This is a genomic window from Arthrospiribacter ruber (assembly GCF_019343195.1).
GTDB classification, from domain to species: Bacteria; Bacteroidota; Bacteroidia; order Cytophagales; family Cyclobacteriaceae; genus Arthrospiribacter; species Arthrospiribacter ruber.
Window position 1 is genome coordinate 230686 of the sequence record NZ_RPHB01000003.1, and the last position, 57671, is coordinate 288356.

Below are 57671 nucleotides of genomic sequence, written 5' to 3' on the forward strand. Positions count from 1 at the left end.
TTAAACCGGACTTTAAAGTTTGATTGACATTTTCCTCATTGAGGTAATGGGCATTGGTGGAAGTGGAAGTGAAGATTCCTGCACGGTCTGCTGTCTTTACCATTTCCAAAAATCCGGGATGTAGGTAAGGTTCACCCTGAAAATAAAGGTGGAGGTAACTCAGGTGCTTTTTTGATTGGTTTATGGCAGAACTAAATAGGTCTATGTCAATCATGCCCGTAGGTCGGGAAAAGCTACGTAGTCCACTGGGGCACTCCGGACATCTCAGGTTGCAGCTGGTAGTAGGCTCAATGGACAGGGTGGTAGGCATTCCCCACAGTACGGGCTTTTTGACCCATCTACTCCAATGGAAAGAGGCCCACAGCAAAAAGTAATTGCCCAGCTTGTGCCAGGTAAGGTGCTTTAGGTAAGCAGATGCCACATGCTTTTTGTTTTTCCACATCCTAAGAGGCTTTTTATTATTCGTCAGGCAGCAATACTGCGTCTATTCCATGGATCACCCCATTAAGCAAGAGGGTATTGAGGAAGTCAGGCAATAGGTTGGCTTCATTTACCAATTGATCAGCAATATTTAATTCCAGACTTGCTCCTTCTAATGCGGTCTGAAGTGGTTCATCTTCTCTTAGATCCTGGGAAAACAACCTTTCCGGAACCAAATGATAAAGCAGGATGTCCCTTAGGGTATTTTGGTCCAGATCTTCCAAGCCATTTATGCCCAATTCATCAAACAGGTTCTCAAAAGCAGCGTCTGTAGGCGCAAAAAGGGTCAGGTTTTCATCTACTCCCCCTTGCAGGTCGGCTTCTAAGCCCAGCAGCTGAACCGCCTGTACAAGAATTCTGAATTCAGCATCAGATGCTGTAGAGGTATTCTGTAGATAGTCCAACATATTCTCAGTAGGCGGAGTCAATACATAATCCAGCACATGTATGATTCCATTGTCGGCATTGATATTGGTATTGTTGATTCCTGCGATGCCATTCAGCCAAAGGTTGCCATTGATGGCTTCGGAAAAGTAAATGGGTAGATCCACTCTGGTTTCTCTGGGACCCACAGTGAAATTTTGGGAAGGCAAAAGCCCGTCCACCACGTGATAGCTCAGGAAAGTATCCAAAAGTGGAGACTCAATGAATTCCGTACCGGTCAGAAGGTTGTCTTCCAGAAAGCGCTCGAAGGCAGAATTGCTAGGGGCAAAAACAGTGAAAGGACCCTCGGAAGCAAGGGTTTCTGCCAATCCAGCTGCAATCAGTGCCTGTACCATGATGGTATTTCCATTGGATTCCAATGCCTCCATAATGGTATTGCTTGGAGGAAAGAGTACTTCATCCACTAAATGGATCATTCCATTTTCTGCTTCTATATCCCTTCTGATGATGGAAGTGGATTCGTTGATGAGTATTGTGCTTCCGTTGACATCTATAGTTAGTGAGGTTTCAGGCAAAAATGTAGGAAAGCTTCCTGAAGAAATGTTTTTGGAAAGTATTCTTCCACTGACGATATGATACAGTAGCACGCCTTGCAATACGTCTGCTGGAATCTGACGGACATTACTGACCCCCACTTCACGGAAGAGTGCTTCAAAAGCCTCATTGCTGGGGGCAAAAACAGTAAATGGACCTAATTCTGATAAGGGCTGCGACAAGAGGGCCAGGCCAACTGCTTCGGAAAATATGGAAAGCTCAGGGATGTCTTCTGCGGTTGCAAAAAGGTTGACTTCATTTTGTGGAGGTAAATCACCTTCTATATTGCAGGAAAAAAACAGGAATGATCCTAAAATGAAGGACAGGCAAACTGGAAGAAAACGCAATTTAAAATCCATTTTTCGTTTGGAATAGTATTCATACAAAACTAAGGATAAGTTTGGTTATTGCCTTTTCCGAGGTTTTCATTTGTAAGAAAAGGGGTTAAAAATCCTGAAAATTGGAATATCATTAACATACTTCTATAATATTGTAATTCCTTTCAGAAAAATCAGTCTATGGAAAGAATAAAGTGTTTGTACCAAAACTTTTGGCTTTATGCCCTATTGGGGCTTGTTCTAGTGTCGTGCAAAAGATCCCCGGAGACTTGCCAGCTGGATGAGGATATATTGGATCAGGACCTGGAAGTAAACATCACAAGACTGGAAGAAGCATTTTTTGAAGCCCATGATAAAGAGACCATCCTAAGGCTGTTTGAAGCCCATCCTAAGTTTGCGGAACGCATGCTTTTTATAGATAGCTATGCATCTTCTGAAGAGTTGGCGGATGAGATTCTTTTGGCGAATGAGGATAGCCTGATGCGGGAGCTTTACCAGGAAGTCATGAATAATTTTTCTGATGTGGGGAAGCTTGAGAAGGACCTAGAGAATGCCTTCAAATACATCAAGTATTATTTTCCGGAATTCAATGTGCCCAAAGTATACACCTTTGTGAGTGGATTTGCTTCTGACATTTATATTGATCAGGATATTTTGGTTATAGGCCTGGATTATTACCTTCCTGAGACACATAGTTTTCAGCCACCGGATTTGCCTTTGTACATTGCCAAGCGCTATCAGAAAGACTATATTGTTCCCAACGTGGTGACTGCGATTTCTGCGGTATTCAATGAGACGGATATGCGTGAAAGCACACTTTTGGCAGAGATGATCTATTACGGGAAGGCCTATCACTTTACCAAAAGTATTTTGCCCTGTACCTCAGACAAGTACATTATAGGCTACACCGAAGAAGAAATAGCGGCCTGTTTTGCCAATGAGGAATTTATTTGGGCCCATTTTGTAGAAGAAGACCTGTTTTTCGAAACCAATCCATTTGAAATCAGAAAATACACAGGAGAAGCACCGGCCACGGATGAAATCAGCCCGGATGCCCCTGGAAGGATAGGTAGATGGCTGGGTTGGAACATAGTCGATGACTACCGCTTTAATAACAAATTCAGTCTTGCCGAGCTGATGATGGAGCGCAATGCAGACAAGATTTTCAGGCAGTCAGGATATAAACCCCGTCATCAGTGATTTTGCCGTAATGCTTTTCATCAATGACCGATAGCAGTCTCTTGATGGCTGTTTCTTTGGAAAAATACCTTTGAGCGAGGTTTCTGGACCGGGACTGCATGGATTGAAGTGCTTCCCGGTTTTCGGACAATTGTACCAACTTATCGAAGTTTTCGGAGATTTTGTGTGGAGGAAAATAGATTCCCAAGTTTTCTGCTTTGACCAGGTCATGTACCCAGCCCTTGTGGTTGACCAAAATGGCTTTGCCTGCAGCCAAAGCGTCAAAGAATTTATTGGGGCTGTTGGTTTTTAATACTGGAAAGTGGCTGAACGAAATAAAGGCCATGTCTGCACAAGAGAGGAGGTCATTTACCTGTTTTTTATTCCCAAAGGGCAAAAATACAAAGTTGGTCAATCCCAGCTTTTTCGATTTTTCTTTCAATGTCGGCAATTCCGAACCTTCTCCCATCACTACAAATTGAAAGTCTTTTTGCCTGTCCTTTGCCATCTTACCGATTTCCAGCATTTCTTCCACGGCATTTACTTTGCCTACTGCGCCGGCATAAGCAATGGTAAAGGTTTTTTTCAATCCGAATTTCTGTAGGGTACTGCTGTTCTTTTCCATGGGGAAAAAAGTGTCTATGTCAGCAAAGTTGGAAATGATGGAAATATTGGAAGATGGACTTTTCTTGCGGATGCTTTCAGCTATTCCTGGGGACAAAGCAATTATTTTGAGGGCATGTCTGTAGATTTTATGTTCCAGGTGGAGAGCTGCCTTTTTCAATAAGCGGGCATTCAATACTCCGAGCTGTATAGGGGCTTCCGGCCACAGGTCCCGCACTTCAAATATAAACGGAGTGGCCAGTTTTCTTTTTGCCCATAGCCCTATCAATCCAGTGGTCAGTGGGGTTGAAGTAATGTAAAAAAGATCCGGCCTCTGCAGTTTCCGGATGCATTTTTTGGTGGCATTTACAAAAAGAAAAAATGCCAGGATCCTTTTGAAGAAGCCAAATTGCTGTCTGTAGGATACAGGGAGGTAATGAACGCGTATACCATCTATGATCCTGAGATCGTAATAGCCTTTGTTGTGACTGGTGATCATGTCCACCTCCATGCCATGCTGTACCATGCCTTTAGCCAGGTGGTAAGAACGGGTCGCCCCTCCTTCCTGGGGAGTGACAAAATATTGATGTACATAGATTATTCTCATGATGTATGTATCTCCAGCCAGGATGCCAAGACAAAAAGGTTCCACAGCTGTAAGTATTGACGGCCTTTTGCGCTATGGGGTTCTTTGGACAAAGTTCTCATTTCTTCAGGGAAAAATCTCCCCCACTTTTCATTCATTTTCCTGATAGGGGGAAAAATCCAATCCAAATATGCGCTGTCATGAGCCCATTCCTGTAAGGGAAGGCCAAAACCCAGCTTTTTCCTTTTTGCGATAAATTTCAAACCCCGATTTTCCAAAGCGGACTTGATCCAAGTTTTTCCTGCCTGACGGATGTGCTCCTCTTCACTTAAGGACTGTGTCAGGCTGATCAGCTCATAGTCCAAGTAGGGTGCCCGGCCTTCTACACCATGTGCCATGCAGGCATTGTCGTGGATTTTGAGTATGTCATTGATCAGGTAATAGGTCCTGTCCCATTCCAGCGCATTTTTATAGGGTGAGTTGCTTTTGGGGTACCATCCACGAAAGGCTTGAAGGTGGTTCTGTGGGATAGTTTGTAATGCTGACATTTGTATGAACGTGTCTATTTCAGAAGCCGAAATACTTTCTATCATCTTTTGATAGGCGGATGGAAGCAGAAAAGATATGCCGGTATTTTTCAGAAATTTCCAGACTCCTGCATTATTGAGGTAGCTTAAATATGCCCTGTGCCTGTTATAGCCACCAAAGAGTTCATCAGCTCCGGCACCGGAGAGTAAGACCTGAGTGTCTTGAGCAGCCTCTTTGGCAGTGATCCATGTCAAAAAAGAAGCTGAGTCTCCCACTGGCTGATCGAGGGAGGAAATGTAAGCTTGCCAGTTGCTCTTTACTTTATTTAAGTCTACAAACACTTCATTTGACAGCGTAGGGTATTTTTTTCCCAGTTTTTTTGTGTATTCCGGGTCACTGTATTTTGATCTCTTCTTGTTTTCAAAGGTGACCGTATAGGTTGGCGTTGGTTCGCCTGTTTCTTCATACCAAAGCGCATAGATCAAGCTGCTGTCAGCTCCGCCAGAGAGGATGGTACCCACCCTTCTTTCGGTATGAAAATTCTTCAGGACAGCATCTTTAAGCAATTCTTCGAAAGTATCTTTTCCCGGTTTTGAGGGGCTTTCCACGCCATGCTTCCAAGAGAATTTTTCCAATAGTTTTCCATTCAAATCAAAGGTCATTCCAGTGCCTGCCAATACCTGAACACTTTGTTTGAAGAAGCTTCTGTCAGGGAATGTTGCTCTTTGGTAGAAATAGGGCAAAAACTGGTCTGTATCGATTTGGGTTTTTTGGTCAATAGTAAGTGGCCTAGCTTCTGAGGAAAAGAGCCAAGCTTCAGGAGATTGTCTGAAGTACAGCGGTTTTTCCCCTGAAGGATCTCTGAGGATCAGGACAGTTTCCTTATTTAGGTCAGCAAAAGCAATGGAAAACATGCCCTTTAGCTGTTTGATTCCTTCTTTTCCATGATGTTTGAGCCAGTAGAGAAGTACTTCTGAGTCGGAATTGGTAGAAAACCTGTAGCCCAGGTCTAGCAGCAGGTTGCGCAGGTCCTGATAATTGTACAAAGCACCATTCCAGATCAGGATAGCATCTTTTTCCTGGGTCCACAAGGGCTGGTTGCTGTCATCAGAAAGGTCCAGGATCTTAAGCCTGTTGGCTGCAAAGAACACTTGCTCGCTAACCTTTACCCAAGCGGAGTGGTCAGGACCGCGGTGGGCGGTGCATTGCATCATTTTTTCTATAAGCAATTCCGAGCTGGGTGTTTTCCCCAAGATGACATTGATACCGCACATTTTTATTTCTTTGGAGCCAAGCCGGTGTTTTGTTCGTCGAGAATGGCTTCCCTGTTTTTTTCAAAATACCTGCAAAAAGAGGTGATGGTGCATTCCAGACATTTCGGTTTTCGGGCCAGGCATACATATCTGCCATGTAAAATGAGCCAATGATGTGCTTTGTGCACGTGTTCTTTGGGAATATGCCGGATCAATTGTTTTTCCACTTCCAGTGGGGTTTTGGCGTTTTGGGTGACCAGTCCAAGTCTCTTGGAGACCCTGAACACATGCGTGTCTACGGCCATATTGGGTTGGTTCCATACGACGGAGGTGATGACATTGGCTGTTTTTCTGCCAACTCCGGGAAGCTTTACCAGTTCTTCCACGGTGGAGGGAACTTCTCCGCCAAAGTCTTCTATGAGCATTTTGGCCATTCCCAGCAAATGCTTGGTTTTGTTGTTGGGGTAGGAAATGGATTTGATATAGGGGAAAAGCTCATCAAAATCAGAGGCGGCCAAATGATAGGGGGTAGGGAAATCCCTGAATATGGCCGGAGTGGTCAGGTTGACCCTTTTGTCTGTGCATTGTGCTGAAAGCGCCACCGCTACCAAAAGCTGATAGGGATTTTCGTATTCAAGTTCAGTTTCTGCCACTGGCATATTTTCAGAAAAATGTTGGATAAAAGCAGCGTATCTCTCTTTCTTAAGCATTTCTTCGGATTTTTTGAATTTCGGGTCTGGTTCCAGATTGGGAATTCGAAGTTCGTTTTAAATTTTTGCCAATAGATTTTGAGGTTAACTTGCCCTGGGATTTTGTCAAGCCTACAAAATTTTAAAACAAGAATAAAGCATTTTCGTTTTCCGTTTGGTGCTCAATCTCTTTCAATTATGAAAAATCTCAAAATTTTTAGTCTTTTAATTCTTTTTGCTTTGCTATTTCAATCCTGTGAAAGGGACCTGGATCCCGTACTGGATACCAATCAGGCATTGGAAATATTGGATTTCAGTTATGGGGCTGATGCCAGGCAGAAAATGGATGTTTATCTTCCTGCAGGTAGGTCAAGGGCGAATACAAAAGTGCTGGTGTGGGTGCATGGAGGCTCGTGGATGGATGGCAGCAAGGATGAGTTTTCCAGCTTCAAGCCCTGGTTTGAAGCGGCCCAAGAAGATTATGCTTACGTGGCCTTGAACTACAGATTGTTTGATTTGGGTACAGGAGCCAATAGATTTCCATCCCAAGAAGAGGACATTCAATCCGCTTTGGACTTGATCCGGTCCAAATTGTCTGAATGGAATGTCTCGGATCAACTGGTCTTGGCCGGAGCATCGGCCGGAGGACATTTGTCCCTACTGCATGCCTACAAAAACAACAGCAATGGTTTGGTCAAAGTCGCAGTTGCATTGTTTCCTCCTACAGACCTTTTGGGTATGTTGACCTCCAATGCACTTGCACCTTTGCTTTTTCAGGCGCTAGTAGGAAGCCCTCAAGAGGATAGACAAAAGTATTTGGATTCTTCACCGCTGAATTTCGTAAACAGCGAATCGGTTCCTACTGCTTTCTTTCATGGTACAGCGGACACGGTGGTGCCCGTTCAGCAGAGCCGTGATTTGGAGGAGGCATTGAAAGAAAATGGGGTTCCCTTTCTCAGCAGGTATTATGAAGGGAAAGGGCATGGATTTTCTGAGCAAACGTATAGAGATTTGCTAATAGAAGTAGAGGGGTTTATTCAGGAGAATATGCCATAAAAAAAACCTGAAAGCTTTGGGCTTTCAGGTCACCGTTAATCTAAAACGATTTTATTTTTTCGAGTCCTGTAGATTTGGCATTCTTGAGAATGGCCTTTACTACTTTTTCGGAAGGTTCTAAAATGAGTTCGTCCAGTTGTTCGATTGTGCTCAGCATTTCCAAGTACTCCTGCATCAAAGTTCCATCTTCGCGCAAGGCCTGCACTAATTGCTCATTTTCGCCCTCACTCATTTCCTGATACACATATCTTATCAGGTCATTTGGGGTAAAAGGTTTTGTCATAGGCAACGTTTAATTGTTTCATTTTTTTTCTCATGTTGATCAGGGCGTAGCGCATCCTACCAAGTGCAGTATTGATACTCACGCCGGTTTGTTCGGCGATTTCCTGAAAGCTCAAATCCATGTAATGCCTCATAATGAGGACTTGTTTTTGGGATTCAGGCAGTTCATCAATAAGCTTTCTGACCAACTCAAGGGTGTCCTCCTTGATTTTATGGTCTTCTATGGTTTCTTCAGCAAACTTGAGTGTGTTGAAGATATTTTCGCCATCTTCCATGATGATGGTTGGATAGCGCTTACGTTTCCTAAAGTAATCTATGGCCAGGTTGTGTGCTATTCGCATCAACCATGGTTGGAATTTTCCCTCTTCGTTATACCCATCGGAATTAAGGGTGTGGACTACTTTTACAAATACATCCTGGAGCAAATCCTCCGCCACGCCTTGGTCTTTCACGATAAGGTAGATAGTAGTGTATACTTTTGATTTATACTTTTCTACCAGTTTTTCAAATGCGATTTCATTTCCGCTCCTGTACTGCTTGATCAGTTCAGAGTCCTTAGGACCAATCCTTTTGCTCATACAAATTGAATTTTAATAACGTAGAGGTTTATGCCATAGTATAAGAATTAGGGTGAAACATTTAACTCGTGCGAATCAAATGTATAGATTCGGTTAGAATCATGCAAAGGATTGATGGATTTTTTTGAAATTCCCTATTAAATAAAAATGATTTGCATCCTGTACTTGTACTATTCCGTAAAAAATAAAAATTTAATTTTGGATATGTCTTTTTTCACAAAATACTAATATGAAAAAGTCCAAAGTGTTTCTCAAACGACGCATAAAATTTTTATTGCCCCCAATTGGAAAATAATTGCAATTGGATGAATTTTCCTGAAATATCCGGATATGCCGGGGACGTTTTTTACGAATTTCTTACCTTCGCTATTCTGATAGAAATCAAATAAAAAAATATATGGAGTTAAGCGGAAAAGTATTTCAGGTAAATCCTGAAATCAACGGACAAGGAAGAAACGGTACATGGAGGAAACAGGAAGTAATCCTCGAAACCCAAGGAAATTATCCCAAAAAGGTATGCCTGACGATATGGGGGGATAGCATAGACCAGTTCAAACTCAAAGCAGGAGATCAGGTCAATGCCAGCATTGACATTGAAAGCAGGGAATACAACGGCAGGTGGTACACGGATGTGAAGGCCTGGAAAATCGAAAAACAAGGAGCAGAAACCCCGGGAGCAAAAGCAAGCAGTTCATCGAATCAGATTCCGGACGTGACTACATTTGATGACAATAGTTCGGAGGATATATTGCCTTTCTAAGGGGAGTCAAGGAATAAAAGAATGGAATGAAAAGATGCCGGTAATTTCCAGGCATCTTTTTTTTGTTATTTTTAGAGCTTTTAATAATATATCAAAACCAAATCTTAAACCCGTATGGAGAGGAAAATAGAAGGGGTTATCGAACACAGCTACTATCATCTCGGTCAGATCGTTTTGATAAAAAAACTGATTACTTCTTAAAGAGAGACGAGGTTCATAATAGTGGGTTTATCAATAGTAAAGCTTCCCAACACTCCAATTGGCTTTCCTTCCGGAAACTGTCTTTCCCCAAACTTAAATCCCATATACGCTCCGCCAATCATCAGGATCAAAGTAATGATCAGTAAGAGGAGTAGAGTGCCCAAAGGTATTTCCCAGTCTTCTGAACCTATTCTGAACTTGATGATTTTGTTGAAGTCCATGTTATTGTGAAAGAAATTTTTTCCAGCCTTTGGTTTCCAGTTCTTCGGCGGACTCGATGACTTTGGCTTTTAGCCTTTCCTTATATTGATCCAGATTTTTTCCTATGCTTGTATCAAAAGCTCCAATGATGGATGCTGCAAGAATGCCTGCATTTTTGGCTCCGTTGAGTGCTACTGTAGCGACAGGAATGCCACCGGGCATTTGCAAAATCGATAATACGCTGTCCCATCCATCTATGGAATTGGAAGATTTGATCGGCACACCGATCACGGGAAGGGAGGTCATGGAGGCTACCATGCCGGGAAGGTGGGCGGCTCCACCTGCACCTGCGATGATTACCTTGAGGCCTCTGTCTCTTGCAGAGTTGGCATAATCTACCATTCTCTCAGGAGTTCTGTGGGCGGAAACTACTGTGAGTTCATACCCTACACCCAACTCTTCGAGGGCTGCTGCTGCTTCTGACATGATGGGCAAATCAGATTTGCTTCCCATGATGATTCCTACCTGAATATCCATATTATGCTTTTATTTTGATCAATGCTTTAATTTTTTGAGCCCTTTCCTTAAGCTTTTTCGGATCCTCGTCCAAGATGGTCACATGCCCCATTTTTCTGAATGGCTTGGTGAATTTTTTGCCGTACAGGTGGATATAGACCCCTTTTTCACTCAGGGCTTCATCCAATCCTTCTACAAATGCTTCTCCGGAAAACCCATCTTCACCGAGCAAATTGACCATGGCTGCGGGAGTTCTCAGGCTGCTGTCACCCAATGGCATCCCAAGCACAGACCTGAGGTGTTGTTCAAACTGAGAAGTCATATTGGCTTCTATGCTGTGATGCCCGCTGTTGTGCGGTCTTGGGGCAATTTCATTCACAAGGATTTCTCCTTCCTTGGTGACAAACATTTCTACTGCAAGAATCCCTACCATATCCAGCTCTTCTATGACCTGAAGGGCAATTTGCTGCGCTTGCTTTTCGATTTTTTCTGAGATTTCTGCCGGAGCAAACAAGAACTCCACCAGATTGGCCGTAGGGTGGAAGGCACATTCTACTGCCGGGAATGCACTCACCTCTCCTGCTTTGTTTTTAGATACAATTACAGCAATTTCCTTGTCAAAATCGATCAACTTTTCCAATAAGCCAGGGGCATCAAAGCCCTTTTCCAAATCCCTTTCGTCTTTGAGCAGCTGAACTCCCCGGCCATCATAGCCTTCTTTCCCCAGTTTGTTTACAGCAGGCAAAAAGTCCCTTTGGGCCAATACATCTGCCCTGTCTGAGGTAAGAATAAAGTCAGCTGTGGGAATTCCTTTTTCTTTATAAAATGCTTTCTGGGTCCTTTTGTCTTGGATCAACCTGATGATGTGAGGTTGAGGGTACACTTCTTTTCCTTCTTTGACAAGGGCTTCCAAGGCATCTGTATTGACACTCTCAATTTCTATGGTGATGATGTCACAGTCTTGTCCAAATTGATACACCGTATCATAATCTTTTAGGCTGCCTTGAGTAAATTTCTGGCAGATGGACTTGCATGGTGCATCCGGATCCGGATCGAGGATATGGATGTCGATGTTATAATTGATGGCAGACTGAATGACCATGCGGCCTAGCTGACCACCTCCAAGTATTCCTAAAGTTTTTTGCTGGTAATTGACTTGCACAGAGAAAGGCTTTGGTTGCCCAAAAATAAGGGAAAAATGCAGGTTTCTGAAAATGTAGCTGAGAATAGGGGAAAATATAAAAAAAACCCGCCTGAGCGGGTTCATTTATTATAATGATTACTTTCTACACTGTTCTTCCACCGATCAATCTCAGTAGTACGGATATGACTGCCAATACCAATAGTATATGAATCAATCCACCAACGCTATATACAAAGAAGCCGAAGACCCAACCTATGATCAAAATCACGGCGATCAAATAAAATAAAGAGCTCATAATTGTTTTGGTTAAAGTTAAATAATTGATTATGAACATCATGTTACAAGCTTTGTGCCAAAACAAAAATCTCAACTAAACTTAATGCCCATCAACTCCATCAGTTTATGTGCATTGAAACTAGGGCAAGGGCCTGTTTTCAGCTTGTAGTCAAAATGGATTTCATTGTCTGAAATTTCACTGTGGAAGCTGAAATTTTTTAAGTAGCTAAGGCTGCTTTCCAGTGCACTCAATTCAATGTCATGGGTGCTGATAATCCCTTTGGACCCGGTATTTGCCAGCTGTTTGATCAGGGCCTCACTTCCCTGTATCCGGTCCACTGTATTGGTGCCTTTGAGAATTTCATCCATGAGGAAAAACACTTTTTGGCCGTTTTCAGCTGCATTTAGCACCTGCTTGATTCTGGCCAATTCGGCATAGAATGAACTCACGCTTTCACCTAAATTGTCCATGTTTCTCATGCTGGTGTACAATTGAAAGGGGCCTATGAGCAAACTTTTCCCAAAAGGCCTTAGGCCCATATTGGCCAAAACCAGATTGGTACCGATAGTTCTCATAAAAGTAGTTTTGCCGGACATGTTGGAGCCTGTCAGTAAAACCGTCTGAATGGCTGGAGCAAAGTCCAGGTCATTTGCTACAGCTTTTTCCCGTCTTAGAAGTGGGTGTTTCAGATCGGCAAATTCAAGCTTTTCTTCCGAGGTCCAATTTATTTCCCCATTAAGACCTTCTTCCGAGGTAAAGGCACCAAGCGATATCAGTACTTGCCAATGATCAAACACGCTGTCCAATTCTTTCAGGTGACCTTGGTAGTTCTTTTTCCATTTTTCAAGCTTCCAAAAGAGGAAAAAATCCAGCCAAAAAAGGATGTTAAAAATCAAATACATAAGATTGATCCTGTTTTCGATCAAAAAAGAAACCTGCTCAAGGGTTTTGAGTCCCTTTGGGATGTTGTTTTGGTTCTTAAATAACTTGGAGTGCTTCTTTAGGTATTCATCTTCAAATGAATGCTCAGCCAAATCCGCTGACCAAATTCTGTAGGTTTTAATGTCTCCTGAGCCAGGGAAAATCTTTCCAGCCTCCAAGAGGGGTTTGAAGACAAAGCTCAAAGAGAACAGACCAAATAGAATCCAAATGCTCAGGAAGGAAAGAGGAAAAATACCTATCGCAACTCCAAGTACAAGAGAAAGGCCCAACACCGGCCCGATTATCATTGGTGCGAAGTACAATTTTTTCCAGTTGGATCTGGTGTCCATCCATTTGTAAAACTTATCCTTGGACTTCTCTTCTTTTATAAATGCCCTGCCATTTGCCTCAAAGCTTCTTAGGAAATCAGGATTTTCGGCCAGTTCATCGACTGCAGGCTTTAGGACTTTGGCCTTGTCAGCATTAAGGTTTTCTTTCATCAGTGCGGCCAGTTTGGCTTTTGCACTTCTATTGACAGTATGGTTGAGCAGTTGGAAAAGAGAATGCTCCCCAAACAAATCCAAGTCTATGGCAAAGGGGTGGGTTTTGGATTGATATTCATTTCCAGGGTCAAAAGAAGAAAGTTTTCTGTTTTTTCGGAGCGATTTTTCTTCCTCCATTTTGATCAGTTCTATGATGAAAGCTTCTTTGTCCTTGGAGGCATTGAACTGAATGATCAGGACAATGAAAAATACCAACTGCATCAGTAAGAGTAAAAAAAGAAGCGGAAAATCGGTAACACTCAGTATAAATATGGGTATCAGGGAAAAAAATACCAATAGGCGTATCAGTGTGATCTTCAGTGTTTTCTTTTTAGTTTTTGAAAGAATCTTTGCCAGATCTTCATTTTTAAAGTCTATTCTCATAGGCCAAAGATAAAAAATGTGAAATTCTTTAAAATATTTAATTTTATGCAACTATGTTGCATAAATTTGAAGATATTTTATTACCTTTGACTATTATCATTCATGTAGTGTTCTCTTCATTTGAATGATGGTGGTTGACAATAGACTCCGGCCTCGCCGGAGTCTTCTTTGCTTCTGGTCAATACGATGAAAAAGATAATTCCGATTATACTGATTTTACTGATATCTGCCTCCGCGATGGTAATGCCGGAAAAGGATATGTGGGCTTTACTTGGTAAAACAAGGTTTGTAGAAAAGCTGAATAGAGAATATGGCATGTATTTTTTGTATCCCAAATTCCCTGATGAGCTGAAGGCTTTGGAGGGCAAGGAAGTTTCCATTACAGGTTTTTATATTCCTTTGGAAATGAATGCGTCCAATATTGCGGTGATTTCTAAGTTTCCGAATGCAGAGTGTTTTTTCTGTGGAGGTGCTGGGCCTGAAAGTGTAGTGGTAGGTTACCTGAAAAAGAAACCTGGAAGAAGGGTAAAGGTAGATGAGATTGTTACGGTCAAAGGAAAGCTCAAGTTAAACGACAGTGACCTGGAAGAGCTCAATTTTATTATTCAGGATGCAGAGCTGATTTATTGACCATGAGCAAGAAAAAGAAGGATGAAAAACCCGCAGAAGACTGGGATATAGAAGAGGGTTTTGGAGGAATTCCCGAAGATATCCCTTTTGGAAAGAATATTGGTTGTGGAGGAAAATCCCAGAAGAAAGAAAATTCAAAACAAAGTGGCCGCTAAGGTTTCGCAAGTACCGACTTTTTTATATGGTTTGAGCAGATTCTTTACATTAGAGAATTGATTATATTTGGTTTACATATTCAAACCGATCTTCAAACCATGAAATGCTTTCCTAACCTCCCTTATCTGCTACTTGCAGCTGTCATATTGATTTCCTGTAGCGAAGAGGATCCTCTGCCGGATCCTGGGCCAAACCCGAATGCCCAAATCGTAAAAGAAGATGCTGAAATCAATGCCGCATTTACGGATACAGATAATATTGCGTTGTTTGCGCTTTCAGCAAACGGTCAAGGACTGAGAACTCAGGTAGAATTTGTTGGGGATCTATGTGCGGAGGCCGAAGTAACGCATTTTCCAGATGAAAGGAGGATTGTGGTAGATTTCAAAGAAGGTTGTACCAGTGCCAATGGACTTGTCAGAAAGGGAAAACTTTTGATTGACTATACAGGTGTAATTTTATTTCCGGGTGCTTCAGTCACGGTGAATTTTGAAAACTATCATGTAAATGGGGTGAAAATTGAAGGGACCAGAACCTCTACGAATAGAGGAATCAACCTTAATGAAGGGACCATTACATTTGAAACCATAGTAAACAATGGCAGGCTTACCTGGGAGGATGGCTCTCAAGCCACTGTAGCGATCAATCATAGCCGCAAATTTATTCTTCCAGGCGAAGACGAAGGGATCAGGGCAGAAATTACTGGAACTACTTCAGGCAATAGCCGGACTGGAGTAGCTTTTAATGCCGAAATTTCAGAGGCTTTGGTATTCTTTCAGAACTGTACCAATACCGGCAATTGGATTCCAAGTCAAGGGAAGAGCCTTATCACCATTTCACAGGCATTTTTATTCGAGGTGGATTACGGGACAGGCGAATGTGACAGGGAAATCACCGTCAGGCTTGAAGGTGAAACTATCACATTGACCTTAGATTAGTATGTTGATTTCAGATAGAAATTATAAAACAGTATCTGCCTCATTCCAAGTAGCCAATATTTGTTTTGGATCAGATTTTTCTGCTAAACCCGAATTAAAATTACATTATTAAACTTCAATGTTTTTTGTAGTTATTTGTGGAGAATTTTTCAATTAAATAAATCGTCCGATTATGATTCTCAAAAGGTTGACTTTGTTGATAGCCATAAGCAATATTCTGCTAATTTCTTGTCATGAAAATGATCCCCTTCCAGACCCAGGTCTTAATCCTTACTCGACCATTGTAGAGGATGCGGAAATCAATGCTGTTTTTGCTGATACTGATAATGTTGCTCTAATTGCATTACAAATCTACAGGCTTGTGTACAGTACGGAGGGTAATTTTTTTGGAGATTTGTGTGATGAGGCAATTGTGACACATTTCCCGGAAAACAAGCGCATTATTGTGGATTTTGGAGATGGGTGCACGAGTGGAAACGGAATCACAAGGAATGGCAGAGTAATCATTAATTATACCGGTATGATATCCTTTCCTACCGCTTCGATTACGGTCAACTTTCAAGATTACTTTGTAAATGGAGTGAAAATTGAAGGTACGCGGGTTACCACGAATAAAGGAATTGACCTTAACTATATGACTTTGTCTTTTGAAATAAAAATGGATAACGGCAAGCTTACGTGGACTGATGGGGGTCAATCAAATGTTAAAATAAGTCATAACAGGAAATTTTTCTTGCATGACCAAGACATGCGTACCGAAATTATTGGTTCTTCATCAGTTAAAAGCAGATCAGGAGTCGATTTTACGTCAGATATTTATTATCCTTTGGTGTATGTTAAGACTTGCACCCATACAGGAAATTGGATTGCCAGTGAGGGGATGGGCTTTTTAAGTCTGTCTCAATCTATTGTGTTTCAAGTAGATTATGGTCAAGGCAAATGTGATAGGGAAATTACCGTCATACTTGAGGATGAATCCATCAGGCTGACCTTAGATTAGTATGTTGATTTTAGATAGAAGGAAATCAAAAAAGGAGCGAAAAGCTCCTTTTTTGATTATTCTTTTTTCCCTTCGGGATAGTAATGATTGACATCTCTCTGTGGGAATGGGATTTCGATATCATTGGCCTCAAACGCTTCTTTTAAGGCTTCCATATTGTCCCAGTAAACCGGCCAGAGGTCTGCGGCATCTGCCCAGCACCTAACGGTAAGATCAAGGGAACTGTCCCCGAATCCTATAAATTTCACGACCGGTTCGGGATCTGCATGAATTCTTTCGTCTTTTTTCAAAGTGTTAAGAATTACCTGACGGGTTTTTTTAAGGTCTGTGCCGTAAGCTACGCCTACGGACATTTCTACCCTTCTGGTTGGTTTTTGGGAGAGGTTTACTATGGAGTTGTTGGCCAAAGCACCATTTGGAACGGTAACTACCCTATTGTCAAAGTTTCTGATTTTGGTATAAAGAATGTCTATGCTTTCCACAGATCCAAGTGTCCCTTGGGCTTCTATGGTGTCTCCAACTCTGAATGGTTTGAAGACCAAAATCAGGACTCCACCCGCAAAATTGGACAAGGATCCTTGCAAAGCCAAACCTACTGCCAAACCTGCAGCACCTAAGATGGCCACAAAGGAAGTCATCTGCATTCCCAAAGTAGTGGCTACTGCGATCAGCAATACTACCCATAGGATGGCACTAAGAAAACTTTTGAAGAATGTAGCCAGTGAAGGGTCGATTTCATATCTGATAAGACCCTTGTTCATTTGACGTAATAAAAACTTTATCAGCCACCTACCTATGAGCAAAAGGACAGTTGCCTTCAAAATAATCGGTCCCGCCTCAAAAACCAAGTCAATGGCTTTTTGCTGAATTATTTGGACGGTTTCGTAATTAAATTCCATCTGTGTTTGAATTTTGTTAGAAAATAAATGCTAATTCAGGTTCAAAGTTAGCTTAATAGGCTAAGACTTTCCAGCGAAAAGCCCAATTCCATGAAATTTCAACATGATCAAAGCCGGATTTGTTGAGGATTTTTTCCCAATCTGATTTTTTAAACCCTCTTAAAACGGAAATAGGGCCGTCATTTTTCACCATCTCTGATTTTGAGAAAAATCTGGTCAGTAGCTTTATGCTATAGTAGGCCAAAGGGTGCCGGTGAAGGTCATTGATGACCAGCCCAAGTTTGGCCTTATCTTTTAATGTTCGGAGTAGGGAAATAAGTTCCTCATCTGTAAAATGATGGGTAAAAAGCGTGAAATTGATGATGTCTACAGGTTCATGAAGGAAATCCTTGTCAAAAACATTGGCTACCTGAAATCTGATGTTAGGATAGTCGTAAAGCTTTTTTTGTGCGAGACTGATGATATTTTCATTGGCATCAATACCAATCAATGCGCAGGGGATTTCTTTTCTATAGGCCCAATCAGCAATGATCTGAAGCATATCACCACCCCCACATCCAATATCGGCAATGGTATAATCTTCCTTAGGGTTTGACTTGATCAAATTCTTCATGCCAGCAATAGTCACATGATTCCCTCCCAGGAGTCTGTTGATGGTCCGGAGTTCCTTTAGGGTCTGCTCCAGTTCTTCTCCTCCTACCTTGAGGTCATCCATGATTTCTTTGCTTGTGCTACGGTGGGTAAATTTTCCCATTATTTTTCCAATAACATAGTTTCTAAACTGAGGCCTGGACCAAATCCTAAGGCCAATATTTTAGCGGCATTTTCATTGTGATAAAGCCAGCTGGACAGAACAAATAAAATGGTAGCAGAGGACATGTTACCAAACTTGCTAAGGACCTCATGCGAAGCTTTGTTTTGGGATTCATCTATTTGGAAGGCAGTTTCTACTTTTTGTAGAATCTGCTTTCCTCCAGGGTGCACGGCGAAGTTTTTGATGGAAGAAAGGCCATATAGCTTTTCAAGGTGCTCGTTTACTTTTTCCAGGCCCTTTTGAAGAAGTTCTGGTACGTACTTACTCAGCTTCATCTCAAATCCAAAATCCCCGATTTCCCAGGCCATGTCCTGTCTGCCTTCGGGAAACAGCATTGAATTGTACTTTGAAATTTTGAGTCCTGTGTCTGATTTGCATACCAATGCTGCAGCAGCTCCATCTCCGAAAATAGCATTGGCCAACAAGTTGTCTTCATTGTATTCTTTCTGAAAATGTAAGGTGCACAGTTCTACAGAAACAATCAATACCTTGGACTCGGGGCTGGAGTCACAAATTCTATCGGCGAGCTTAAGCGCATTGAATGCCGCATAGCAGCCCATAAAGTGTATACAATAGCGCTCTACATCTGAAGCAAAACCCATTTTGCTGATGATTTCCAGCTCCAGACCTGGGGCAAACATACCGGTGCAGGAAACCAACACCAAATGGGTGATCTCATTTGGATAAGTCAGGGCATTTTGTAGGCATGTGGAGATGGCCTCTTTGGCCAGTGGAAAAGCACTATCCCGGAATTGGCCCATCCTTTTTTTTGTACTCGGAAAGGGCTCCAATGAGTGGTTGTCCGGGAAAAATCTGAATTTTGAAGGGTCGCTATGTTTAAAATCCTCCAAAACACTGTGCCGGCTTTCGATACCGGAATGCTTATATATAAAATTTAGCTTTCTTGATTCTGTGGAATCCAGGCTATGTGCAATTTTCATAAATTCACCAATCTGCAACTGCGGAATGGCTTCGCCAGGGCTTGCAGTACCAATACTCACTATATGGTTGTTCATCAAATTAAATTAAACTATTTTTTTCTAATTTAGACATTGAATTGTAAACATCAACAAGTTCTAAAAGTTAACAACAAAATTGAAATATGTTTGAAAGCTCTAGTTGGAAGCATCTTAGGATTCCCTTTTCCTTTTTCCTCCTCCCTATTTTCTTTTTTGCCCTTGCTTTGACCCCAAATCACAATGGAGAGCGGATTTTGTTGGTTTTGGTAGCCTTGCATCTTTTTCTTTATCCTTCCAGTAATGGATATAACAGTTACTTCGATAAAGATGAAAAAAGCATTGGGGGACTGAGAAACCCTCCAAGAGTCAGCAAAGGGCTATATTTTCTTTCCCTTGTGTTCTTTGCTATTTCCATAGCCATGGGCTGGGTAATCAATTTTCAGTTTGCCACGATGCTTTTGGTCTATGGATTGGTCTCTATGGCTTACAGCCACCCTTGGATCAGGCTCAAAAAGTATCCCTATACGAGTTGGTTTATTGCAGGTTTATTTCAGGGAGCTTTCACTTTTTGTATGGCTTATGCGGGATTGAGCGATTTTGGTTGGGAAGTATTCCTGAAGCCTCATGTTTTGCTGCCGGGGATGTTGACTTCTGTAATGCTTTGGGGTTCTTATCCCCTCACACAAGTGTACCAACATGAAGAAGACAGCAAGAGGGGCGACATCACCCTCAGTCTCAAGCTTGGCATACAGGGAACATTCGTTTTTTCCGCAGTATGGTTTTTGCTGACCGGAGTATTGTTTAGTTGGTTTTTTCTCGACAGAAATCAGGATCAGGCGTTGTGGGGCTTTTTGATGGCCATGCTTCCGGTGGTGCTTTATTTTATGGTGTGGTTTTATTTTGCTAAAAAAGATCCCGAAAAATATGTCAATTATGACTGGGTAATGTGGATGAACAGAATTTCCGGTCTGGCATTGAACATCTTTTTCATCTGGTATTTTCTCGAAAACACCCAGATTCTTCAGGTACTGTAAGACTTATCATGAATCGGACTTCCATGTGTTCTTTTCATGATTTGGGTGGCAAGGAAGGTTGAGTTTTTGATAAGGGAGACTGAGAGTTCCGAAAAAATGGAAGAACCAAAAAGCCACTGAACTTTTCTGCCAACCCAAAGCCGGTTTTTAAAATATTTGGTCCATTCTTGAAAATAAGCTTTTTCCAGATCTTGTCTATTCTTGTGCTGAAGTATGCAGTCAGCTAGAATTTTCCCTGAATGAATGGCCATGGCCATACCATTTCCGCAAAGGGGTGTAATCAAACCAGCAGCGTCTCCTATCATCAAAATATGATTTTCTATGAGTGGTTTTGGTCTGAAACTGATTTCGTTGATTACTTCCGGTTTGTCAAATAGGAATTCGGAGTTTTGAAAAATGGACTTCAATTGAGGATTTTGGAAAATGACATTTTCCTCCATGGCGGCTATGTTGCCGTACTTTTTTAGGTGGGAAGCATTTCCCAGGTAGCAGAGGTTGTACTTCTTCTGCTCTATCCGGTTGATCCCGCAGTAGCCTCCTTCGAAGTTATAAAGTGCAACGGTGTGGGGATCAAAGTCCGTACGGATGTGATATTTCACTCCAATAAAAGGACTTCTATGGTCCATAAAGTTGCGTTTGAGTTTTCGGTCTATTTTTGATCTTTTTCCAAAAGCTCCTATCACATGATGGGCAGTAACAGTCTGACCGTCATTGAGCCTCACTTCAAATTCTTCCCTTTCGGGATAATAATTGATTTCTTCTGCTTCTGTTTCCAAAAAAAACTCCACACCTACTTTTTGACATTTTTTATAAATAAAATCGTCCAGCACATATCTGCTGATTCCAAACCCTCCCAAGTCTAAGGGCATCTTGGCGATTTTTCCCTTAATAGAACCAAGTTCAAAGTTTCGGATTTCTGTGGGATGGAAATACTCGGGAAAAAGGCCTTCTTCTATGAGGTAGCCACGCACTTCATTGGAAATATATTCACCGCACACCCGATGAAATGGGTACGACTTCTTTTCTACCAACAAGACCTGCCTGCCAGCTTTGGCAAGTCGGTGTGCCGCTGTCAGCCCGCCTAATCCCCCTCCTATAATGATGATTTCCTTGTGATCCACGTTTCTTTTTTGTGAAGATTGCAATAATTTTCCTTAGAATTTCATGAAAACAACTTTCAAGCTTTAATTATGGTTTAAGTTTTTGGGAGTGGAAAGTCTGCTCTGCACCAAGACAAAGTTTCCATTCTCAAAATATTGGTTATTTTTACAAACGAAGAAACGTAAATGCCATGTCTCCAAGTCCTGCCCAAATATTAAAAGACCATAATCTCAGAGTGACCAACTGCCGAAAGGCCGTATTGGATACTTTTTCAGAAAAACAAAGTGCCTTGTCCCATGCTGATCTGGAGGAAACTCTGAAAAAAAGCTATGACCGTGTGACCATCTACAGGACCTTGAAGACTTTTCTTGAAAGTGATCTGATACATAAGGTCTTGGACGACAGTGGGGCAACCAAGTATGCCTTATGTGGCCATCACGAGCATGGTACTCATTCCCACGACCATGATCATGTACATTTCAAATGTGAGGTCTGTGGCAAGACAAAATGTATAGAGGAGGCTTCATTGCCTAAAATCAGTTTACCAAAGGGATATGTCAACAAAGAGATGAGTTTGTTGGTGACTGGTGTTTGCGACGAATGCAACTAGACTTCCAAAGGATCAGAGGGATTTTTTGTTTTAGGGCCGTCTGATGGCCAAATGATACCAGGTGGGAGATCGATTTTAGGCGGAGTCAGGTCTTCTATACCGCCATCACCATCATCATTGTTGTCACCTCTTTTGGAAATTTTCGGTTTTGTCAAGGTAGCAACAAAATATATCAGCACCACATAGGCAACACCACACAAAACCAGATCTACTACCAAGCTACTCATGTTACTAAAATTTCCTTTAAATTAATACTTTTCATTTTAGAAGTCAATGTATTAACCTTTTAGCGTGCAGATTGATTTGATTTTTTCTTAAAAATTCATGTGCATTGGAGATCAATTTGTGAAATAGGGCAGATAATAGGATATTTGCGCTCTGAAAAAATTAAGCAGATGATTGTAAAAACCAAAAAGTACCAACTAGAGACAGGTACCTATATCAAAATTGGATTGAGTAATATTTTAAAAGAGCAATGGTGGGTAGTCTTGATAGCCCTCGCTATAGCGAGTGGTTATTTTTGGATAGCATCGTGGTGGTGGATAAGCATGGCCATACTTGCATATGCTTTGTATTGGTTGTTTTGGGTGATACAGTTTGCCGGAGTTACCCAGATGGAGCAAAATAAAGTTATTTTTGAAAAAATGGCTTATGAAATAGACAGTAGGCAAGTCCTGATGAAAATCAACACCAAACAGGGAATGCCAGTGAAGTGGGATATGATCAAAAAAGCAGAAATAAAAAAAGATGCATTTATTTTTACCATGTCAAAGGCGCAGTTTATCCATCTGCCTTTCAAGATTTTTAATTCTGATAATGACAAAAAGTTCGTAGAAACTATCCTTAAAAGAAAAGGATATGTGGCATAAAAAAAGCCCTTTGCCACTAAGCAAAGGGCTTTTTTATATGCTCATAAAGGATTACATAGGTGGTAGAATCACTGTGTCGATGACATGAACCACTCCGTTAGAAGCTTCAATGTCAGCAGTAGTAACTGTGGCGTTGTTTACTTTAGCGCTTCCGTCTTTAAGAGAAATCGTTACTTCAGATCCCTGTGCAGTTTTTGCTTTCATTCCATCTTTAAGATCCTTGGAATATACTTTTCCAGGTACTACATGGTAGGTAAGGACAGCTACTAACTGGGACTTGTTTTCAGGCTTTAATAACTCATCAACAGTTCCGGCAGGAAGCTTTGCAAAAGCATCATTTGTAGGAGCAAAAACCGTAAAAGGTCCATCTCCCTTCAGTACATCTACTAAATCACCTGCTTGTACAGCAGCTACCAGAGTGGATAGAAAATCAGTAGATGCAGCTAAGTCTACAATGTCATTTTCCTCGTAGATTGTAGCATTTTTGTTTGCGGTGAATGCAGTGGTCGTGAAAAATGCCACGAGCAATGCAAAAGTCAATAATTTTTTCATGGAAATAATAGTTTTAGTTTGTGATATAAATCATAAAACCTATCCTATTGTTTTTCAAAACATTAGGGATTTAAAACTTAAGTTTTTTCACTTTCTTTATTTTACAGCTTGTACCTGTTATTTGATGATTGACACATCTTTTTGACAAAAATTGTGATGATCGGTAAGAGTTTTAAAGTGAAAAATACTGTAAGATTTTTAAGGATTGCACTTTGAGCGTAATTTTGGAACATGCAAATATCCTTACTGGCAGTCGGCAAGACAGACCACAGTGCCGTGCAGGCTTTGATCGATGAATACAGCAAAAGACTGGGGTTTTATGTGAAGTTCTCTTTGGATATCATCCCGGACCTGAAAAACACCAAAAACCTGGATGAAAAATCCCAGAAAGAAAAGGAAGGAGAGCTGATTCTCAAAAAATTACAAACTTCCGATCATGTCATACTTTTGGATGAAAATGGCAAGCAGCTTTCATCCATGGATTTTTCGGAATTTCTGCAGAAAAAAATGAATGCAGGCCTAAAACACCTTGTATTCGTGATTGGAGGACCTTACGGCTTTTCTGATGCTGTTTACCAAAGAACTGACGGTAAGCTTTCCCTATCTAAAATGACTTTTTCCCATCAAATGGTCAGGGCATTTTTTATTGAACAGCTGTATAGAGGATTTACTATACTCAAAAACGAACCCTATCACCATCAGTAAATATCTAATGTTAATTTAATGTTAACAAAAAACAATAATCACTTCTTTAATGTTAAATAATTGTTAACTTTAATCAGTTTTCAGTTATACATTACAAGAAGTGAAAAATGTAGGTTTACAAATACTGCTGTTGGCAATCTTCAGTGTGGAAGTCTGGAGCCAGGAGAGTAATGTATTGGCTGAACTGAGGATTTTTGAAAATGAGAAAGAAGAAGAATTGATTACCCGGTATCAATCAGATTATTTTTTGTTATTGCAGGCATTAGAACCGCGGGATAACTTACATTCACCCTCTTGGGCGAAACTTAACAAAAAACTTTTCCGGCAATCAAAACAACTTTCCAAGACAGACTCGCTTAGGTTTTTGGAGGATGTTTTTTTTCTGACCCAGCAGAATTTGTTCGTTAATTATGAGGAGCATGCAAACTTCTCTAAAACACTTCATGATGGAATTTTTGATTGTGTGACAGGCTCCGGGGTTTTTGCTATGTTATTGGAAAAATTTGGCTTTGATTTTAAGGTAATGGAAACAGACGCTCACGTGTACATAAAGGGAATGGTGTCCGGTCAACCTTTCATAATGGAGAGCACATTTCCTTTAAACGGGTTCTTGGTCGGTGATGAGCAGGTCAAAAAATTTGAATCCAACTTTCTTCCTGCAGGAGCAGACCTTCAGGATAAACTTCAGTACTTGGGGAAAATGGACGAATTTCCTATTCAAAATAGGACCTTCAATGAAATCGGCCTAAGAGAGCTTGGCGGCTTACAGTATTACAATGATGCCATCAAAAAGTTTTATGAGGAAGACTTTATAGGGGCCTACTCACAATTGCTAAAGGCTGAATTTTTATATCCCTCATCACGGATCAATAAATTCAAAGTCCAACTTTTAGCACTTTTGCGCTGATATAGGTTTCAATTCGAGTACTTCAACGCTTGTTAGCATGGACTCAGTCAAAGGATAAATAAGCTAAGATCTGAAGCATTATGAATTCTAGTGAGTCATGTCAGCAAGATTTTCAGATAGGATTTATTTTCCTTTCCCTCAAGGTCCTGCATTGACATGTCCCATGAATTTCAATTGGCAATTTTTTTGAGCCGGATTTTTTTGTTCGGAGCATTGTCATCTGTCCAGGCAACCCAAGAATCTTTCCCGTCAAATGCCAATTGAGGAAATCCACTTGAGCGTTTTTCTGAAGAGCTGGCAACTTCCATAGCTTTGCCCAATTTCCCTTCCAAATTAACAGTTCTTGCCATGATACGGCTGTTTTCCATCCATGATATCATGACGTTTTGCTCATTGATAAACTGGAGTCCAATCCTACCAAGTGTATTTCCCAAATCAATCTTGATGGGAGGTTTAAGCGTTTTTCCTCCATCTTCCGAAAAAATCAGCTTGATTTCAGGATTTCCATTTGATACTGCATACCACGCAATTGCTGTTTTTTTACCCAAAGTACTGATTCTTGGACCATTTACGGGGCATGCTGCTATTTCCCAAAGATCCATGTAAACCGGTTCTGTTTCCAAAAATTCCTCTCCGTCCCATCTGACCATTCCGATATCCCGGATTTCAGTATCTGACCTGTCTCTGAAAATAATGATGGGATGGTTATCGGCAACACCAATTCCTGTTTGGCAACAATCACAGACCCTGTCATCCAATAACCATTCCTGTGTTTTATTCCCTTCAGAATCAAACACTGCAGCCCTGAGAGACATTTGCCCTTGGTGTCCATGGTCTGAGTGCTGATGTGTACTGCCTGTATTTCGGCCATCCAGCCAGGAGACCAGCATCTTTTCACCCCAAGGCTTCATAGATATGAAACCATGTTCTGTCTGAGTGCCATCATCATGTAGTACCTTTGGCGCGCTCCATTGTTTGCCATCTTCCGAAAAAGTGAGCATAATGTCATAAGAAAAAGTACCTGGCCCACTTTTCTGTAAGAAGGCTGCCATGAAAGTTCCGTTTTCAAATTGGGCGATCTGAGGATAGTCGGCCCAATTGACAAACCACTCCTCGCCTTCAGCGATAAGAATTTCGTCTTCCAGTTTCTCTCCATTCCATTTGGCATAAAAAAACCTGTTGATTTCAGCGGATTTTTCAATCCAAGAAAGCCACATTTCCCCATCATGATTCGCAAGCAAGAATGGCTCTTCAAGATCCAATCCCTCCCTTTTCAAGAGGAATTCAGCATTTGGTTCATCTTCCGGGTTTTTTGAGCTTGGATTTTCTGAACAAGCTGAGAAGAACAAGCAAAGCTGGATTCCAAAATAGAAAAGGAAGTGTCTCGTCATCCGGTCACCACCATTTTGAAACCTTCTCCGTGAACTGTGATGATCTGTACTTTTGGGTCATCTTTTAGGATTTTCCTGATTTTACTGAGATAGACATCCATGCTTCTCGCATTGAAATAAGAATCATCTCCCCAAATCTGTTTCAGAGCGTGACTACGGTTGACCAGCTTATTGATTTCGGAAGCCAAAAGTCTGAGCAGTTCATTTTCTTTTGAGGTCAGTTTATGATCTCCGTTTGGACCCTTGATGTATTGCTCGTCATAGTGTAGCTCAAAGTCTCCGAAGTTGTACACTTTTAAGGCCTGGATTTCATCACTTTTTTGGGTTCTTCTCAAAATGGCTCCGATTCTAAGCAGGAGTTCTTCCATGCTGAATGGCTTTGTCATGTAATCGTCTGCTCCGATTTTCAGTCCTTCAATGATATCTTCTTTGAGATTTTTGGCTGTGAGATATATCACCGGAAGGTCTTCTTGTACCTTTTTGATTTCTTTACCAAGTGTAAAGCCATCTTTTTTAGGCATCATCACATCCAGAATAGCGAGGTCAAATTTGTCTTTTTTAAATTTGGACCAGCCTTCTTCACCGTCTCTACAGAGGGTTGTATCATAGCCTTTCATTGTCAGGTATTCATGGAGGATATCCCCCAGATTGGGGTCGTCTTCTACTACTAAAAGTTTGGCCTTGCTCATTGTTTTTTGGGTAGTTTAATGGTGAATATACTTCCTTTTCCGAAATCACTTTCCACACTGATCTCTCCTTTATGGGCTTCCAGCATGGTTTTTACATAGGATAAACCCAGTCCAAAGCCTTTCACATCGTGGACATTGCCTGTTGGTACCCTATAAAATTTATCAAATATTTTTTTGACGGCATCTTTTGTCATTCCTATGCCATTGTCTTCTATAGAGACAAATACGCTGCCATTTTGGTCCCATGACTTGAGATGGATGACGGGTTTGTCCTTAGTGTACTTGATGGCATTATCCAGAAGGTTGTTGATGATATGCGTAAGGTGAAAGGCATCGGCTTCGATGATGGGTTCTTTTAATTTGGAATCCAAAGTAATCTTGCCCTCTTTGCTTTCTACTTGCAGTTCAATATGTTCTTTTGCAGAGTTCAGGACTTCTTCAAGATTAAGCTGTTCCATTTTCAATTTGAACTCCTTCTTATCCAAAGTGGCTGCCTGTAATACTTTTTCTACTTGTGTTCCCAGCCTCTTGTTTTCGTCCTTTATGATTCCCAAATACCTTTTTCTGAAAGAATCCTGGCTCATGAGTTCCGGGTCCTGCAAGGCTTCTATGGCCAGGCTTACAGTTGCTATCGGAGTTTTGAACTCATGCGTCATGTTATTGATAAAGTCATTTTTAATATCAGATAGGTTTTTTTGTCTGATGATCACTGTGATGGCATAGATAAAGCAAAATATTACTATTCCTATAAACATTACTGAGCTCAAAACCGGTAGCCAGATCTGCTGTAGTATGTAGGTCCTTTTGTCGGGAAAGTTAATGATCAGATGGTTTTCCTTACCAAGGAAATCAGTAGGAAAAAGCCTTGCCTGTACCCCTTGCGTCTTGAGTGAAACAGAATCCTTAGTCCAAGAGATTGGGATAAGCTCATCTTTGTCATTTAGAATTGCAAGGTCAAACTTTTGGGAAATGCCCCTTTCCTTAAGGTGATTTTGCACAAGTTTTTTCACTTGGGAGGTATCTACCCTTGTTAGGATGTCTTTTTGTCCTTCCAGAAGCTCTTGCATAACCTGGTTCATGGCTTCAATTTTCAGGTTGGTGTACCTGATTTTTTCAAAAGCATCTTTAGGTATATTATATTCTTCAACAAAATCCGGCTCGTTGCTGCTTTGCCTGTTTCGGAAATAGGCTTCTGTCTGACTGAGGTATTGCAGCTGTCTTTCCCTTTCCTGCAAGAGGATTTCCATTTCATCCGGGGTAAAGATTTTTCCGGCTATGTCGGCAGTGAGATAGGTAAAAAAATTGTCTAGACTCGTAAAAGCATCAAGATCCACCCCCTGGGCCTCTACCAGTCTTTTGAATCTCTGGCTGACCTGAGGCATGGGCTGCTTCATCATGGAATCCATCACAGATGGTCTCCGTCTGTTGCTGACTGGCCTTTGCCGTACCTGCACTTCTATGGGTTCAATTTTCTGGAACAAGGACTTTTGAAGCGTGGTATCGGTATAGAGAATGGAAAGAAACATGTCACTGGTCTCATTATTCTCCATTTGGCTGATGGCAGAAGAAAGAGACTGATAGACATTTTGTTCAAATCTCTGCTCATTGATCCTTAAAGCATTGCTTACCCAATAGTACTGAAACCCTATCAATCCAAGACTTGCAAAGGACATGAGCAGGATAATTAATTTCATTTGGGTTTTAGACATGATACAAATTTAGATGATAAATGGCCCTGTTTTAGCCACTTAACAATATTTAACAGCCATTTGACCTCTCAGGCTTTCTTATAATGCGCTGGAGTTTTACCTTTATTCCATGATGTTTGTTTCTTGATTAAATACACCATTAATCACTTAAATGTAGCAAAAAAGGGAGGCTTAGGCTTCCCTTTTTTATTGGCGTGGTATCCTTATCTTTGTCGCTTAAATTTAAATTTTCATGGAAATCAGAGATCAAAAATTTCAGATTCAGGGCATTAGTCTTGTGGAATTGGCCAAAACTTATGGCAGTCCACTGTATGTGTATGATGGACAAAAAATCCAAGATCAGGTTAAACAACTTAAGGAAGCATTTTCTACTGTGAAGTTGAAGATCAAATATGCGACCAAGGCCTTGTCCAACATCAATATCCTGAAGCTGATGAAAAAGTCAGGCACAGGCGTGGATGCCGTTTCCATTGAAGAGGTGAAGCTTTGCCTTCATGCGGGTTTTACACCTGAAGAAATCATGTATACTCCCAACAGCGTTTCTTTCGGTGAAATCAAAGAAGCGGTGGGACTCGGTGTAATGATCAATATCGACAATATTCCTATGCTGGAGCACTTTGGGACCGAATACGGCAACTCAGTTCCAGTCTGTATCCGTCTCAATCCGCATATTCTGGCAGGTGGCAATGCCAAGATCTCTGTGGGCCATATAGACAGTAAGTTTGGGATATCTATCCTTCAGCTGAAGCATGTACACAAAGTAGTAGAAGCGTATCAACTGGATGTGGCCGGCCTGCATGTACATACGGGATCTGATATTTTGGATGCCGAAGTTTTCCTTAAAGGGGCAGAGATACTTTTTGATGCGGCCAGGGAGTTTAGAGACCTTAGATTTTTGGACTTTGGTGGTGGTTTTAAAGTGGCCTACAAACCAGGTGATATATCTACTGACATGAAAGAAGTGGGAGAAAAAGTTTCCAAGGCTTTTAAATCTTTCTGTGATGAATACGGGAGAGAACTGGAGATTTGGTTTGAGCCGGGAAAATTTCTGGTTAGTGAGTCAGGGACCTTATTAGTAAAGGCCAACGTGATCAAGTCTACTCCAGCTTCGACTTTTGTGGGCGTGGACTCGGGCTTAAATCACCTTATCCGCCCAATGATGTACGATGCCTATCATAGTGTGCTCAACGTGTCCAAGACGGAAGGTCCTGAGCGGGTGTACACCATAGTTGGATATATCTGTGAGACAGATACCATAGCAGCCGACAGAAAACTAAAAGAAGTCCAGGAAGGAGACATTATAGCGATCAAAAATGCAGGAGCTTATGGATTTAGCATGGCTTCCAATTACAACTCAAGGCTCAGACCGGCAGAAGTGCTTTTATTGGATGGAAAAGCACATTTGATCAGGGAAAGAGAGACTTTTGAGGACATTCTCAGGCATCAGATAGATATTGGATTGTAATTGTAAGCAGTTCATTATCAATTTTATAATTGTATAAAAAATTGATTGGATAAGGATTAATAAGTACCTTTGCCACAGGGAGAAAATCGAATAGCGGTAGACCCTAGTAGTAGTAATTATTTTCAAAAGACCCGGTCTTTGGCCGGGTCTTTTCATTGGCATGAAATTGGTGTTAGAGGGCCTGAGCGTATAGTTATACAAATATTCCTTAGAAAAATCCCTCAATTTCTAAAAAACGCTTTATATTCACGCTTGAATGTGAAGTCTGATAAGATTGTGTTTGGAAAATACCCTTTGTATAAGCCCATACCTCGCCCTAGTAATTACAAGATTATCTACGCATTTAGATTTAAGTATATGTTGTTGAAAAGCAGCTAAAAAAGGCAGAGGCTATTATGGCTAAGAATTACCTCAAGTTATTATTGGTACTGTTCTTAGGAATTTTGAGTACAAGAGCTATTCATGCTCAGGATATTCAATTTTCCCAGTTTTATGCTGCCCCAATTTTTTTGAACCCTGCCATGACAGGTGCTACTGAACTCACCCGTGTTGGAATCAATTATAGAAACCAATGGCCCGGACTTAACCACTCTTTCAACTCCTATTCTGCTTACATAGACCATTATGTTTTTGACTACAACAGTGGTATTGGTTTGATTGTCAATGGTAACAGGGAAAGCTTGGCACAATTGGCTACCAATGAAGTTGGAATTGCTTACAGTTACAATTTGAAGATTTCTGAAGACATCAATTGGAGATTTGGAGGACAGGCCAGCTTTATTACCAGGGATGCATACTTTGGAGGATTGATTTTCGGTTCTATGATTGACATTGGAAGTGGTACCATCGGTGACATTACCGATGAATTGTCCGGTATCGCACTGGATTATAATCACCGATTCATGAATTACCATTTCGGGACCATGTTCACCTCACGCAATGCCTGGTTGGGACTTTCGGCTCATAATGTTACCGAGCCCAATGTATCCTTTGTGGATGAAGGGATCAGCGTTCTTCCGGTCAAATATTCCGCACATGGTGGTTACAGGTTTATGTTGGGATATGGAGGTATCAACAATACTTTCACCAATACTTATCAGGAAAGGTCACTTTCTATAGGTTTTAACTACAAACAACAAGCCCCTTTTAATCAATTGGATGTAGGAGCCCAGCTTTTTTTAGATCCCTTGGTGGTCGGAGTCTGGTACAGAGGGCTTCCTACCAAATACCGTCTTCCTAATAATGAAGCCATTATAGGCTTGGTTGGAGTGTCACTCCCAAGCGGGATTGATATAGGTTATAGCTATGATTTTACCATTTCTAAACTCAATCTTAGAAACAGCGGAGGTGCGCACGAAATCTCCATGCGGTATTCATTTTTGTGGTGAGATCCCAAGAACAGGAATCAAAGGGCCAGAAGAATTCCTTGCTTCCATTATTAAATTTTTTTCACTGAATTTCTCATCATTTATTTTGGCTTGATACTTTTATATCAAGGAAAACGCCACTTAAAATCCGAATTTTGGATTTTATGATATTTTTTATAAAAATATGATTATTCTCATATTTTTCCATGATTAGAATTTTTATCAGAACACTTGCGAAGCACTATTTTATTTTATTAATTACTTGTATATGGTAGAAAATAAAAAGATCATTTTGTTTTATACCTTTAACAAAAAATAATATTTTAAAATATTAAAAACGTTATTTCAGATTTGAAATACATAATTGAGAGGTCAAAGTGAGTCGAGATCCTATCAGGAAACCAATAAGTAATGAAACCACAAAATCTACATCTGCCAACTTTTATGCTGCTTTTGATGAGCATATGGGCTATGTTTTTTGTGGAAGAAACAATGGCCCAAGAAAAAGGGGACAATCAAAACGTCCTTTCGACACTGAGAACTGAAAACGTCCCCTCTGGAAAAATTTCTGTCAAAATATCAGGAAAATTGGCTTTATGTTCCCATGAAGACAGAGGGCATATCATTTTGGATGTAAATGGAGGTACTGCCCCATATACTTTTAGGTGGAATAACAACGACACTGTCCAAAACAGGTATAACCTTCTTTCAGGCACTTACACTGTTTTTATCAAAGACAAGGATGGACGTGAACATACCGAAAGGATAGTTATCCAACCTCCATTTCCATTGATAGCTGAGCTGGTCAGTAAAAAGGATGCAACATGTGGTAGCAGTGCTGATGGGAGTGCAAAAATCGAAATTAAATTTGGAAGGGGGGAGCCTTATGCGATAGACTGGTCTCATGGTCTAAAGGACAAGCTCGAGGCAGATGATCTTTTACCCGGTACTTATACGGTCACCGTTGCAGATCAATTTCACTGTGAAACCAGCATCACTTTCGTAATAGGAGGTGGTTCGGATGCCATTGACGCTTCTGCTAATATTGACCATATCGATTGTTTCAATGAGAAAGGGGCTATCAAGCTTAATGTGAAAGGTGGTTCAGGAAATTATTCTTTTGAATGGTCCAATGGCCAAACAAGTAAAGACCTCACAGGCCTGAATGCAGGAGTCTATGAAGTACTGATCAAAGACAATGAAGGATGCAGTGTATTCCAATCCTTTGAAGTTTTTGCGGAACCTTCTGACTTGGAAGTAATGGTAAACAGGGTCCAGCACAATTTCTGTGGCGGAAGCGAAGATGGAGAAATAGACCTTGGAATCACCGGGGGATCTGCGCCTTATAATATAGAATGGAGTAATGGTGATAAAGGCGCAAGCATAAACGGGTTGAAAGCAGGAACCTATACCGCAAAAATCACTGATGCCAGTGGATGCACTGTGTCGCAAAGTATTCAGATAGAAGAACCTCAAAAATTGACGGCTAGGCTTCAGTCCACCGTCGAAATGGACTGCGCTTCAGGAGAATCAAGCGCTACCGTTTGGGTGAAAATTGAAGGAGGAAAAGCCCCTTATTCTATCAACTGGTCTGAGGGATCCAAAGATATTCAGGAAATTGAAGTTCGGAATGTACAAGAGGTTAAAGTCGAAGTAGTGGATGCTGATGGATGCAGGGTAGAAGAGAGGGTCAGAATTAATTCATTCGACGTCAATTCCAATTCCAGAGTAGATTTCCAGGTACGCAAACTTCAGATCAATTCTCTTGAGGAGGTATTCACTTCAGAGCCTTTGCTATTTGAAAGCGAAATTTCAGAGGATTTTATTGCCTGGGAGTGGGAATTTGGTGATGGAAAAGTTTCTTCAGACAAGGATCCAGTGCACATCTTCAATGAAGCGGGCAGCTATGAGGTAACCCTCAAAGCTTATGATATCTACGGATGCTTTGCAGTAGAGACCAAATCAGTGAACGTGGTAGAATTGGAAGAGTGGGTGACTGTCCCAACAGCATTTACACCAAATGGCGACGGATTGAATGATGAGTTCAAACCTGTCCTAAAGGGTGTCAACAATTTCCAAATGAATGTTTTCAATAACTGGGGAGAGCAGATGTTTGCCGCCTCAGGTTTGGAATTTCAAGGTTGGGATGGTACATACAAAGGCAAGTTACTTCCTCGGGGCAGCTATGTATATCAGATCTCCTACACTACTTTCCAAGGGGACAAGATGCAAAAAACCGGTACAGTCACATTGATCAGATGATATGAAAGGCCTTTTTACCATATTGTTTGTATTGGTGTTGGGTTTTGCTTCCAAGGCGCAGGATGTGCAGTTTTCCCAGTTTTATGCTGCACCGATATACCTTAACCCTGCTTTTGCAGGCTCATCTGAAATGACCCGCTTTGGAGTCAATTACAGAAACCAATGGCCTGGACTGGATCACTCACTCAATGCCTATTCGGCTTATTTTGATCATTACTTTTTCGGTGCCAACAGTGGCGTAGGACTTATTGTAAACGGAATGAACGAAACCATGTCGGGCTTGAGTACCTCTGAAGTTGGATTGGCCTATTCTTACAGGTTACGTTTGGGTTTTGGAAGCTTCCTCAGGTTTGGAGCGCAAGCTTCATTTGTTTCCAGAGATGCCAACCTGAATCATTTGGTGTTTGGAAGTCAGATTGACCCAAACACTGGGGCCATAGGAGACCATAGTGGAGAATCCTTTGCCATGGACATGAGACATAGGTATGCGGATTTCCATTTTGGAATGCTTTATAATAATGAATGGGGATGGTTTGGACTTTCAGCTCATCATATTACACAGCCCAATATTGCTTTTATAGATGATCAGATTTCCCAATGGCCTATGAAACTCTCTGCACATGGGGGAGTTAAAGTTGACCTTTCACAGGGAGGAGTAAGAAATTATATGAACAATACCCAAGACGCAAGGGAATTGGTCTTTGCTTTTAACTACAAGCACCAAGATCCATTTAATCAGCTAGACCTTGGCGTACAGGCCAATCTTCAGCCTTTGGTATTAGGAGTCTGGTACAGAGGCCTGCCTACCATGGGTACTGCCATGCCAAATACCGAGTCAATCATTGGACTGGTAGGGGTATCCCTTGGTGGAGGAATAGACATTGGATACAGCTATGACTTTACTTTGTCCCAACTTGGACAGGCCAATACAGGTGGGGCCCATGAGATATCCATGCGGTACTCCTTTTTGATAGGTAACAATGCCGGAGCAGGAAGAAAATCCAGCATGATGCCATGCTTTAAATACTAGATTTGTTTGATCACCCTTAGCCCTGCTTCTGTCATTTCATGAGCGGGGCATTTTTTTGAACATAATCCTGCAAAAATGATTTTCTATGCATGGCAAAAACACTTAGATTGATATTGGGAGATCAGCTGAACAGCAGGCATTCTTGGTTTGAAAAAAAGGATGATGATATTTTTTACCTGATGATGGAAATGCGTCAGGAAACCGATTATGTAAAACACCATATTCAAAAAGTTGTAGCCTTTTTTCTGGCCATGAGGACTTTTTCGGAGGAACTTTTGGATAAGGGGCATCAGGTAATCTATTACCGCTTGGATGATAAGCATAATGAACAAAACCTTCAAAAAAACCTTCAAAAGATCATTAAGGAAAAGAAGATTGAAAAATTTGAATACCAGCTGCCTGACGAACACAGATTGGACAAACAGCTGAAGGAGATCTGTGATGGAATATCAATAGATTCAGAAGCATTTGATTCAGAGCATTTTCTTACGGAGAGAATCTTTCTCAAAGAATTTTTTAAGGGGAAAAAAAGCTATCTCATGGAATCATTTTACCGGGAAATGCGGAAAAAATACGATATCCTCATGGATGGTAAGGAGCCTCTGACCGGCAAATGGAATTATGACCATGCCAATAGAAACAAGCTGAAAAGTACGGATATCCTAGAACCGCAGCTGCTCAAAAGTAGAGATGTTTCTGATATTGTGGCCATGATCAAAAAATCCGGGGTGGAAACCATTGGCAGTATTGATGAGGAAAATTTTATTTGGCCTTACTCAAGAAGAGAAAGCTTGGCTTTGGTAGATTACTTCTGTAAACATCTCTTGGCCAATTTTGGTAAATATCAGGATGCCATGCATACCGATGATCCTTTTTTGTTTCATAGCAGGCTCAGCTTTAGCATGAACAGTAAGATGATAGCTCCATTAGAGGTAGTGGAAAAAGTGGAGAAGTACTGGTATGAGTATCAGGACGAAATTGATATTGCTCAGGTGGAGGGTTTTATCCGCCAGATTATTGGTTGGAGAGAATACATGAGGGGGATTTATTGGGCGAAAATGCCTGATTTTGCCAACTTGAATTTTTTTGGAAACAGAAGAAAATTGCCGGAGTTTTTTTGGACAGGTGATACCAAAATGAACTGCCTCAAGCATGCCATAGGCCAATCTTTGGAGCAAGCTTATGCCCATCACATTCAAAGGCTGATGGTGACAGGTAATTTTGCCATGCTGGCAGGAATCAAGCCTGATGAAGTAGATGCTTGGTACCTTGGGATTTACATTGATGCCATAGAATGGGTAGAGATTACCAATACACGGGGTATGAGCCAGTTTGCCGATGGGGGAATAGTAGGCACCAAGCCTTATGCTTCTTCTTCCAACTATATCGACAAAATGAGCAATTACTGCGGAACTTGCCATTATTCCAAAAGCAAAAAGACGGGAGACAAAGCCTGTCCTTTCAATAGCTTGTATTGGCATTTTTACCACCGCAATGAAGACAAGCTTGCCAAAAATCCTAGAATCGGGATGGTCTACCGGACACTTGCCAAAATGAAAGATAAAGAAGCCATCCTAGATCAGGCCGAAAAATATTTAAAGAACTTGGATGCATTATAACATCTTGGATGACAGAGGAATTTTCAGGGTTGGAAATATGCTTTTCAATCCTGTTTCTTAATGAATTCCATTACCTTATCTTTTGGTAGGGCTTTGATTTGGTTGCCATTTCTCCCGACCATATCTTCCGCAGCCCAGAGTGAATTGATGATGGCCTCTTCGGTAGCTTCAATAGTAGCCAAAAACAAAGCAGTCATATCGTCATTTCTCAGAAACGTTCCTTTGGTTTTTTCCAATGCAGGAGCTTGATGGGGGATAAGATTGTCGGCATGGTTAGAGAAAGCGATGACATAATCCCCTGATCCATTGGAAGCTATTCCTCCTGTTTTTCCTAAGCCCAGCATGGCTCTTTTTGCCATCCTTTGTAGATTTCTTTCATCCACAGGAGCATCAGTAGCAACTACAATCATGCAGGATCCGTCTACGGATTCCAATTGGTTTTTGAAGCTATATTGTCCCAGTTCCTTGCCTATTGGAGTACCGTTGATCTCCAGCACGCCACCGAAATTGGTCTGTACCAGCACGCCAATGGTATACCCTCCCAGGCTTTCAGGTAGCTTTCTTGAGGCTGTTCCTATACCACCTTTAAATCCAAAACATACGGTGCCTGTTCCTGCACCAACATTTCCTTCCTGTAAGTTGGGGCTATGTGCTTCCTGAATGGCAAACAATACTTCCTCGGGGCTAATATGTTGACCGCGGATGTCGTTTAAGTAACCATCGTTGGTTTCTCCGACAAGTGCATTGACGGATTGTACTGATTCATTACCTTCCTGATTCAATGTGTATTTTATTACACCGGCTATGCCAGAAGCCACGCTTAAAGTGTTTGTCAGAATTATAGGGCTTTCCATGTTTCCCAGCTCTTCTACTTGAGTACTGCCGGCCAGTTTACCAAAGCCATTCCCGACATAGATCGCTGCAGGAATTTTCTGCTGGATTAGGTTTCCTTCGTGGGGCAGTATTGCCGTGACTCCCGTACGGATATGTTCCCCTTCGATTTTGGTAAAATGACCGACCTGTACTCCCTTGACATCGGTGATACTGTTGCCTGGTCCGGTTGGAAGTACACCTATGACAATTCCCATTTCCCTTGGCCTTTGTTGGGAAAATGCTGTAGAAAATTCAAGTGACATGATTAAAGCTAGAAGGACTTTGATGGTATATCTTAACATGAATTCTGAAGGATTTTTCCGAAGATAAAGAAAAATCAGGATTCATTTTTTGTCTTGAGTTTTTTCAGTTCATCCTCCGAGTAAGCCCAGCCCGTGATCAGTACGAATAGGACCGGAACGATGAAAATTGTCATCAAGGTAGCAGTAGTCATCCCGCCAAAGACTGTCCAGCCAATAGTCTGCCTGGCCAGGGCCCCTGCACCTCCGGCAAACATCAAAGGCATAATCCCCAAAATAAAGGCAAGGGAAGTCATGATAATTGGACGCAGCCTGATTTTGGAAGCCTCAATGACCGCTTCCTTGATGCCCATGCCATCATCTACCCTTTCTTTGGCATATTCTACTATAAGGATGGCATTTTTGGCTGCCAAGCCAATAAGTGTCAACAAGCCTATCTGAGCATAAACATTATTTTCAAGTCTTGGAATCAGCAGCAAGGTGATAATAGCTCCAAATGCACCAGTAGGTACTGCCATCAAAACAGAAAATGGTACTGACCAGCTTTCGTACAATGCTGTCAGGCAGAGGAAAACAAAGATTACCGATAGTGCAAAAATCAGGTAAGTGCTGCTTCCTGTGGCCACTTCTTCTCTGGTGATGCCGGAGTATTCGAAGCTATATCCTGAGGGAAGACTGCTTTCGGCTACCTCTTCCAGCGCCCTTATGGCATCTCCCGAACTTTTTCCCGAAGCGGCTTCACCATTGATCGTCGCCGAGCGGAAAAGGTTGAAATGACTTATCAGAGGGGCGTTTTCGATCAATTTTACCTCGGTAAGGTTGCTCAAAGGTGTGAGCCCTCCATCCTGGTTTCTCAAAAAGAACTGGCTGAGTGCCTCTGGGCTTTCCCTATATGCTGAATCTGCCTGTGCCAAGACCCTGAAATTTCTGTTATAAAGGATGAAATCATTGACATAAAAACTCCCCAAATAAGTCTGTAAGGTCTGATAGGCTTCTCCTATATTGACCCCTAGCCTAGCGGTTTTCTCTCTGTCCAGGTCAATCTTGAAAGCAGGGGTACTGGCACTGAAAAAACTAAAGGCTGAGCCTATGTCTTCATGTGCATTGAGGTCTCCGATAAATGATTTTAAGTTGGTCTCAAAATCCTTAATGCTTCCGCTATTGTCCAGTTCCTGTAAAATAAATGTAAAACCGGATGTGCTCCCAAGTCCGGGGATGGCAGGAGGAGCAATGATGACCACTTCTGCCTCCGGGATTTCTTCTTTGAGCATTTTTTCAAGCCTGTCTCTGACTTCAAAAGCACTTTGCCCTGAGCCTTTTCTTTCATCCCATGGCGTAAGCTGGGTAAAAACCGTTCCGCTGTTTGATTTGGTGGCAAAATTGACTGCATTCAAGCCTGTTACCCCCGAAAAGTGAAGAATTTCTTCCTGCTCGTTGAGGATCTCCATGAGCTTGTTGATCGTCCGCTTGGTGCGGTTGGTGGAAGATCCTTCCGGCAATTCAAAGGTGACGAAAAGCCTTCCCTCATCTTCGGTAGGGATAAACCCTGTTGACTTCATTTGAAACATCAGAAAGGTTGCCACTCCAAGCAGAAGTAAGCCCGTAATGAAAAATTTGATCTTTCCCAGACTCCACTTGACACCTCTGTCATATTTTTCCTGAAGCCTGTCAAATAACCTGTTGAAATGATGGAAGAAGCGGTCCAGACCTTTGGATTTTTCACTGATATTGCTGGGTTTGAGCAATAGTGAGCAAAGGGCAGGAGTCAGTGAAAGCGCTACAAATCCGGAAATAAGTCCTGAGACTGCAACTGCCATAGCAAACTGTTGGTAGAGTCTTCCAATAATTCCGGGAATAAATCCAACCGGTACAAATACCGAAGCCACGATCAATGACATGGCGATTACAGGACCTGATATTTGTTTCATGGCCTCTGTGACGGCTTCTTTGGCAGAAACGCCTTTTTTCTCCATGATTGCGGAAGTTGCTTCCACGACTACAATGGCATCATCCACCACGATTCCTATAGCCAACACAAATCCAAATAGGGTGAGGGTATTGATAGTAAAACCCAAAGGTATAAACAATGCGAAAGTACCGATAATAGAGACTGGAATAATGAGGATAGGAATTAGGGTAGCTCTCCAGTTTTGGAGAAATAAAAACACCACCAAGATCACCAAGCCCAGAGCGATGAAGAGGGTTTTGACCACCTCACTTATGGATTCGGAAACCACGGATGCAGACTCAAAAGGGATAATGTAATCCAAGTCTGAAGGAAAGTTGGCTTTGAGTTTTTCCATGGTGTCACGTATTCCCTGTTCCGTATCAAGAATATTGCTTTCCGGGGTTTGATAGACCAAGAGATATGCTGCCGGATATCCATCCGTAAAATTATTGGTGGCATAATCAAAACGGCCCAACTCAACCCTTGCAACATCCCTTAGATAAACCAAGGCATTGTTTTCAGGGTTGGTTTTCAGGATCACATTTTCAAATTCCTCTACAGTCTGTAGCCTACCATTGGTGAATACAGTATATTCAAAAGCCTGAAAGTCAGTCTGAGGCGGTGCTCCGATACGGCCAGCAGCGATCTGGAGATTTTGCTCCTGAAGGGCTGCAATGGCTTCATTTGCCGTGATGCCCAATTGAGAAAGTCTGTCAGGCTTGAGCCATATTCTCATGCTGAAATCTTCCGCCCTGGCAAAAATATCCCCAACCCCGGGAACCCTCAGCAATTCATCTTTGACGAAGATATTGGTATAGTTATTCAAAAAATCCACCCCATGGGTACCATTGGGACTGAAAATGGAGACGATAAGTAAAATGCTCGGGTTTCTTTTCCTCACTACAATCCCCAATCTTCTGACTTCTTCAGGGAGCAGGGGTTCTGCCACTGAAATTCTATTTTGAACTTCCACGGCAGCGACATCTATATCCGTACCTACCTCAAAGGTGATATTCATGGTCAGCCGGCCTTCACTACTGGCAGTGCTTTCTATGTAGGCCATCCCGGGAGTTCCGTTGATCTCCGTTTCCAAAGGAGTCATGACAGTCTGCTCTATGGTCTCTGCATCAGCACCCGTATATGTAGCCGTTACCTGTATCACAGGTGGTGTAATGTTGGGATATTGGGATACAGGCAGGGTATTGATGGCCAAGATGCCCAAAAGCAAAATAAAAATGGAAATAACTATGGCCGTATTTGGCCTTCGGATAAAAGTATCTGCTATCATGAATCTTTTTCTTCAATGATTTCTACCTTGTCCCCATCTTGTACTTTCTGAAGTCCCTTTACGATAACTTTCTGTCCCGGCTCAAGCCCCTCTTCTATGACCCTATAGTCTTGGAAGTTTCTTCCTGTTTTTACTTTTACTTGCTTTACTTCATCATTTTCAACCACAAAAACTGAAAATTCACCCATTTGCTCTTTGATGGCAGATTGTGGCACCAAGCGTACATTGTCTTTTTGGGTGTCCTTCACAATAAGGGTGGCACTCATTCCCGGTCTAAGCTTTTTATCACTGTTGTCGAATTTCAGCCGGATTTGAACCGTTCCTGTATTTCTATTAACAGCCCTATCGAGTATTTCTATCTCACCTGGTTTTGGGTATTCTGTCCCATCAGTAAGGCGGAGGAGAAAAATAGAGTCAGCCAGAGCATCTTCATAGTTGGCGAGTTCCTGAAATTTGGTCAGGTACCTTTCTTCCGGGAAAAAATCCGCTCCCATTGGATTGTCTCTGGAGATGATGTTCAATAGACTTTCCCCAGGATTGACAAGGCTGCCCATCCTTACCATGCTAAAGCCAATAGTGCCATCAAACGGAGCATATATGCTGGCATACTGTAGGTCAATACTGGTGTTTTCCAGTTCCGATTTTGCTGCATTCAGCTCCTGTTCGGCATTCCGTAATTCGATGAGGGCATTGTCGTAGATCTGTGAAGCAATGGCATCTTCGGCTTTTAATCTTTCATAGCGCTCAAAGTCCTTTTTGATCCTTTCAAAATTGCCTTCAGCAATAGACACTGCTGCAGCGGCCTGTTCTTTTCTTGCCTGATAGCGGGTCGGATCTATTTGATAGAGCAACTGTCCCTTACGTACCTGCTGGCCTTCTTTGATAAAAATCCCTGTCACATAGCCGACCACATCGGCCCTGAGCTCCACTTCTTCCAATGCTACTGTAGTGGCAGGAAAGGTCCTCGAAAAACTGATTTCCTTTTCCAGGACTTCTGCTACGGTTACCTTCTCTTTTTGCTCTTCTTTCTCTTCCTGACCACAGGAAAAAACCGACAGTGCAGGAAGCAGAATAATTATGTGGATATATCTTTTTAATTTCATAATTCCTCGGTTTGAACTTCACCTCTGGCCCTAAGGAGATCCATTTTGCTGGCCATTACCCTAAAAAGGGCATTGATGTAATTGATCCTGCTGGTTCTTAAGTCAGTTTCTGCCTGAATTACCTCCAGAAAATTTTTAATTCCTTCCTCGTATTGGAGACTGACCGTTTGGTATATTTCTTCAGCGGTTGTTTTGACATCTTCCTGGATTTTCCACTCGTATAGGTAAGCTTTGTAAGCACTTAGTGCCTCCTGATGTTCCCGACTAATAAGAAGTTGAAGTTCATTTTGAGCGGCCTCTAGCTGCCTGAGTTGCAAGTCTGCTACACGGATTTCGTAATTTCTTCTACCCCCTTGGAAAATAGGTAAGGACATCCTGAATCCTGCCAAAGAGTTGGGGAAACCTCTATTGAAAAGCTCGCCTGCCATGGGGGTCTGATAAATGATGTTGTAATTGAAAAAGGCGTCCAAAGTGGGCAAATAAGCCCTTCTGGAAAAGGCAAGCTCTGCTTCCTGTATATTTTTTTGACTGATCAGGTATTTGGTTTCGTACCTGTTTTCATAATCAAATTGTTGCAGCGTATCCACTTCTGCCTTAGAAATCAGTTCTTCCAGGTCATATTCGAGTTCCATTTGTGTATTTCTGGGAATCCCGGCCAGCTCTTTGAGCCTGGAAATGCTCACCTGATAGTTTTCTTTGGCTTGAAATAGGGCCGATCGTGAATTTTGTAGCGCAATGCTCGCCCTCTTATAATCAATATTATCAGTGATACCCGCTTCGTAAAGGGCACGGGCATCTTTGAGCTGCCTTTCCTGCCGCTGAATGTCCTCTTCCCTAATACGTATTTCTTCCTGGCTCAGCAGGGCTTCGTAAAATGCCTTGCTGGTATTTACAGTGAGGTCGATTTTGACCAACTCCAGATTTTGTTCAGCAGAAGCTTTCAGGTAATTCGCCTGGCCCTTGGCCCTAAAGAGGTTGTTGTTGATGAGCGATTGGTTGACAAAAAAATTGAGGTTGGAATTGAAGGGTACGCCTGTTCTGACTTCCTGAAAAGCCCCCGACTCGGGATTGTTGAAATCGGGAAATATAGCCACAGGCTGCTCAAAATACCTGAAATAATCCGCTTCCAGGCCTGCTTGGGGAAGCCAGCCGGAAAGCGAGGATCTTACGTTATTTTCTATTATTTCCCTTTCCAGAACTGAAATCTGCAAAGCAGGCTGATTTTTGTAGGCTGTTTCTAAAAGCTCAGTCAAGCTAAACTTTTGGCTTTCCTGGGCCAAAAGAGTTACAGGAAGTAGGAGCCAAATAAAAATTGTCGTTTTCTTCAATGCCATGGGTCAGGTGATGGATGTTGAAAAATGGAAATTCACACCATAATTCAACATTTCATCCCTGTTTTTGTTCAATTTTTAATTTAAAACCATTTCAATAGACTATCAATGATTTTTTTTCCGGCAAAGCCGTAGGGAGGATAAAGGGGTTTGGAAGCTGTCAACCCGACCCTTTGGTGCATCACGGCTTTTTGGTTACTGAATGCCAAAAACCCAAAATGGCCATGCGCCTTTCCTATCCCGGAGTTGTTCACTCCTCCAAACGGGAGTTCATTTTGAAGAAAATGCAATACACAATCATTGGCTACAGCTCCTCCCGAGGAAGTTTCCTGAAAGACCCTTTTTATATTGTCATCATCATTGGAAAACATGTAAAGAGCAAGGGGCTTGGGTTTCATATTGATGTACTGTATGGCTTCTTCCAGATCACCGAATGAAAGTACAGGCAAGAGCGGTCCAAATATTTCTTCCTGCATGATGTCCATATCTTCACTGAGTTCGGTCAGGACGGTAGGTTCAAAAAACATCTCCTCTTCATCCACATAGCCTCCAAAATACTTTTCAGCCCCCTTGAGTTCCGCATCTGCAAGTAGGTTTTTCAGTCTTTTGAGGTGTTTGCCATTTACAATACGGGCATAGTCTTTGGATTTTTCTATTCCTTTTCCAGAAGGATCATACATTTTTTCCAGCTCATTTTTCAGCGCTGTAAGAAAAGCCTCTTTGACAGAATGATGAACCAGGACATAATCCGGTGCGATGCAGGTTTGTCCACAGTTGACAAATTTACCCCAGATGATCTTTGCGGCAGCATCCTTTAGATCAGAGTTAAAATCTATGATTGCAGGGGATTTGCCTCCTAGTTCCAATGTAACAGAACTGAGATTTTCAGCGGCCGCCTTCATGATGATTTTACCGACAGCTGGACTTCCGGTAAAAAATATATGGTCAAAAGGCTTGTCAAGTAGAAGTTGGGCCACTTCTACTTCCCCTTCAAAAAGGGCCACCTGACTTTTATCAAATGTCTCAGCTACCAATCTTCTCAATAAGGCAGAAGTGTGAGGGGTAAGCTCAGAAGGTTTGATGATGGCGGTACAGCCAGCAGCAATGGCTGAAACCAAAGGTCCTATTGCAAGATTGAAAGGATAATTCCATGGTGCTATGATGAGACTGGTGCCTTTGGGTTCGTATTGGACGTGGGATTTTGTACCGAGCATGGGCAGAGGTGTGGAGACTTTTTGTGGTTTTATCCACTTGTCGATATTTTTAAGCGCATGCTTGATTTCTGAGGTCACCACAAAGATCTCTGAGAGGTCTATTTCCAGATAAGGCTTTTTGAAATCAGCGTGGATGGCTTTTCTGATATCACCCTGATTGTTTTTGATCCAGGCCAACAGTTTTTCCAACAGGGCTTTTCTCTCTTTGATGGATTGGGTCCTGTTGAGGATGGACTGTCTTTTATGTACCAAAAAGGTCCTATCAATTTCAGATTGTATATTTTCCTGTATAATGGTTTCCATATCGGTTTGTCTTTATGAATAGGGAATATACTATATATAATCAACTAAGAAAATGGATGTTTCATAAATACAGGTAAAACTTATTGAGATAATAGGGCGTTATGATATCATCACCCACTAATCAAAAATAAAGTATGGATTGGAGTTTGGAAAGGATTATTCCCAAAGGGATTTTGGGGAATAATCAAAAGATGAGGGTTATTAAGGAATATCTTAAAAACCTGAAATCAACAAAGCAAGTAAACAAGTGAGGAGGCTTAGGCCTCCTTTTTTTGTGCTTCAAACCTTATAAAATGTTTTTCAAATAAAAAAAATTGCATTTCAAAATAAATTTTTTGCTGTTTCTCTTGTATATGAAAAACAAATTAATGTATTTTTACAGCAGATAGTTTATGTCTTCATAAATTGTTCAGCTTAATCACCCAAGCAAACACTCTAATCAGGCTATGAAGCACTTTTACAACAGCTATACCACCTCTTTCTGTACAGGCTTGTTACAGGCAAGGTATGGTGTTGTTTGTATTCTTTTTTTGGCCTTGATTTTTTTTACTTTTTCTGCACTGGGACAATCAAGGGTTTATGTTGATAAAAACAATAACAGTGAGGGCATAAAAGAAGTGACGCTGATTGTAGATAAAGGCGGAGCACAGGAATCCAGAATTGTTCAGACTGCGCAAGGTCAGGAGAACCCAATGCCTGAAAATGTTTCTGTGGAGGTGGAGTCGATTTTATTGGAAAATGGGCAGAGGATATTTGCTACTTCCAGGTTTCCAAAAGTAAAAAGTGCCAACCCTCTTTTGGGAAGCGATCTCACTCCAAATGCTGTCAGGGTCATCAAGTATGATCATGCTGAGAGTTCAGAGCACATTTCCCATGCAAACAACCTTGCTAATTTCCTTAGGGCTATGGAGGAAGTGGTTTCCATTCCTGACCTTAGATCCTACTGGGATATCAGTCCTACTCCTATTTTTGAAGAAAACAATGCATTCGTAGATATCATTTACCCCAATCAGATTCCAAGCTCGGGGTACATGCTCATCACCGAAAGGAATGGCAATTCCGGAATGGATTTGATGCCCTTAGATGTGGATGGGAATGTGATCCAAAATGCATCTCTTGTAAACGTAATGCCTGATTATACTTGGAATACAGGGGTCAACCATCAAATTGATATCCCTGAGCAGAAGCAATGGCTTACCATTATCAATGCCGGTATTTTCAACACTTCCACTCCGATTTATGGTTTTAGGGTTTTTGATATCATGGAAGCCGATGGGAAGTTTGTATTTTTTGCCAGGGAAGTATCAGCTGTTCCGGACAATGCAGGACCTGTATTTGGTTTCTCCGGAGGAAATGACATTATCAATATTTTTGAAAATGATGAGCTTGATGGAAAGGTCCTAAATCCACAGGACGTTAGTTTGGTGGTTTTTGATAATAATGGCGCTTTGGCTTCTGGATTCATTATTTTAAATCAGGACCCTAATTCCAAAAACTTTGGAAGTGTCTCTGTGGCTCCGGGAACGCCTGCGGGGATTTATACTTTCGACTATGAAATCACGGACAAACTGGATGGAAGGACAGACAGGACCACAGTTACCATTAGGGTGGCAGATCCGATTGATCCCGAGTTTACAGATTGTAGAGATGAAGGGCTAGTGTCTTGTTCAGGTGATGAATTTGCCTATGGGGCAGTTTTTTTAAGTGACCAGTCAGGTAAGAGAATAGAGGAATCAGCATGCAGATTCGGTACTTCATCTGAAGTCTATATCTCTGTAGATCTTCCTTCAGACTTTTCAGGAAGCAGGTACGAGAGCAGACTATTAGCAGATTTATTTATCGGTCAGAGCTCTGTTCCTGTTAAGGTCAGTGCATTTTTGGGGACTTTGCATGGTGGGAGTGAAAGCAACACTGTCCGTGTGATATCGGAAAAATTCATCTGGAACTGTGGTGATGAACTCAGGCTGGAAAATGTGATGCTGATGTGGAGAGAAGACGACGACCTTTCTGGGCAGGCTTCATGCGAAGATTATGAATCAGCGCTTACCCAATGTACAGATACAATTTCTATACAAACCCCACAAGTAGATATCGAATCTTGTAAGGATTCAGGTAGGATTTCGGGAAGGGTAATTCATGACATCAATGGCGAGCCCATTAGTGGTGTGCCTGTCATGTTGATTTCTAAGAATCCGCAAAACGACTTGGTTTACATAAGCGTGACCGGAACAAATGGACGTTACATTTTCGACAATATCGTATTTGGAGAATATGAGGTCAAGGTCAATGATGCCAATCTAAATGCAGTCAGAGATCTTTTTGCATCGGGTGTTTCTTCTTACTCTATCATGGTAGACAAGTGTCTGAGTGAAGTCAATGACTTCAAATATGGCCCTAGCAATGATCTTTACCTTGGAGGGATAGTGTGGTATGATGCCAATGGAAATGGTGTACAGGATGAATGGTACGATGCCAATGATGATGGGAAAGTTACCTTAAACGATCCAACGAAAGGGGCCATTGACATCAATAAATGGGAATGGTTTGACCTCAACGGGGACGGCAGGTACGATGGTCCGGAAAACTTCGGTGAATTGAATATTGCAGGGTTTGGAAATTCAAGGTCTTCCAACATCAGTGTGAATGGTCCGCAAGGATTTGAAAAGAGCATCAAAATTTCAGAAACAGGATACTGGAGTGTGCAGGTAAGTCCTTCAGATGCCTTTGGTGATTACACTGCCCAATTGACCATGGACCGTAACCTGAACGATCAGGCTTCCATAAAAGGGGAAAGTGGATTGATCAAGACTTTGCCAAACTTGCGAGTGGCATTTCTGGAGGATAATATCCGCTTTGCTATAGAATGTGGGCTCACGACACCAGAGATACTGGATAGAACCCTGAGCCGATCTGTACAAGTTCATAAAGATCTGCACTTTGGAATCAGGTGTCACGAAGGCTTTGTGGAGATAATTGCCAATGATGATGAGTTTGGTGAGCAGTATGTAAGCTACGTCGGTAGCCTGGGAAATATCCTTGATAATGACCTATTGAATGGCAAGGCAGTGAATCCAGAGGATGTCAACTTTGAGTTTACCGAATTGGATGGGCTTATTGGTCTGGGAATTGAAGAAAATGGTGAAGTCAGTCTTTTGATCCCTGAAATCAACGAACCGCGAACTTACACTTTGAAGTATATCTTAAGAGAAGTTGGCTATCCGGATAATTTTGATGAGGCTTCTGTAACTTTTACTTTGCTTTCTGACAATGTTGACTTGGCTATAGAGAAAACCTCCAATCAAGCAGAAGTTTACGAAGGGGATGAGTTTGAATATGTGATTAAAGTAAGCAACATTGGAGAGACCAATGCTACCAATGTGCAGATTGTAGACCTCCTTCCTCCAGGATTGAGCTATGTGAGCAGTGTTTATTTTTCCAGTGACAACTCTATCAATCTTGACATTCAGGTGAATGGCAGTAGAATCACCTATTCTGCGCCAAGATTTAATTCAGGTGTGGTACTTACCATCTCGGTCTTTGTGACAGCGGATCCATTGGTCGGTGGAATTCCTCTTTCCATCACCAATCAGGCTACGGTTAGTTCATCGGAAGAAGATATTGATCCTTCCAATAACATAGCTACTGATGAAAATCTCGTCAATCCCTTTTTTATCCCTAATATAATTACACCAAATGGGGACAATAAAAATGACAGGTTCGAAATAAAAGGCTTGAGCAAATTTACAGGGAATGATATTGTGATTTTCAACAGGTACGGAGACCACGTGTTCCAGACAGAAAATTATGATAACAATTGGGATGCATCAGGGCAGGTAGCAGGAACATACTTCTACATATTGAATGGTACAGATAGGACTGGAAGAAAGCATGAGTTTAAGGGTTGGATTCAGGTTATAAAAGATTAATCCGAAGAAGAGATGAAAAGGATAGCATTCATATTGATCTTTATTATAGCAACATTGCCGACTTGGTCAGCCTATGCTCAACAACTCCCCCAATTCAGTCAATACATCTTCAACGGCCTGCACATCAACCCAGGCTATGCCGGGTACAAAAACCAAGGCTACATTCAAAGTACTTACAGAGATCAGTGGGTCAATTTTCCAGGTGCACCTCAGACTTTTACGGTCACAGCTGACCTCAGCGCCAATGAAGGATTGATGGGGTTTGGAGTATCCGTGATGTCTGATAAGATCGGACCGACCAGTACAAACTCCGGTTTACTTACTTATGCCTACAGGATCCAAACAGGTAGGCAGAGCTTTTTTTCTCTCGGAGTAAGTGCCGGAGCAAGTCAGTACAGCATAGACGGGGAATGGGCTTACAACGACCCAAATGATCCCGAAATACCCGAAGGTAGAATCAACATGTTTACCCCAAATATGAATGCCGGGTTGTTTTTTCATACAGACAGGTTTTATGCAGGTGTCAGCGCATTTAACTTGGTAGGGAAAAAGGCGCTGGAACGTGAAGATATTGCGCTGGCCTTCCATGATTTCCACTTTTACCTTACTGCCGGACTGCTTGTACCTGTGAGTGACAATGTGTCTTTCAAGCCTAGCTTTCTCATCCGTGAAGTTCAGGGAGCACCAATGAGCTATGATATCAATGGCATGTTTTTGTTTATGGAAAGGCTTTGGCTGGGGGCTTCTTACAGGTCAAATATGAATTTGGGTAATGAACATCTTATGGGCAACCTCAATAACAGGACAGCAGTAGCCTTGATTGCAGAGATATTTGCTACCGAAAACCTCAGAATTGGTTATGCCTATGACCATAATCTCAATGCACTTGAAAATTACAGGAATTCTTCCCATGAAATTTCTATAGGCTACTACCTGACTTCAAGAACGGCTAAAATCAAAAACCCAAGATGGTTCTGACATTAGATATACATCATCTGCTGAAGAGGCTTTTTCTACTCCTGTTCTTTGGGACATTGGCCGGTCATTTGTCAGCTCAAAACTCACTGCTGAGATATGCAGATAAGCAATACGCAATCGGTAATTATGCCCATGCGGCCGAAGTATATGAAAATGCCTTTAGCAAAAAGGAAAAATATGCTTCAGCTGTAAAGCTTGCAGAAGTCTACAGTCAAATCAAAGATTACGAAAAAGCTTATCAGTGGAGCAAGCAGGTAATCGATTTTGATGAAGCAGAGAGAAGGGATTACTTGAGGTACCTTGTAGCTGCGATGCAGGTTGATCAAAATTCAGAACCTGAAGACTTATTGGCTGGGTCAGGATTTGAAGAGTTTGATTTTCCGGAACTTGATTTCGGCAGGATTGCATTTCTGAAATCTCTTCCGTCCTCATTTCGGCTTGAACCTTTGGCAGTTGTCAATTCCGAGGACTCAGATTTTGGCTACAGCGCTGATAGCAAAGGAAATGTGTTTTTCACAAGTGATCGGGGCCCCTTATTGAATCCGGAAAAGGCCAGTGTAAGATTGGACGCCAAAAACAATATTTTCAGTAAAGATGGAAGTGATTTCAATAATAGAAATTATTTTTCTCTATTCAGAAAGGACAAAGACGGAGAAACGGTACAGCTTCAAGTAGATCTTCCAGGCGCATTGCATGTTTCGGATCCCCATGTGACAAGGGATGGGAAAAAGATTTTTTATACGGCGGTATTGGGCAAAACCAGAGGGGCCAAAAGGGAAGATATAGCCAATCAACCGGGAATCTATCTTGCTGATTTGGATAAAGAGGGTAATCTGAGCAACTCCAAAGGACTTCCTTTCAATAGTTCCTTTGCTTATGGGGTAATGCATCCTTTTTTGGATGAAAATGAAAGCCGGTTGTATTTTGCATCGGATATGCCCGGAGGTGTAGGCGGCTATGACATTTATTATGTCGAATACGATGAAAAAATGGTCTTTGGCAAGCCGGTTAATCTAGGGCCAGAAATAAATACTTCAGGTAATGAAAGCCACCCTTCTAAGAATGGGGAAAAGTTTTACTTTTCTTCATCTGGCCATTCGGGATTAGGAGGTTTGGACATTTTTTCTGCGGACTACAGGGAAGGAATTTTTACCGAAGTTAAAAATATGGGTGCTCCTTTCAACAGTCCAAGAGATGATTTTGCTTTTAGAATAAATGATGAAGGTATTTCGTACCTGTCCTCAGATCGTGAAGGAGGATTAGGCCAAGATGATATTTATTTGATTAAACCTCTTCAGAAATTTTTGCTTGCCAAGCTATGGGATTGTGAAGGGGTACCTTTCGAAGATGATTATGAAGCCATGCTCATCAAAAGGACTCAAGGGGTCAAAATCCCAACAACAAGGGGAAGTCAGAATGAACTTTTGGCCGAACTTGATCCTGAAGAGCAGTTTGAGCTGAAAATTGAAATCCCTGGATTTTTCACTATAGAGGACCAATCACTGAGTTCAGTTGGAATGGATGCAGATACGTTGCGAAGGGATTATACTTTGATGCAGGTACCTTATAATCTGACCATCTTGACTGATACCATTTATTATGATTTGGATAAGTTTGAGATAAGAAAGGATGCTGTTGAAGTTTTGGAAAGTCTTGGTGAAGTGATGAAAAAATACGATTTCATAGAGCTTGTGGTATCCAGTCATACGGATTCCAGGGCGAGTCATGCTTACAATGAAAAGTTGAGTGAAAGAAGGGCAGATGCGGTTAGAGAATATGTTTCCAAGTTTGGTATAGGTCCGGACAGGGTAAAGCTAAGGTGGTTTGGTGAAGAGAAGTTGATCAATGACTGTGGTGATGGCGTGAAGTGTCCCGAACAAAGCCATCAGATGAACAGAAGGTCCGAAATGATCTTGGAAGCGTTTTCAGATTCGGACAAAATCTACTTCTTGCCAAAAGGCTGGATCAGTGGAAGTGCTGAAAAGTGTAATAAGGAAGATCTCAAAAATTTAATTCTTGAGAAATAGCAGACAATTATAAAGGAACAAAAAACAAAAGACCTCCCGGCCGGGAGGTCTTTTGTTTTGCTTAATTTTCAGCCAACAGCTTTTTTTCTTCTTCTTGGACCAGAATCCCAGCAATCTGATGGATTTTTTCCTGCTTGATCCTTTCAAATGCTTCCCTGTTTTCTTTGGAAATAGGATCAGCTGGAGGAAGCTTCTCTGCCAGCCAGTCCACCTGCTTACCGTTTTTCCAGAATCTGAAGCAAAGGTGAGGACCTGTAGCCAAACCGGTACTGCCCACAAACCCGATGACCTGACCTTGTTTTACTCTGGTACCAGGTTTCATGCCCGAGGCTATTTTGGACATGTGCAAATACTGGGTGGTGTAGGTATCATTGTGCTTGATCTTTACAAAATTTCCATTGGCACTCGTAAATCTTGCTTCCACCACGGTACCGTCTCCCACAGTCCTGATTTCAGTACCTGGCTGAGCTGCGTAATCAGTCCCAAGATGGGGTTTGTACCTTTTTTGTACGGGGTGAAAACGTCTTAGATTATACTTGGAACTGATTCTGGTGTATTTCACCGGGTCTCTTAAAAATGACTTCTTGAAGCTGTTTCCTTCCTGGTCAAAGAAATTCACCTCTCCGTTTTGTTCAAATGGAATGGCATGGTATTCCTGCCCTTTGTGCTGAAAATATGCGGCTTCAATGTCAGTGATTCCAACGACTTGATCTTCTATCACTTTTTCCTTGTAAACCACCTTGAAAACATCACCTTTTTGAAGTCCCTGGAAGTTGACGTACCAGCCAAAAAGATCTGCAAACTGGTCAATCATGTCATTTGTGATTCCCAGTCTGTTCATGTTGAAGGAAAGGTTATCCGTAATGACTCCGCCTTTTTCTACATGTCTCAATTCCACTGGTTTTTCTTCCTTGTAGATTTCCAGGTCGTCGAGCTTGAAGACCACATATTCAGAAGGATTGGGTTCGTAAATAAAAAATTGGGCTTGTGAAGAGTCTTCAGGAGTAAGTACGGTGAATTTTTTGTTGAAAGCGATTTTGCGGACATCAAAAACGTCTTTGGATTTTCTGGCGATCTGATCTATGATCTCATAAGGGACATTGAATGGACTGAGAATGGAAGACAGGGTTTGGTTTTTTCCTACGATTCCTTCGGTTATCTGTAGACCGTTGATGTTGATTCCGAAAAGCAGGTTCTCCTCTTCCTGAATTTCGAACTCTTCTATTTCAATTTCTTCGGCTAACAATTCGGGGGCCTCTGAAAACTTATTTTCGACTATAAAGTAGCCACCTACCAATACTGCTACCAAGGCACTTACGCCTATCCATTTTTTCACCATTATTTATTTCAATTTTTTTGATTTGGGCTGAATACTCAAAGAAATTTAAATTCGGGTCAAATTGCAAGGATTGTTGAGTCAATCTGAAAATTTTAACATTTCGAAGCTTCAAAGTTCTAACGCCCAGAATGGGAAATCTTGTCTTCGACACTGTTCAATTTTTCAAAAAAACTTGAAGAACGGTACATTATTGATACTTGACTATTGAAAAATCTGAAGAAAAGACAAATTACCTGCAATCTTATGAAGGCTACATAGCATACTCTGCAAGGTTTGTTTATCTTTGTCCACTTTAAAAAAATACCAAAAAACATGCATAGAACTCATACTTGCGGACAGCTAAGGATAGAGAATGTCAACGAAAAAGTGACTTTAGCCGGATGGGTACAAAGGGTCCGAAACAAAGGAGGATTGATCTGGGTAGATCTGCGCGACCGTTATGGTGTCACCCAATTGATATTTGAAGAAGGCTCCACCCAAGCAGAATTGTTGGAAAAAGCAGCTTCCTTGGGTAGAGAGTATGTGGTGAAGGCAACTGGTACTGTGATAGAAAGAACTTCAAAGAATGATAAAATCCCTACGGGTCATATTGAAATCAAAGTAGATCAGCTTGAGATCTTAAATGCTGCCAAAGTGCCTCCATTTATTATTGAGGATGAGACGGATGGCGGAGATGACCTCAGGATGAAATACCGTTACCTGGATTTGCGTAGAGGTGTAGTCAGGGAAAAACTACAGCTCCGTCACAGGATGATGCAGGAAACCAGAAAATACATGGATGCCCAGGACTTTATAGAGGTGGAAACACCTGTATTGATCAAATCCACACCAGAAGGTGCCCGTGATTTTGTGGTGCCGAGCAGGGTCAACCCGGGCGAATTTTATGCTTTGCCTCAGTCACCGCAGACTTTTAAGCAGCTTTTGATGGTATCGGGATTTGACAGGTATTTTCAAATAGTCAAGTGTTTCAGGGATGAAGATCTCAGAGCAGACAGACAACCTGAATTTACACAGATTGACTGCGAAATGTCATTTGTGGATCAAGAGGATATACTCAGCACTTTTGAAGGACTGGTAAGACATCTTTTCAAGAATGTCAAAGGTATAGAGCTGGAAGAGGTCCAAAGAATGACTTTTGCAGACGCCATGAAGTACTATGGCAATGACAAGCCTGACCTGAGGTTTGATATGAAGTTTGCTGAACTCAATGACCTTGCCCAGAATAAGGGTTTTGCGATTTTTGACCATGCTGAAATCGTTTTGGGTATCTGTGCAAAAGGTGCCGGAGAATACACACGAAAGCAGTTAGATGAATTGACCAATTGGGTAAAGAGACCACAGATAGGAGCCAAAGGACTTGTGTATGTCAAATGCAATGCTGACGGGTCTTTCAAATCATCTGTAGACAAGTTTTATGGTCAGGAAGATCTCAAAGCTTGGGCCGACCTCATGGGCGCTGAGCCAGGAGACTTGTTGCTTGTATTGAGCGGAGAAGAAAAAGCTACCCGCAAGCAGATGTCTGAGCTTCGTCTTAAAATGGGTGAAGAACTTGGTCTAAGAGACAGGAATGTGTTCAAGCCACTTTGGGTGGTTGACTTCCCATTATTGGAGTGGGATGAGGAAACAGAACGCTTTCATGCTATGCACCATCCATTTACTTCACCGAAGAAAGAAGATATTCCACTTTTGGAGACGGATCCAGGTTCAGTAAGGGCCAATGCCTATGACCTTGTCATCAATGGTGTGGAAATCGGAGGAGGATCTATCAGGATTCATGACAGGCCTACACAGCAGTTGATGTTCAAGCACCTTGGGTTTTCTGATGAAGAAGCGCAGAAGCAGTTTGGCTTCCTGATGGAAGCATTTGAATACGGAGCACCCCCCCATGGAGGAATAGCCTTTGGGTTTGACCGGTTCTGTGCGATATTCGGCGGATCTGATTCTATTCGAGATTACATTGCATTCCCCAAAAACAATTCAGGAAGGGATGTGATGATAGACTCACCGAGTACCGTGTCCGAGGATCAGCTCAAAGAGCTTTCCATACGAGTAGAATTAAAAGATTAATTTATATACAGCACCACCATGCCGGAAGAGCTCTTAGTTCTTCTGGCTTTTTTTGTTCTCATTTCAAGTTAAAATTGTTTTTTGACCTTTTAGCCTCACTTTTTATCCTTTTAAAATTTCCCCATTAAGTGCCTTAAACTTTTTGTATCCAGTGAAGGTCTAAAAGTGAATTCAAACCAACAGCTATGCGTATAATTTTACTTTGTTTGATGTTTTTCACGCTTTCCATTTTATCCTTGAAGGAAGCCAATGCTCAGCGTCGGGATGGAAATGATTTGATTCTCAAGGGAAAAGTGCTTGAAGGGGGCACCAATGAGGCTATGATAGGAGCTAATGTTCTGGTCAAGACCGTAACTGATTCCCTGCTGACTTCAACAGTTACTGGAGTGAGCGGATCATTCGAAGTAAGGCGCCCCGATATTCCTGATGTATTGATAGAGATTTCTTATTTAGGTTATCAGAGAATCACCAAAAACCACAATATCAGCGAGCGTCTGGATCTGGGTACATTTACCATGGTAGAAGACAGCAAGCTATTGGGCGAAGTGGTTATCGAGGGCCAGATTCCTGTGGGCGAGGTAAAAGGTGATACTACATCTTTTAATGCCAATGCCTTTAAAACCAGGGAAAATGCTGATGCAGAAGATCTTGTGCGAAAAATTCCAGGGGTTACCATCCAAAATGGAGAAATACAGGCAAAGGGAGAACAAGTAGAAAAAGTTTTGGTAGATGGCAGGGAGTTTTTTGGAAGTGATCCATTTGTGGCTCTGAGGAATTTACCGGCGGATGTAATAGATAGGGTTGAAATCCTGGACCAAAGGTCTGACCAATCAAGGCTTACTGGCTTTGATGATGGGAACTACTCCAGAACCATCAATATTGTGACCAGGCCTGATAAAAGAAGCGGTCAGTTTGGACGTGTATATGCTGGGGGCGGAACGGATGATCGCTACTCAGCAGGAGGAAGCTTTAATATCTTTAAAGGAGATAAAAGGATCTCGATTATTGGGCTATTTAACAATATCAACCAACAAAACTTTTCTTCTCAGGATCTGGTAGGCGTAACAGGTGGTCAGGGTGGCGGAGGCCGTGGAGGTGGAGGAGGTAGACCCGGCGGTGGAGGCTGGGGTGGCGGCGGAGCAGGAAGTAATTTTCTGGTGCCGCAAGACAATGGTATCATAACTACCAATAGCTTGGGATTGAACTACAGTGACAAAGTAGGAAGCAAAATGAACCTCACAGCATCTTATTTTTTTAATTCCACCAATAACAACATCTTCAGACTGACCAACAGGGAGACTATACTTTCAGAACAAAACAGTCAGTTTTATGATGAAACCCTTATCAATACGGTACGCAACAACAACCACAGAATCAATAGCCGTATTGAATATGATGTAAATGAAAAAAATGCTTTGATTATCAGTCCGTCTCTCAATTTTCAAAACAATAGGACCTTTTTGGACAGAGATGGAATCAATTTCTCGGGATCCAGAGATCCATTGAGTGGCACCAGAAATATTTCTGATGCCACTACGGAAGGGTACAACCTGTCCAATAACCTGGTGTACAGGTATAAGTTTGACAAAAAGGGAAGGACCTTATCCACCACTGTATTTACAGCTTGGAACAAAAGGGACCAACTATCCGAACTCATTGCTGCCAATAGGGATTTTATCCGGGACATCCGGGATACCTTGGAGCAGGAAACCATTGGACTATCAGATGGATTCAATTATAGGACGACATTACAGTTTACGGAGGCCTTAAATGACAAATCCTTATTGACCCTTTCTTATCAGGTGGGCAATAATAAGACCTCAGCCGATCAACAGACCTTTGCTTTGGTTCCTGAAATCGGGATGATGGTCTTGGATACTGCTTTGAGTAACGTTTTTGACAATAGGTTTGTCATCCAAAGACCCAGTGCGGGATATAGCTACAACTTCAAAAACTGGAATATCAATGCCAATCTGGATTACCAGTATGCAGCTCAGGACAATGAAAGTCTTTTCCCTTTTGAGCAGTCATTCAACAGAACATTCAGCAACTTCCTTCCGGGGATGAATGCATTTTATAGAAACCGTGAAAAAGGAACCTCTTTCAGGCTAAGGTACAGAACCAATACTCAGGAGCCCGCTGTCAATCAGCTTCAGAATGTAATCAATAACCAAAACCCGCTGCAGCTTTTCGTGGGTAATCCTGATCTAGGACAGGCTTACAGCCATTCGGTATTTACTAATTTTTCTAAAATCAACATGGAGAAATCCAGAACTTTCTTTTCGTTCCTGTTTTTCTCTATGACCGAAAATTTTATCGGCAATAGCATATTTGTCGCTCAGTCAGATACCTTGATCAATGGAGATGTGCTTTTGAGGCCAGGAGCACAAATCAGCAGACCTGAAAATATCTCAGGTCAGTTTAGGTCCAGATTGTTTGTCACCTATGGTGCACCTGTCAAAAAACTGAAATCACAGTTCAATTCAAACTCCAGTATTTCTCTTAACAGGACACCAGGTATCATCAATGGGCAGAGAAACTTCAATGATAATCTGGACCTGAGCCAAGGACTTACCCTTACCAGTAATATCAGTAAGGATTTTGACTTTACCCTTGCCACGACTGGAACTTACACCATTGTCAACAGCAGTTTACAGACTAACCTGAACAATAATTTTTATATCCAAAACTCAAATGTCAGGCTCTATTACAGTCCAAATAATGGAAAGCTCTTTGTGTCCAATGTGGTCAATAATGCGCTTTACCGTGGAATCTCAGCAGAGTTGGACCAATCTGTTTGGCTTTGGAATATTGA

Annotated in this window: 49 protein-coding genes (2 of these 49 only partly in view); 22 read left to right on the forward strand and 27 right to left on the reverse strand. The window is 41.7% G+C overall.

Annotated features, from left to right (window positions below):
- A protein-coding gene (locus EGN73_RS06850) for a radical SAM/SPASM domain-containing protein (protein ID WP_219287802.1) crosses the window boundary here: on the reverse strand, window positions 1-442 show its beginning. Its footprint begins 566 nt before the window's first position; the window shows 442 of its 1008 coding nt (coding positions 1-442); its start codon is at window positions 440-442; its stop codon lies off the left edge, out of view.
- Window positions 443-458: 16 nt separating this feature from the next.
- On the reverse strand, window positions 459-1817 hold the full coding sequence (locus EGN73_RS06855; RefSeq protein WP_219287803.1) for a fasciclin domain-containing protein: 1359 nt from the start codon (window positions 1815-1817) through the stop codon (window positions 459-461).
- Window positions 1818-1976: 159 nt separating this feature from the next.
- Between EGN73_RS06855 and gldB the strand changes: the two genes are divergently transcribed.
- Window positions 1977-2996, forward strand: coding sequence for a gliding motility lipoprotein GldB (gene gldB / locus EGN73_RS06860; RefSeq protein WP_219287804.1), 1020 nt, complete (start codon window positions 1977-1979; stop codon window positions 2994-2996).
- Here the strand turns inward: gldB and EGN73_RS06865 are convergent.
- From EGN73_RS06865 to nth, 3 genes are read right to left on the reverse strand one after another with little or no spacing between them, the layout of a single operon-like run.
- Complete coding sequence (locus tag EGN73_RS06865) at window positions 2962-4185, reverse strand: glycosyltransferase family 4 protein (protein ID WP_219287805.1); 1224 nt, start codon at window positions 4183-4185, stop codon at window positions 2962-2964. The genes gldB and EGN73_RS06865 overlap by 35 nt on opposite strands.
- A complete protein-coding gene (gene asnB, locus EGN73_RS06870) occupies window positions 4182-5966 on the reverse strand; it encodes an asparagine synthase (glutamine-hydrolyzing) (RefSeq protein ID WP_219287806.1) in 1785 nt (594 codons plus the stop codon). The genes EGN73_RS06865 and asnB overlap by 4 nt, the downstream gene beginning before the upstream one ends.
- A 2-nt stretch (window positions 5967-5968) precedes the next feature.
- Window positions 5969-6655 carry an endonuclease III gene (gene nth / locus EGN73_RS06875; protein ID WP_219287807.1) on the reverse strand — a complete coding sequence of 229 codons (687 nt, stop codon included), beginning with the start codon at window positions 6653-6655 and terminating at the stop codon, window positions 5969-5971.
- A 177-nt stretch (window positions 6656-6832) separates the two neighbouring features.
- Between nth and EGN73_RS06880 the strand changes: the two genes are divergently transcribed.
- On the forward strand, window positions 6833-7690 hold the full coding sequence (locus EGN73_RS06880; protein ID WP_219287808.1) for an alpha/beta hydrolase: 858 nt from the start codon (window positions 6833-6835) through the stop codon (window positions 7688-7690).
- A 40-nt stretch (window positions 7691-7730) separates the two neighbouring features.
- Here EGN73_RS06880 and EGN73_RS06885 read toward each other — a convergent pair whose 3' ends face one another.
- Complete coding sequence (locus tag EGN73_RS06885) at window positions 7731-7973, reverse strand: anti-sigma factor (protein ID WP_219287809.1); 243 nt, start codon at window positions 7971-7973, stop codon at window positions 7731-7733.
- A complete protein-coding gene (locus tag EGN73_RS06890) occupies window positions 7948-8550 on the reverse strand; it encodes an RNA polymerase sigma factor (RefSeq protein WP_219287810.1) in 603 nt (200 codons plus the stop codon). Before EGN73_RS06890 ends, EGN73_RS06885 begins: the two co-directional genes overlap by 26 nt.
- 397 nt (window positions 8551-8947) lie before the next feature.
- Between EGN73_RS06890 and EGN73_RS06895 the strand changes: the two genes are divergently transcribed.
- The gene (locus EGN73_RS06895) at window positions 8948-9310 is read left to right on the forward strand and encodes a DUF3127 domain-containing protein (protein ID WP_219287811.1); all 363 of its coding nucleotides are present in this window, start codon (window positions 8948-8950) and stop codon (window positions 9308-9310) included.
- 197 nt (window positions 9311-9507) lie between these two features.
- Here the strand turns inward: EGN73_RS06895 and EGN73_RS06900 are convergent, their stop codons facing one another.
- The 5 genes from EGN73_RS06900 to EGN73_RS06920 all read right to left on the reverse strand — a co-directional run bounded on the left by EGN73_RS06900 (window position 9508) and on the right by EGN73_RS06920 (window position 13496).
- Complete coding sequence (locus tag EGN73_RS06900) at window positions 9508-9732, reverse strand: hypothetical protein (RefSeq protein ID WP_219288452.1); 225 nt, start codon at window positions 9730-9732, stop codon at window positions 9508-9510.
- A gap of 1 nt (window position 9733) precedes the next feature.
- Window positions 9734-10249 carry a 5-(carboxyamino)imidazole ribonucleotide mutase gene (purE, locus tag EGN73_RS06905; RefSeq protein ID WP_219287812.1) on the reverse strand — a complete coding sequence of 172 codons (516 nt, stop codon included), beginning with the start codon at window positions 10247-10249 and terminating at the stop codon, window positions 9734-9736.
- A gap of 1 nt (window position 10250) precedes the next feature.
- Window positions 10251-11390, reverse strand: coding sequence for a 5-(carboxyamino)imidazole ribonucleotide synthase (locus EGN73_RS06910; RefSeq protein ID WP_219287813.1), 1140 nt, complete (start codon window positions 11388-11390; stop codon window positions 10251-10253).
- A gap of 124 nt (window positions 11391-11514) precedes the next feature.
- Window positions 11515-11667 carry a lmo0937 family membrane protein gene (locus tag EGN73_RS06915; RefSeq protein ID WP_219287814.1) on the reverse strand — a complete coding sequence of 51 codons (153 nt, stop codon included), beginning with the start codon at window positions 11665-11667 and terminating at the stop codon, window positions 11515-11517.
- A gap of 71 nt (window positions 11668-11738) precedes the next feature.
- The gene (locus EGN73_RS06920; protein WP_219287815.1) at window positions 11739-13496 is read right to left on the reverse strand and encodes a MutS-related protein; all 1758 of its coding nucleotides are present in this window, start codon (window positions 13494-13496) and stop codon (window positions 11739-11741) included.
- A 186-nt stretch (window positions 13497-13682) separates the two neighbouring features.
- On the opposite strand from EGN73_RS06920, the gene EGN73_RS06925 reads away from it, so the two are divergent.
- From EGN73_RS06925 to EGN73_RS06940, 4 genes are all read left to right on the forward strand, one after another.
- Window positions 13683-14126 (forward strand): hypothetical protein, encoded by a 444-nt coding sequence (locus EGN73_RS06925; protein ID WP_219287816.1) that lies wholly within the window; start codon window positions 13683-13685, stop codon window positions 14124-14126.
- 2 nt (window positions 14127-14128) lie between these two features.
- On the forward strand, window positions 14129-14281 hold the full coding sequence (locus EGN73_RS06930; RefSeq protein ID WP_219287817.1) for a hypothetical protein: 153 nt from the start codon (window positions 14129-14131) through the stop codon (window positions 14279-14281).
- Between the two features lie 99 nt (window positions 14282-14380).
- Complete coding sequence (locus EGN73_RS06935; protein WP_219287818.1) at window positions 14381-15217, forward strand: hypothetical protein; 837 nt, start codon at window positions 14381-14383, stop codon at window positions 15215-15217.
- A gap of 172 nt (window positions 15218-15389) precedes the next feature.
- Entirely contained in the window at window positions 15390-16217 is an 828-nt protein-coding gene (locus EGN73_RS06940; RefSeq protein WP_219287819.1) for a hypothetical protein, read from the forward strand.
- Window positions 16218-16273: 56 nt separating this feature from the next.
- Here EGN73_RS06940 and EGN73_RS06945 read toward each other — a convergent pair whose 3' ends face one another.
- Genes EGN73_RS06945 through EGN73_RS06955 form a run of 3 tightly spaced genes read right to left on the reverse strand, consistent with a single transcriptional unit; the run spans window position 16274 to window position 18946 of the window.
- The gene (locus tag EGN73_RS06945; protein WP_219287820.1) at window positions 16274-17116 is read right to left on the reverse strand and encodes a mechanosensitive ion channel family protein; all 843 of its coding nucleotides are present in this window, start codon (window positions 17114-17116) and stop codon (window positions 16274-16276) included.
- Between the two features lie 52 nt (window positions 17117-17168).
- Entirely contained in the window at window positions 17169-17870 is a 702-nt protein-coding gene (locus EGN73_RS06950; protein ID WP_219287821.1) for a methyltransferase domain-containing protein, read from the reverse strand.
- The gene (locus EGN73_RS06955) at window positions 17870-18946 is read right to left on the reverse strand and encodes a type III polyketide synthase (protein ID WP_219287822.1); all 1077 of its coding nucleotides are present in this window, start codon (window positions 18944-18946) and stop codon (window positions 17870-17872) included. Before EGN73_RS06955 ends, EGN73_RS06950 begins: the two co-directional genes overlap by 1 nt.
- A gap of 86 nt (window positions 18947-19032) precedes the next feature.
- Here EGN73_RS06955 and EGN73_RS06960 point away from each other — a divergent pair, with 86 nt between their 5' ends.
- Window positions 19033-19923, forward strand: a complete 891-nt coding sequence (locus tag EGN73_RS06960; RefSeq protein WP_219287823.1) for a UbiA family prenyltransferase — start codon at window positions 19033-19035, stop codon at window positions 19921-19923.
- Here the strand turns inward: EGN73_RS06960 and EGN73_RS06965 are convergent.
- Window positions 19911-21044, reverse strand: coding sequence for an NAD(P)/FAD-dependent oxidoreductase (locus tag EGN73_RS06965; RefSeq protein ID WP_219287824.1), 1134 nt, complete (start codon window positions 21042-21044; stop codon window positions 19911-19913). The genes EGN73_RS06960 and EGN73_RS06965 overlap by 13 nt on opposite strands.
- Window positions 21045-21214: 170 nt before the next feature.
- On the opposite strand from EGN73_RS06965, the gene EGN73_RS06970 reads away from it, so the two are divergent.
- Complete coding sequence (locus EGN73_RS06970) at window positions 21215-21634, forward strand: Fur family transcriptional regulator (protein ID WP_219287825.1); 420 nt, start codon at window positions 21215-21217, stop codon at window positions 21632-21634.
- Here the strand turns inward: EGN73_RS06970 and EGN73_RS06975 are convergent.
- On the reverse strand, window positions 21631-21861 hold the full coding sequence (locus EGN73_RS06975; RefSeq protein ID WP_219287826.1) for a hypothetical protein: 231 nt from the start codon (window positions 21859-21861) through the stop codon (window positions 21631-21633). The two genes, EGN73_RS06970 and EGN73_RS06975, sit on opposite strands and share 4 nt — an antisense overlap.
- A 168-nt stretch (window positions 21862-22029) precedes the next feature.
- Here EGN73_RS06975 and EGN73_RS06980 point away from each other — a divergent pair, with 168 nt between their 5' ends.
- Entirely contained in the window at window positions 22030-22503 is a 474-nt protein-coding gene (locus tag EGN73_RS06980; protein WP_219287827.1) for a YcxB family protein, read from the forward strand.
- 51 nt (window positions 22504-22554) lie between these two features.
- On the opposite strand, the gene EGN73_RS06985 is transcribed toward EGN73_RS06980, so the two are convergent.
- Window positions 22555-23055, reverse strand: coding sequence for a fasciclin domain-containing protein (locus EGN73_RS06985; protein ID WP_219287828.1), 501 nt, complete (start codon window positions 23053-23055; stop codon window positions 22555-22557).
- 231 nt (window positions 23056-23286) lie between these two features.
- On the opposite strand from EGN73_RS06985, the gene rlmH reads away from it, so the two are divergent.
- Both rlmH and EGN73_RS06995 read left to right on the forward strand, forming a co-directional pair.
- Window positions 23287-23760, forward strand: a complete 474-nt coding sequence (gene rlmH / locus EGN73_RS06990; RefSeq protein WP_219287829.1) for a 23S rRNA (pseudouridine(1915)-N(3))-methyltransferase RlmH — start codon at window positions 23287-23289, stop codon at window positions 23758-23760.
- Window positions 23761-23860: 100 nt separating this feature from the next.
- On the forward strand, window positions 23861-24667 hold the full coding sequence (locus EGN73_RS06995) for a hypothetical protein (protein WP_219287830.1): 807 nt from the start codon (window positions 23861-23863) through the stop codon (window positions 24665-24667).
- A 170-nt stretch (window positions 24668-24837) separates the two neighbouring features.
- Here the strand turns inward: EGN73_RS06995 and EGN73_RS07000 are convergent, their stop codons facing one another.
- From EGN73_RS07000 to EGN73_RS07010, 3 genes are read right to left on the reverse strand one after another with little or no spacing between them, the layout of a single operon-like run.
- Entirely contained in the window at window positions 24838-26058 is a 1221-nt protein-coding gene (locus EGN73_RS07000) for an exo-alpha-sialidase (protein WP_219287831.1), read from the reverse strand.
- Complete coding sequence (locus EGN73_RS07005; RefSeq protein ID WP_219287832.1) at window positions 26055-26747, reverse strand: response regulator transcription factor; 693 nt, start codon at window positions 26745-26747, stop codon at window positions 26055-26057. The genes EGN73_RS07000 and EGN73_RS07005 overlap by 4 nt, the downstream gene beginning before the upstream one ends.
- Window positions 26744-28441, reverse strand: a complete 1698-nt coding sequence (locus EGN73_RS07010; protein WP_246611497.1) for a sensor histidine kinase — start codon at window positions 28439-28441, stop codon at window positions 26744-26746. The genes EGN73_RS07005 and EGN73_RS07010 overlap by 4 nt, the downstream gene beginning before the upstream one ends.
- A gap of 247 nt (window positions 28442-28688) precedes the next feature.
- Between EGN73_RS07010 and lysA the strand changes: the two genes are divergently transcribed.
- The 5 genes from lysA to EGN73_RS07035 all read left to right on the forward strand — a co-directional run bounded on the left by lysA (window position 28689) and on the right by EGN73_RS07035 (window position 36199).
- Window positions 28689-29921: a diaminopimelate decarboxylase gene (gene lysA, locus EGN73_RS07015; RefSeq protein ID WP_219287834.1), complete on the forward strand. Its 1233-nt coding sequence runs from the start codon at window positions 28689-28691 to the stop codon at window positions 29919-29921.
- Between the two features lie 395 nt (window positions 29922-30316).
- Complete coding sequence (locus EGN73_RS07020) at window positions 30317-31309, forward strand: PorP/SprF family type IX secretion system membrane protein (protein ID WP_219287835.1); 993 nt, start codon at window positions 30317-30319, stop codon at window positions 31307-31309.
- A gap of 390 nt (window positions 31310-31699) precedes the next feature.
- Complete coding sequence (locus tag EGN73_RS07025; RefSeq protein WP_219287836.1) at window positions 31700-33550, forward strand: T9SS type B sorting domain-containing protein; 1851 nt, start codon at window positions 31700-31702, stop codon at window positions 33548-33550.
- Window position 33551: 1 nt separating this feature from the next.
- Window positions 33552-34580, forward strand: coding sequence for a PorP/SprF family type IX secretion system membrane protein (locus EGN73_RS07030; protein ID WP_219287837.1), 1029 nt, complete (start codon window positions 33552-33554; stop codon window positions 34578-34580).
- 89 nt (window positions 34581-34669) lie between these two features.
- Window positions 34670-36199, forward strand: coding sequence for a cryptochrome/photolyase family protein (locus tag EGN73_RS07035; RefSeq protein ID WP_219287838.1), 1530 nt, complete (start codon window positions 34670-34672; stop codon window positions 36197-36199).
- Window positions 36200-36243: 44 nt separating this feature from the next.
- Here the strand turns inward: EGN73_RS07035 and EGN73_RS07040 are convergent, their stop codons facing one another.
- From EGN73_RS07040 to EGN73_RS07060, 5 genes are all read right to left on the reverse strand, one after another.
- Window positions 36244-37335: a DmpA family aminopeptidase gene (locus tag EGN73_RS07040; RefSeq protein WP_246611498.1), complete on the reverse strand. Its 1092-nt coding sequence runs from the start codon at window positions 37333-37335 to the stop codon at window positions 36244-36246.
- A 74-nt stretch (window positions 37336-37409) separates the two neighbouring features.
- Window positions 37410-40568, reverse strand: coding sequence for an efflux RND transporter permease subunit (locus EGN73_RS07045; protein ID WP_219287840.1), 3159 nt, complete (start codon window positions 40566-40568; stop codon window positions 37410-37412).
- A complete protein-coding gene (locus EGN73_RS07050) occupies window positions 40565-41671 on the reverse strand; it encodes an efflux RND transporter periplasmic adaptor subunit (RefSeq protein WP_219287841.1) in 1107 nt (368 codons plus the stop codon). Before EGN73_RS07050 ends, EGN73_RS07045 begins: the two co-directional genes overlap by 4 nt.
- Window positions 41668-43005, reverse strand: coding sequence for a TolC family protein (locus EGN73_RS07055; protein WP_219287842.1), 1338 nt, complete (start codon window positions 43003-43005; stop codon window positions 41668-41670). The genes EGN73_RS07050 and EGN73_RS07055 overlap by 4 nt, the downstream gene beginning before the upstream one ends.
- An 80-nt stretch (window positions 43006-43085) precedes the next feature.
- Window positions 43086-44519 (reverse strand): aldehyde dehydrogenase family protein, encoded by a 1434-nt coding sequence (locus EGN73_RS07060; protein ID WP_219287843.1) that lies wholly within the window; start codon window positions 44517-44519, stop codon window positions 43086-43088.
- Window positions 44520-44965: 446 nt separating this feature from the next.
- Here EGN73_RS07060 and EGN73_RS22500 point away from each other — a divergent pair, with 446 nt between their 5' ends.
- Genes EGN73_RS22500 through EGN73_RS07075 form a run of 3 tightly spaced genes read left to right on the forward strand, consistent with a single transcriptional unit; the run spans window position 44966 to window position 51450 of the window.
- Entirely contained in the window at window positions 44966-48445 is a 3480-nt protein-coding gene (locus tag EGN73_RS22500) for a T9SS type B sorting domain-containing protein (RefSeq protein WP_246611499.1), read from the forward strand.
- Between the two features lie 12 nt (window positions 48446-48457).
- On the forward strand, window positions 48458-49423 hold the full coding sequence (locus tag EGN73_RS07070) for a PorP/SprF family type IX secretion system membrane protein (RefSeq protein ID WP_219287844.1): 966 nt from the start codon (window positions 48458-48460) through the stop codon (window positions 49421-49423).
- On the forward strand, window positions 49414-51450 hold the full coding sequence (locus EGN73_RS07075) for an OmpA family protein (protein WP_219287845.1): 2037 nt from the start codon (window positions 49414-49416) through the stop codon (window positions 51448-51450). The genes EGN73_RS07070 and EGN73_RS07075 overlap by 10 nt, the downstream gene beginning before the upstream one ends.
- 61 nt (window positions 51451-51511) lie before the next feature.
- Here EGN73_RS07075 and EGN73_RS07080 read toward each other — a convergent pair whose 3' ends face one another.
- Complete coding sequence (locus EGN73_RS07080; protein WP_219287846.1) at window positions 51512-52789, reverse strand: peptidoglycan DD-metalloendopeptidase family protein; 1278 nt, start codon at window positions 52787-52789, stop codon at window positions 51512-51514.
- Between the two features lie 312 nt (window positions 52790-53101).
- Between EGN73_RS07080 and aspS the strand changes: the two genes are divergently transcribed.
- The gene (gene aspS, locus EGN73_RS07085; protein WP_219287847.1) at window positions 53102-54856 is read left to right on the forward strand and encodes an aspartate--tRNA ligase; all 1755 of its coding nucleotides are present in this window, start codon (window positions 53102-53104) and stop codon (window positions 54854-54856) included.
- A 185-nt stretch (window positions 54857-55041) separates the two neighbouring features.
- Window positions 55042-57671 carry the 5' portion of an outer membrane beta-barrel protein gene (locus EGN73_RS07090; protein ID WP_219287848.1) on the forward strand. Its footprint extends 244 nt past the window's final position, so only the first 2630 of its 2874 coding nucleotides appear in the window; the start codon lies at window positions 55042-55044; the stop codon falls past the right edge of the window.

Bases quoted from the DNA above. Each gene is read 5' to 3' on its own strand.
- EGN73_RS07010 (WP_246611497.1), bottom strand. From the start codon at position 28,441: ATGAAATTAATTATCCTGCTCATGTCCTTTGCAAGTCTTGGATTGATA.
- EGN73_RS06900 (WP_219288452.1), bottom strand. From the start codon at position 9,732: ATGGACTTCAACAAAATCATCAAGTTCAGAATAGGTTCAGAAGACTGG.
- EGN73_RS06975 (WP_219287826.1), bottom strand. From the start codon at position 21,861: ATGAGTAGCTTGGTAGTAGATCTGGTTTTGTGTGGTGTTGCCTATGTG.
- EGN73_RS06960 (WP_219287823.1), top strand. From the start codon at position 19,033: ATGTTTGAAAGCTCTAGTTGGAAGCATCTTAGGATTCCCTTTTCCTTT.
- rlmH (WP_219287829.1), top strand. From the start codon at position 23,287: ATGCAAATATCCTTACTGGCAGTCGGCAAGACAGACCACAGTGCCGTG.
- EGN73_RS06985 (WP_219287828.1), bottom strand. From the start codon at position 23,055: ATGAAAAAATTATTGACTTTTGCATTGCTCGTGGCATTTTTCACGACC.
- EGN73_RS22500 (WP_246611499.1), top strand. From the start codon at position 44,966: ATGAAGCACTTTTACAACAGCTATACCACCTCTTTCTGTACAGGCTTG.
- lysA (WP_219287834.1), top strand. From the start codon at position 28,689: ATGGAAATCAGAGATCAAAAATTTCAGATTCAGGGCATTAGTCTTGTG.
- nth (WP_219287807.1), bottom strand. From the start codon at position 6,655: ATGCTTAAGAAAGAGAGATACGCTGCTTTTATCCAACATTTTTCTGAA.
- EGN73_RS06925 (WP_219287816.1), top strand. From the start codon at position 13,683: ATGAAAAAGATAATTCCGATTATACTGATTTTACTGATATCTGCCTCC.
- EGN73_RS06890 (WP_219287810.1), bottom strand. From the start codon at position 8,550: ATGAGCAAAAGGATTGGTCCTAAGGACTCTGAACTGATCAAGCAGTAC.
- EGN73_RS07045 (WP_219287840.1), bottom strand. From the start codon at position 40,568: ATGATAGCAGATACTTTTATCCGAAGGCCAAATACGGCCATAGTTATT.
- EGN73_RS06980 (WP_219287827.1), top strand. From the start codon at position 22,030: ATGATTGTAAAAACCAAAAAGTACCAACTAGAGACAGGTACCTATATC.
- EGN73_RS06865 (WP_219287805.1), bottom strand. From the start codon at position 4,185: ATGAGAATAATCTATGTACATCAATATTTTGTCACTCCCCAGGAAGGA.
- EGN73_RS06945 (WP_219287820.1), bottom strand. From the start codon at position 17,116: ATGGAATTTAATTACGAAACCGTCCAAATAATTCAGCAAAAAGCCATT.
- EGN73_RS07020 (WP_219287835.1), top strand. From the start codon at position 30,317: ATGGCTAAGAATTACCTCAAGTTATTATTGGTACTGTTCTTAGGAATT.
- EGN73_RS07025 (WP_219287836.1), top strand. From the start codon at position 31,700: ATGAAACCACAAAATCTACATCTGCCAACTTTTATGCTGCTTTTGATG.
- asnB (WP_219287806.1), bottom strand. From the start codon at position 5,966: ATGTGCGGTATCAATGTCATCTTGGGGAAAACACCCAGCTCGGAATTG.
- gldB (WP_219287804.1), top strand. From the start codon at position 1,977: ATGGAAAGAATAAAGTGTTTGTACCAAAACTTTTGGCTTTATGCCCTA.
- EGN73_RS06930 (WP_219287817.1), top strand. From the start codon at position 14,129: ATGAGCAAGAAAAAGAAGGATGAAAAACCCGCAGAAGACTGGGATATA.
- EGN73_RS06920 (WP_219287815.1), bottom strand. From the start codon at position 13,496: ATGAGAATAGACTTTAAAAATGAAGATCTGGCAAAGATTCTTTCAAAA.
- aspS (WP_219287847.1), top strand. From the start codon at position 53,102: ATGCATAGAACTCATACTTGCGGACAGCTAAGGATAGAGAATGTCAAC.
- EGN73_RS06955 (WP_219287822.1), bottom strand. From the start codon at position 18,946: ATGAACAACCATATAGTGAGTATTGGTACTGCAAGCCCTGGCGAAGCC.
- EGN73_RS07050 (WP_219287841.1), bottom strand. From the start codon at position 41,671: ATGAAATTAAAAAGATATATCCACATAATTATTCTGCTTCCTGCACTG.
- EGN73_RS07055 (WP_219287842.1), bottom strand. From the start codon at position 43,005: ATGGCATTGAAGAAAACGACAATTTTTATTTGGCTCCTACTTCCTGTA.
- EGN73_RS06880 (WP_219287808.1), top strand. From the start codon at position 6,833: ATGAAAAATCTCAAAATTTTTAGTCTTTTAATTCTTTTTGCTTTGCTA.
- EGN73_RS07005 (WP_219287832.1), bottom strand. From the start codon at position 26,747: ATGAGCAAGGCCAAACTTTTAGTAGTAGAAGACGACCCCAATCTGGGG.
- EGN73_RS06940 (WP_219287819.1), top strand. From the start codon at position 15,390: ATGATTCTCAAAAGGTTGACTTTGTTGATAGCCATAAGCAATATTCTG.
- EGN73_RS06950 (WP_219287821.1), bottom strand. From the start codon at position 17,870: ATGGGAAAATTTACCCACCGTAGCACAAGCAAAGAAATCATGGATGAC.
- EGN73_RS07080 (WP_219287846.1), bottom strand. From the start codon at position 52,789: ATGGTGAAAAAATGGATAGGCGTAAGTGCCTTGGTAGCAGTATTGGTA.
- purE (WP_219287812.1), bottom strand. From the start codon at position 10,249: ATGGATATTCAGGTAGGAATCATCATGGGAAGCAAATCTGATTTGCCC.
- EGN73_RS07000 (WP_219287831.1), bottom strand. From the start codon at position 26,058: ATGACGAGACACTTCCTTTTCTATTTTGGAATCCAGCTTTGCTTGTTC.
- EGN73_RS06935 (WP_219287818.1), top strand. From the start codon at position 14,381: ATGAAATGCTTTCCTAACCTCCCTTATCTGCTACTTGCAGCTGTCATA.
- EGN73_RS06895 (WP_219287811.1), top strand. From the start codon at position 8,948: ATGGAGTTAAGCGGAAAAGTATTTCAGGTAAATCCTGAAATCAACGGA.
- EGN73_RS07060 (WP_219287843.1), bottom strand. From the start codon at position 44,519: ATGGAAACCATTATACAGGAAAATATACAATCTGAAATTGATAGGACC.
- EGN73_RS06915 (WP_219287814.1), bottom strand. From the start codon at position 11,667: ATGAGCTCTTTATTTTATTTGATCGCCGTGATTTTGATCATAGGTTGG.
- EGN73_RS07070 (WP_219287844.1), top strand. From the start codon at position 48,458: ATGAAAAGGATAGCATTCATATTGATCTTTATTATAGCAACATTGCCG.
- EGN73_RS07075 (WP_219287845.1), top strand. From the start codon at position 49,414: ATGGTTCTGACATTAGATATACATCATCTGCTGAAGAGGCTTTTTCTA.
- EGN73_RS07030 (WP_219287837.1), top strand. From the start codon at position 33,552: ATGAAAGGCCTTTTTACCATATTGTTTGTATTGGTGTTGGGTTTTGCT.
- EGN73_RS06885 (WP_219287809.1), bottom strand. From the start codon at position 7,973: ATGACAAAACCTTTTACCCCAAATGACCTGATAAGATATGTGTATCAG.
- EGN73_RS06855 (WP_219287803.1), bottom strand. From the start codon at position 1,817: ATGGATTTTAAATTGCGTTTTCTTCCAGTTTGCCTGTCCTTCATTTTA.
- EGN73_RS06970 (WP_219287825.1), top strand. From the start codon at position 21,215: ATGTCTCCAAGTCCTGCCCAAATATTAAAAGACCATAATCTCAGAGTG.
- EGN73_RS07040 (WP_246611498.1), bottom strand. From the start codon at position 37,335: ATGTCACTTGAATTTTCTACAGCATTTTCCCAACAAAGGCCAAGGGAA.
- EGN73_RS07035 (WP_219287838.1), top strand. From the start codon at position 34,670: ATGGCAAAAACACTTAGATTGATATTGGGAGATCAGCTGAACAGCAGG.